Here is a 57,671-nt window from a genome sequence, read left to right as displayed (position 1 = left end):
GAACGTTTCGAGCATTTCTAAATTCATTCTCTAGATCTGCGATAGATACGTAACGGATGTTTTTATTGGGATATTTGACGGCTGTGTTCTCCTGTATTGAAAGTCTTCTGAACCACTTCTGTATCATAATAAAAATAGTTACCGTAGATCGCTGCAATCGGGAGATGATCTTTCATAAATGGATATTGTAGATGGACTCCGGATCAAGCACCCCGTATTTCGATCATTGTCGGCGAATCGCTTGACAAGATAACCATTTCAAGGTACGTTCACGTGAGGCATAGGTTGTTCGATATGAACGTACCAGATGCCTCCGTTTTATTAGATGCAACAAATAACGCAATAGGCGGTGGATTCAGGTGAAGATCAATCCGGGCTTTCGGCCCATGAAAAGCGAAATCACGGTGCCGGATGGCAACGCCAGACCGATTCAGAAGCGATCGTTCTCGGATATGATGCAGCAGCAGGGAGAACGTGCGACCCATGAAGAGCTGAGTCGTCAAATGCGTGAAATTGCAATGCAAGGGGATCGTTTGGCCAAAGCAATGACCGTCCGGGAGTTAAAGGCATATAAATTGATGGTTCGCCGCTTCCTGGAAGAAACGGTTCGTCGCGGCGTAAAAATGAAGGAAACGCGAGGCTGGGACCGCAGGGGGCGCGGCAAGCGCTATAACGTAATCGATGAGGTCGATTCGGCGCTGCTCGAGATGGCGGATGAGCTGCTGGATACGGAACAGGGGAGAATTGATCTGCTGAACAAGGTAGGGGAAATCCGGGGCATGCTGATCAATCTTGTATTCTAGCCGCAAGCGTAAGAAAGTTTACTTGAAATGATGGACTGTTCCGTCATAGAGGATCATGAAGGATTGGTAGAAGGTGAGGACATATGTCTTTTAACGATATCGTAGGTCAAGAGACTGCGAAGCAACTGCTGCAAAATGCCTTGCGCCGTAATGCTGTCAGTCATGCCTATCTGTTTAGCGGCCCGAACGGTGCCGGACAGATGCAGACGGCGCTTACGTTTGCCAAGGCATTGTTTTGTACGGAACGGGAAGACGATGCTTGCGGGCAATGTTTGGAATGCCGCAAGGTGGAGCACGGCAACCATCCGGATCTGACGATGGTCGAGCCGGATGGGGCCAGCATCAAGATCGATCAGATCCGCGATCTTCAGCGGATATTCTCCTATCGATCGGAGAATCGGAACCCCAAGGTATATATTATTGACCGTGCGGAGAAGATGACCACGCAGGCAGCCAACAGCCTGCTGAAATTTCTTGAGGAGCCGCAGGCGCCTGCCGTCGCCATACTGATTGCCGAGAATGGACAAGCCCTTCTGCCCACCATTCAATCGCGATCGCAGTTAGTCCCGTTTCGGGCACTCGATCCGCAGATGATGGAAAAGGTCCTTGTAGGTGAGGGCTATCCTGCCGCGCTTGTACGCTGTGCCGTTCATCTGGCATCCGGGCTTGACGAGTGCAGGAAAATATTGAATGAGAATTGGTTTGCAGAAATTAGAAACGTAGTGTTACAATTAGGGAAGGAGTCTTTGAACCGTAGCGGCTCTGCGATGATCACCGCGAGTCAAAAAGTGTTCAAAACCGAACTCTCCGATCATCTGGACTTATTGTTCAGTATGTTTCATTTATGGTTTAAGGACATGATCCATGTCCAGTATGGAAGGAAAGAGTCTCTCGTTTTCATAGATCAGGCAGAGAATATCTCTGGTCATGCATCAGCCCGCAGCACAGCACAGTGGGTGTCATACATGGATTTGGCCGCAGAGTGTCAGAAGAAGTTACGCTATAATGTCAATGGACAGCTCAGTTTAGAGCAGTTATTGATGGGTTTGGGCGGTAACACTCCGGCGTGAGCACACCCCCCAGGCCCGAAGAATGGCCAATATGTACAGGCACAAGGGGGTTTATTTTTGTACAGTGTAGTAGGTGTCCGCTTTAAGAAAGCGGGCAAAATATATTACTTTGATCCGCTCGACCTCCCCGTGGAGAAGGAACAATCCGTAATTGTGGAAACCGCGAGAGGGATCGAGTATGGTCAAGTTGTGATAGGAAAGAAGGAGGTAGGTGAATCGGACGTTGTCCTTCCCCTTAAGAAGGTCATTCGTATCGCTGGTGACTCCGATGCCCGTGTGGTTGAAGAGAACAAACAAGCGGCGAAGGATGCATTCACCACCTGTTTAAATAAAATTCGGGATCACGAACTGAAAATGAAGCTGGTCGACGTGGAATTTACCTTTGACCGAAACAAAATCATTTTCTACTTCACGGCGGAAGGCCGTGTGGATTTCCGTGAACTGGTTAAGGATCTGGCCAGCATATTCCGAACAAGAATCGAACTTCGCCAGATTGGAGTTCGCGATGAAGCCAAAATGCTCGGCGGTCTTGGACCTTGTGGACGCGTACTGTGCTGTTCCTCATGGCTTGGTGATTTTGAGCCGGTATCGATCAAGATGGCAAAGGATCAAAGCCTATCGCTCAATCCGACTAAAATTTCCGGGCTATGCGGAAGATTGATGTGCTGCCTGAAGTTTGAGCATGATAATTATGAAAGCGTGAAAGAAGAGCTTCCATCCGCTGGGAAACTGGTCGTTACTTCGCTTGGAGAAGGCAAAGTAGTCGGGCTCAATGCGGATAAGCGGACGGTTCATGTTCAGCTGTTTGAAATTGGAAAGGTCAAGGAACTTCCAATGGATGACGTTGTCATCAAATAGTCCAATAGAATGTTTATTTTCGGGGTGTAGACTTGGAGAAGAAAAACATTTTTGTGCTCATTCAAGAGTTGGAAACACAGATGGGACATATACACAGTGAACTGGGTGGACTTAAGCTGGTCATCAAGGAACTGCTGGAAGAGAACCATCGCCTCAGTCTTGAAAATGAACAGCTCCGGAAAATATTAAAGAGGGAAGTCAATCCGGCAGAATTGGAAAACCCAGTTGCTTTACAACCTCAACCTCATGTGAAGGATGAGGAACATGAAGATGTGGTCGGTGAGGGGTACGATAACCTGGCACGGCTGTATCATGAAGGCTTCCACATTTGCAATGTCTATTATGGACATCTGCGGACGGAAGGGGATTGCCTGTTCTGCTTGTCTTTTCTGAATAAATAAGAAGCCGTAGGGGAAATTGCCTACGGTTTTTTTCTAGAATCGAAAGGTTATACTGTAAGGATCGCTAGTGAGACATATGGCTGCTTGTCATGCAATGTGAAGAGCAGCCTTTTACGTATTTCATATCATCAGGCAAGGGTGGAAAGAGTTACACACCAAAGTAGCGGGGATATAACGAATTATAGAGATAAAGGGTTGAAACCATGAAATTGAAAGAAGTGTTACTGCAACCATCCGAGCGGATCGATGATCTGCTTACCCATGAGCTCGGCATCATTCAAAGCGAAGAGGTATTCAGCTTCTCCATGGACGCGGTCCTGCTTGCCAGGTTTGCCAGCATACCGCGCAGGGGCCGGATTCTGGATATGTGCACGGGTAACGGGGTAATTCCCATTCTGCTGTCGACACGTACAGGCGTGCCGATCGAGGGGATTGAAATTCAGCCCAGACTTGCGGATATGGCCAGACGGAGCGTAGCGATGAATGACCTTCAGGACCAGATCACGATCCATGAAGGCGATCTGCGAGAACTGTACAAGGAAAAGGGATATGGAGCGTATGACCTGATTACGGTCAACCCGCCTTATATGCCGATGAATGGCAGCGACTTGAAGCTGAATGAGCATCAGGCGATTGCGAGGCATGAAATTCACTGTACGCTTGAAGAAGTCATTGAGTCCTGTGCAAGGCTGCTCAAACAAGGCGGGAAGATGAGCATGGTTCATAAGCCTCTGCGGCTGGCGGAGATTATCACCCTGATGAGCAAATACCGGATTGAGCCCAAGGTCATCCGATTTGTGCATCCGCGAGTGAAGATGGAAGCCAACATGGTCCTGATCGAGGGCATTCGGGATGGAAAGCCCGAGGTTCGGCTGAAGCCACCGCTGATTGTGTATGATGAGCAGGGGAATTACGGCCCGGATTTTATGGAAATTTACTATGGAACACATGAGGATGAGACAAAAGAATGAGAAATCTTGTGCAACAGAGTTATGCCGACCGGGGAGCGGGAAGTCCGGGTTCGCTGTATTTGGTGGGAACGCCGATCGGGAATTTAGAGGATATAACGTACCGGGCCGTACGCATCCTGCAGGAATGCGATATTATCGCTGCAGAGGATACGAGGCAGTCACGCAAGCTGCTGACCCATTTCGAAATTCCGGCTAAACCGCTGTTTAGTTATCACGAGCATAATAAGGCGGCAAGCGGTCCTGAAATCATACGTTATATAATAGAAGGAAAAAATGTGGCACTCGTCAGCGATGCCGGTCTGCCGGCGATTTCAGATCCTGGCAGTGATCTGGTTTCGCTTGCGATTGAGGCAGGAATTTCGGTCATTCCGATCCCGGGAGCCAATGCGGCGTTATCCGCCTTAATCGTGTCGGGTTTGCCGACCGAACGGTTTACGTTTATCGGTTTTTTGCCGCGGGAGCGCAAAGATATCGTCCAACAGCTGCAAGCTTTGCAATCGGCGCAGGGAACGTTATTATTTTATGAATCTCCGCATCGCGTGAAGAAGACGCTGGAGATCCTGCAGGAGGTACTGGGAAATCGGAAGGTGACCTTGGCACGGGAGCTCACCAAGCGCTACGAGGAATTTGTGCGCGGCAGCATTTCCGAATGCCTGGACTGGCTCACGGAGCATCCGCCGCTGGGCGAATATTGTTTGGTGGTGGAAGCCGGCAGTGCAGAAGAGGAGCAGAAAGAGAAAAATGCCTGGTGGCAGGAGCTTTCGCTGGAGGAGCATGTGGGGCACTATGAGCGGGAAGGACTAAGCCGCAAGGATGCCATGAAAAAAACCGCGGGTGATCGCGGCGTATCGAAAAGGGACATCTATAACGCACTCCTGACGGAGTCGTGAATATGGCTTGCTTGGCCCAAGGGGGATAAACAAAAAGCTCCACAAAGTGGACCCAAGCTTCGATGCTTATTCCAAATACTTTACGGGGACCCCAAAACATATAAATGGGATTAAAGAAAGGATACGCTTCACTGAAAACGTATAATTCTTTAATCCCAAAAAAAGACCCTCCTGCGGCCGGGTTCATAGCCGAGGAAGGCACCAAGGAGATATGAAAAAGGTTAGAATTAACAAAATGTAATAATGCTATTATATACTAAAAATCTTAATTTGTCACAGGTGTAGGGATTTCCGAGATACATTCATGGCAAACAATTTTACCTTTGAAGTAAGTGACGTTCTCAGCGTTACCACAGAAGATGCAGGCAGGCTCATATTTCTTAAGCATGATGCGTTCGCCGTCTACATAAATCTCCAATGCATCTTTCTCACCAATTCCGAGCGTGCGGCGCAACTCAATCGGAATGACGACCCGTCCAAGCTCATCGACTTTCCTTACAATTCCTGTTGATTTCATCATAACTTATAAATGCCCCTCTCGCCATAATTTAAAAAAGTCATAATTCGACATAGTTCTAGTTTTTATGTTATTTATAGTACCAACGATTCCCAAAACAGTCAACCTATATTTTTGAAAAATCGGAACCTGTTTACGAAAGTATAGTGAACAAAAGCCTTATATAGCAACGGAATTACCATAATCGAACCAATTTTTGCGGCGATTTTGGATTTGTCGATTTGGAAAGCGTGATTTTACGTTATTCGACACAGTTCGACACCAGATGTCAAAAGAAGTGTTTATCGGCTAAAACTAAAGAGTTAACGAGAAGGAGTTGAGATGAAATGCATTCACCCATTTCGGAAGAAAAAGTGTTTAAGGACCCCGTCCACAACTATATTCATGTACAGGACGACATCATTTGGCGGTTAATCGATACCCCGGAATTCCAGCGGCTTCGCCGGGTCAGGCAGTTGGGCACTTCTTTCCTGACCTTTCATGGAGCTGAGCACAGCCGATTCTCCCATTCTCTTGGAGTCTATGAAATTACGAGAAGAATCATCTCTCAATTCGAACGGAGAGGGTATTCCGATTGGCCTGCCGAGGAACGGCAAGTTGCGCTCTGCGCGGCGCTGCTGCATGATGTGGGGCACGGACCTTTTTCGCATTCCATAGAAGAAGCTTTTCATATGAACCACGAGGATTGGACATGCCGGATCCTGCTCGGAGATACTTGCGTCAATCGGGTACTTCAGGAGCTCGGTGCCGATTTTCCCGAGAAGGTCGCCTCCGTTATTAACAAAACCTACGATAAGCCAATTGTCATGAATCTGGTCACTAGTCCGCTGGATGCAGACCGGATGGATTATTTGCTAAGGGATGCTTACTATACGGGAGTCAATTATGGAACGATTGATATCGACCGAATCTTGCGGATGCTGCGGCCGTACCGCGATCGGGTCGTCGTGAAGGAATCGGGCATGCACGCGGTGGAGGATTATCTCATGTCGCGGTATCAGATGTACTGGCAGGTGTATTTTCATCCCGTCACCCGAAGCTCCGAAATCATCCTGCGCCAAATCTTTCGCCGGGCCAAGGAGCTGCATGACCGTGGATATGCTTTCCGTTTCATGATCGAACCGCTGCCTGCGCTGTTTTCGGGGAATATCGGCGTGAAACAATACCTGCGTCTTGATGAAGCCTTGATTCAAACGGCCTTTCTGCAATGGACGGAGGAGGAAGACCCGCTTCTTAGCGAATTATGCGGCCGTTTCATGCACCGAAAGCTCTACAAATACGTAGAAATCGACAACATCGATCTGGAAACCATCGACGGGATCCGCCAAGCGTTCCGCGCCGTGGGGCTGCATCCGGAATATGACCTGGAGATTGATTTTCCAACGGATCTTCCTTATGATAAGGTTCATTCCGATATGCCGCTTAACGAGAAACAGATTCTCCTTCTGGACCGGCATGACGAGCTGAGGGAAATCTCGGAGGTATCCGATATCGTACGCTCGATCAGCGGCATTCATAAAGGGCGGTACCATCTTTATTATCCGGAGGAGAAGGTGGGCCCGCTCCTGGGTCAAATGCCGGAGACGATAGCCGACGTTTTCAAACAACAGCATTAAATCAGGCAAAACAGGACAACCGTTAATCCCCTTGCATTCAACCAACTAATGGAAAATAGACGACATAGAAACGACAGGAAGGAGAGTGTGGATAGTATGCTGTTCGACACGCACACTCATATGGACGCTCCCCAATTCGACGAAGACCGGGAAGCTGCAATTCAGCGGGCGCTTGAAGCCGGCGTTACGCGGATGATCAATATCGGATTTAACCGGGAGACGATCCCGACCACGATGAAGCTGGCTGAGACTTATGATTTTATATATGCAGCGGTAGGCTGGCATCCTGTAGATGCGATCACCATGGAGGATCAGGACCTGGATTGGATCGCCTCTTTATGCAGTCACGATAAAGTGGTGGCAATCGGGGAGATCGGCTTGGACTATCATTGGGATACGTCCCCCAAGGAAGTGCAGCACCGCGTGCTTCGGCGCCAGATCGGGCTTGCCCGGGAATTGAACATGCCCATTGTCATTCATAACCGGGATGCGCATGAAGATATCGTTAACATTTTGCGTGAGGAAAAAGCCTCCGAGGTCGGCGGTGTCATGCATTCCTTCTCCGGAAGCTGGGAAACGGCCAAAATGTGCCTGGATATGGGATTCCATATCTCGTTTGGGGGACCGATTACGTTCAAGAATGCGAAGCAGCCCAAAGAGGTTTTGGCAAAGGTTCCGCTTGATCGATTATTGATCGAAACGGACGCGCCTTACCTGACACCCCATCCCTTCCGCGGGAAACGAAATGAGACCGCATATGTAAAATTGGTGGCGGAGGCGGCGGCCGAAATTAGAGGGTTGTCCTATGAGGAATTGGCCCAAATTACCACCAAAAATGCGCTGGAACGATTTGGTATTTAACGAAAACAAGAGAAAAAGCGATGAAAAAGGGAGCATTTTCGATTAATTAAAGTTTTTTAATCAGAAAAGGCGTTGATATTACAATATTTTAACCTTTTACTTGAGAAAATGTGGTTGAATGTCGCTTTACAACCTGCATACAAACAGGATATCATCTTTTCAGTGATAAGAAGCTGCGATGTGCAGATCGCAGCCGAATATTTCATGAACCGTCTCGCTTAATCTCCGAAATTCTGGAGAACGGGGGAACCGATACTGCGGTGCATACTGGTCTGGATGCACGAAGCTGTATTTGATTTCTTTTTCGGGTCTTTGGGGTGAATTTGAAGGATCTCGCCATGAGCGGGCATCCGGATATAGGGCGTCTCTCTTACGTCCGAACCCGACAGCTAACTCCGTAAGCGAAATAAGAGGGGAAATCTCGTGCATACCATTTCCATGATTTCATTCATCAGGAAGCCACGTTAGAGCCTCTAGTACTCTTTCAATGGCTTCTTTTATTTTTGAATAATGGAGACGGGTCCATCATACTCTTGGTAAACAGGAGGTGATGGCAGATGGACGGAAGACGGGAATTGACGCAGGGTGTAGATAGATAGCAGGGCGCCCTGTGAGAAAAATTGCTATAGTCACGTCAAATGCATTCATGCGTTTACCTAGACGGCGGGACTATGAAGGAGGATGGAATAGTGGGCATTTTTCAACCTGAAGAAACCCATGAATCACAATCATCCAGCATGTCTTACGCATTGAGATGGAAGCATGACAATTTGCGTCAACTGATGTTGCTCGGCGCCATGGGTGCCGTTACGGTATCACTTCTCATATCGTTGGTTGTACATGACCAGGCAGGCAAGGAAGTTCAGCTTGTCGTCGACGGCCGGGTCACTACGGTGGAAACACGTGGATCGTTGCTGCAGGAATTGCTGGATGAGCAAGCGATCACGTTGAGTCCCCAAGATCAAATTTCGATGCCCCTGAACGGCGCAATACGGGACGGAGACCGAATTATTATTGACAGAGCTATTCCAGTCAACGTTACGGTAGGCAGCAAAACCAAAACCATATTTACATCCCAGGATACAGTTGATCATGTACTCAAAGAGGCTGGCGTTACGATCCAGGGTGAAGATATAGTACAACCGTCGCAAGACACGAAGCTGACCAGCAATATGAATATCAATGTCGTTCGCGTCACGAAGCAAAAAGTTAAGGAAACGGAAGACCGCGAATTCCGCGTGATCAAGACGGCCGATCCATCGCTTGAAAAGGGCGATAACCGCGTCATTCAGCGGGGCGAGTCTGGTCTTATGGTGAACCATTACGAGAAGGTCTACCACAATGGAAAGCTGGTTTCCAAGACGAAGGTCTCCCAACAAATCGAACGCAGAACGAAGGATAAAATCATTGCCGTAGGCACGAAAAAAGTGGAGAAGCCTGTTATCGTCCAGGCGGCAGCCACCGATGTAAAAGCTACACCGGCTAAATTGTCCGGCACGAAAAAAGTAACGACCGCCAAGGCTGTGGAGAACAACGTGGTTTCCCGCGCAGGCGTTGATTTTAAATACAAGAAGGTATTGAACAACGTGTCGATGACCGCGTATTCCGCCGAACAGCAAGGAATCGGTACGCGTACCGCATCCGGCACACGCGTTACGGAAGGTCGCACCATCGCCGTTGATCCTAATATCATCCCGATCGGATGGTGGGTTTACATCGAAGGCATCGGCTTCCGCCGTGCTGAAGATACGGGCGGCGCCATCAAAGGCAACAAAATCGATGTCTATTACGATTCGTTGAAATCGGCCATGAATTTCGGCCGGAAGAGCGGCCGCACCGTTTACGTGATCGGTCCGGTTAAACCTGAATTGAACTAGACGCATGAATTCCAATTTACTTTGCCATTCTAATGCTATACTATTTAGCTTATAATATATGATGATCAAGAAGAGGGAATATTTCCTCTTCTTTTGTTTTGTTAAGACGGGAGTAATCAAGGCTAAACGGGTTGAGCCTTAACGTTGTACAGGCCTGCTCTGCTTGGGAAGGAAGAGAACGAACGCATGATTAAAGAAGTGATTGTCGTGGAAGGCAGGGACGATACCGTTGCCATTAAACGGGCCGTAGAAGCCGACACGATCGAAACCGGCGGTTCAGCGATCAACAAACAAATCCTGAAGCGCATAGCGCTTGCCCAGGAGCGCAGAGGCGTTATCATATTGACGGATCCTGACCATGCGGGTGAACGAATCCGCAAAATCGTGGATCAGGGCGTACCCGGTTGCAAGCACGCCTTCATTCCGGAAGCGGATGCTACCCGGAAAGGGGATATCGGCGTGGAGAATGCCTCGCCAGAGGCGATCCGGCGCGCGCTGGAGCGGGTTCACACGTCTTTTGAGGGTGGAGAGAGCCTGATCAGTTTGGAGGATATGCTGGAGGCAGGATTATCGGCTCACCCGGAGGCTGCGGCAAGACGGATGGCGATGGGTAATCTGCTGGGCATCGGATACTGCAACAGCAAGCAGTTCCATAAACGATTGGCCATGTTTCAAATATCGCGGGAAGAATTTCTGGCAGCACTTGCACAGCTGGAAGAAGGGGGCGTTTAGCTAATGAGTCGGATCGAGGATATATCAACACCAAGACGGACGAAGGAGATCATCTCGCGCCATGGATTCTCCTTCAAGAAGAGTCTGGGCCAGAACTTTCTCATCGATCAGAATATTTTGTATAAAATCGTGGAAGCTGCAGGACTGGATGAAGATAAAGGCGCGCTCGAGATCGGACCTGGCATCGGTGCACTGACGGAGAAGCTGGCACAGACGGCAGGAACCGTCACCGCGGTCGAAATCGATCAGCGCCTGATTCCCATCCTAAGGGAAGTCCTGGAGCCCTACGGGAACGTGAGGGTTCATCATGGGGATGTGCTGAAGGTGGATCTTCATGAGCTGTTCCGTCAGGATTTCGCGGACGTATCGAAGGTAAGCGTGGTTGCCAATCTGCCGTATTACGTGACGACGCCGATTCTCATGAAGCTGCTGGAGGAGAAGCTGCCGCTGGAGAACATCGTGGTGATGATTCAGAAGGAAGTGGCCGAACGGATGGCCGCTGCACCGGGAAGCAAGGATTACGGAAGTCTCAGCATTGCCGTTCAATACTACAGCGAGCCTAAGCTGGTCTGCATCGTGCCGCACACGGTGTTCATTCCGCAGCCGAACGTCGAGTCGGCCGTGATTCGCCTGGCGGTCCGGGAACAGCCGCCCGTCCGCGTGGAAGATGAACGATTCTTCTTCGAGGTGGTCCAGGCTTCATTTGCACAGCGACGGAAGACGATTGCCAACAATTTGAAGAGCCGGTTCTTCCCGGGTGAGGGACGTGAACGGCTGGAGCAGCTGCTGCAGGAAGCAGGGATCGAGCCTTCACGGCGCGGAGAGACGCTTAGCATTGAGGAGTATGCGCGGCTTAGCAACGTGCTGTTCGGCGCCAATATCCGTTGACGCAGCCGTTCAGGGAGTCTCTGGAGCTTACGGATTGCCTCCGCGCGATAAATTGGCGCTGAACAAGAACCAATAGTCACAGTAGCCCATACCATAGGGTAGGGGTGATGTTGTGATGAACTTGGGAGACTTGGTCGTTCGTAAATCCTACGGCGGCGATGTAACGTTCCGGGTAGAAGGCATGCGGCAAAATAACAATATCGTCATCAAAGGGACGGAATTCCGGTTACTGGCCGATGCTCCCGTTGATGATCTGGTTACGGTCCCGCATCCCACCTTAAGCGAACGAACAAAGCAGGCGCAGATCAAAGCCAATGAATCGCTGGACCGCCTGCAGAAGCAAAGACAGGAGCAGAGCGAGCGTCAACTGGCCAGCCTGCGGCATACTGAAGGCGGCCAGCTTGCGGATAAAGGATACTTTGACGTGCCGGGCAAGGTGCTGCATTTGGATGGAGATCCCCAATATCTGAAGAAGAGCATGACCTTGTACAACCAGCTTCGGGTCCCAGCGGAAGGCCATTATATCAATGAGTCGGGGATGGCCGATTCATTATATCGTCTTCTTCCGCGGGTAAGACCTGATATCGTTGTGATCACGGGGCATGATGGGGTTCTGAAGAGACGTCAGCCATACGATTTATATAGCCTGGACAGCTATAAGAATTCCCACAACTTCGTCACGGCGATTCAGGTGGCGCGTCAATATGAGCGGAACCTGGATTCCCTGGTCATCGTGGCCGGAGCGTGCCAATCGCATTTTGAGGCGCTGCTGCAGGCTGGAGCCAATTTTGCCAGCTCGCCGGGGCGAATCCTCATCCATGCGCTGGATCCCGTTTACGTCGCCGCTAAAGCGGCCTATACGTCGGTCCGGGATACCGTGAACATCCATGACGTGGTCCATCATACGATCAGCGGCAGCCAGGGCGTAGGCGGAATTGAGACGAGAGGCAGCTACCGGATCGGTCTGCCCAAGCTGCAGGATTTGTCCACCTTGAAGGTTACGCCTTCAGTCAGTTAGGCGCCTAATCCGTTCGATCAGAGGTCCAATAACCGCTGGACAATGAACCAAGAAGAACCCCACTCGCTGGGGTTTTTTTATTTTTCCTTTCCATTCGTTAAGAAAGTTGTCAAAAAAATTACATAAAGCTTGTCAATTTAGCACATATTAAAGCAAATGAGCGCGAGAATGGCAGGGTCAAAAAAAATACATTGACAATATATTTTTGATGCTGATATAATTAATGTTTTTGAATTGACAAATGATGTAATCTTCGGTATAATGGACAAGGAAAGAGGTGGTCGTCGACAATGGCTAAAAATGCGCTGTTGGAAATCAAACGCAGTCTCGATGCCCATTTAGGGCAAAAAATTACGCTTCGGGCAAACGGTGGCCGTCGGAAGACCGTCGAGCGTACTGGTGTTTTGGAAGAAACGTACCCTTCTGTTTTCATTGTGAAGCTGGACCAAGACCAGCAAACTTTTAAACGTGTGTCTTACAGTTATGCGGATATTTTGACCGAAACCGTGGAGATCATGGTCACCGGTGACGACAACGAGATGCGAATCACCTATATCAAGTCATAACGATACGTCATGAGAGCAGTCTCCGCTTACAGGGAGGCTGTTTTTTGTTGCCATCCTTCCGGAGGGATGACAAGGACGGGTTGAACGCATACTAAAGCTGCGCGAAGCTTATCCCAGCCGTTCTATACGCGGTGACGGAGACTTAAGCATGCGTAAGGCCCATGGAAGGCCGCTGCGTCGCGCAGGATGCTGTTCATGCCATACTCAATACATTTTCCAAGGAGGCGGGATTGATGAGCAGAAGAAGACGAAGCATCATGTCCGATCAATTGAAGACCGAATTGGCTAAAGAATTGGGATTCTACGACACCGTGGAAAAAGAGGGCTGGGGAGGCATTAAGGCCAAGGATGCCGGCAACATGGTAAAACGGGCGATTGAGCTCGCCGAGCGGGCAGCCCGCAAATCCGACCTGTAAGAGTATGGCTGCATCGCAGCAGGGTCTTCCGATTAAGCGGAAGGCCCTGTTTGTTTCATCTTTAGCTTCCTGACTCGCAGGAACAGCTTACGTTATGCGCGTCGATAGGCGTTTTTCTTAAAGCCGGTGCATCGTAAACGTCATCAAACGGTCCCATGACTTCAAAGCCTGAGTTTGATAATATAGAGGCATTAGATGTTTTTCCTCGAATATGTTAAGTTCAAGCATATGGGAAAAGCTAAGGATAGGTGAACGTTCTTGAAAATATACGAAAAAGCACCGGCCAAAATCAATTTGATGCTGGATGTACTCCATAAACGTCCTGACGGCTTTCATGAGGTAGAGATGGTCATGACGATGATCGACCTCGCCGATCGGCTCGAAATGTCCGAACAGAAGCGGGACACCATCATCATCACCTCGCAGGCAGGATACATACCGCTGGACGAGAAGAATTTGGCCTTTCAGGCAGCAAGACTAATCAAAGAGCGCTACGACGTGAAGAAGGGTGTACATATCCACCTGGACAAAAAAATTCCCGTTGCCGCGGGACTCGCAGGAGGCAGCAGCGATGCGGCAGCAACGCTGCGCGGCTTGAACCGCCTCTGGGGGCTCGGCATCCCCCAGCAGGAGCTGCTCGCGCTCGGTGCCGAGCTCGGCTCCGATGTGCCGTTCTGCGTGACTGGCGGCACGGCATTGGCTACGGGGCGCGGCGAAGTCCTCACGCCGATCCAGAATCCGCCGCAATGCTGGGTGATCGTGGCGAAGCCGCCGATCAATGTGTCGACGGCGGAGGTGTATGGCCGCTTGCGCAGCGAGCAAATTCAGTCCCATCCCTCGGCTGAGCGGATGGTGGACGCGCTGGCGCAGGGCAGCTTCCAGCAGATGTGCCAGTCGCTGGGCAACGTGCTGGAAGAAGTCACCTTGAAGATGCACCCGGAAGTTCAGCAGCTGAAGGAAGGTATGCTGAAATTGGGCGCTGACGGCGCGCTGATGTCCGGCAGCGGTCCTACCGTCTTCGGGCTGGTCTCCAAGGAATCCAAGGTGGCCCGGATTTACAATGGCCTTCGGGGCTTCTGCAAGGAAGTGTATGCCGTTCGCCTGCTCACTTAGAAACGGTTGGAATTGACAATTCGGGGGCGAATTGCAATCAAAGTTGTATAAATACGTACAAAAGTGTTATATTTAACATATAATATTCGGATTTAGCGAGGAACCCTAGGTGAAAAAATTAAAACGAAGCGAACGATTGGTCGATATGACCCAATATTTACTATCCAAACCGCATACGCTGATTCCGCTGACAACGTTCGCCGAGCGATATGGAGCAGCCAAGTCGTCCATTAGCGAGGATTTGGCGATCATTAAGGACGTATTTGAGAGCGAGGGGCTCGGAGAGCTTCAGACGCTGGCCGGCGCGGCCGGAGGGGTAAGGTACATTCCGAAGCTGCGCAGAGACCATGCCCTGCGCTTTGCGGAGGAGCTGTGCCAGCAGCTTCAGCAATCGGATCGGATTCTGCCGGGCGGCTACCTGTACATGTCCGATCTGCTCGGACAACCTACGCTCATGAACGAAGCGGGCAAGATCATTGCGACGGCATTCTCCGACCGGGAGATCGATGTGGTCATGACCGTGGAGACCAAAGGAATTCCGTTGGCCTATGCGACGGCGGCGCAATTGAACCTGCCGGTCGTACTAGTTCGCCGGGACCATCAAGTGACGGAGGGGTCGGCCGTAAGCATCAATTATGTGTCGGGCTCGCACAAGAGCATCCATACGATGTCTTTATCCCGCCGGGCGCTCAAGGAACGCTCCCGGGTCCTGATCGTGGACGATTTCATGAAGGCAGGAGGCACCATTCAGGGGATGGTCGATCTGCTGGGTGAATTTAATGCCGAAGTCGCAGGCGTCGGGGTCCTCGTGGAATCGGGATCGGTAGAAACCGAGGAAAGACTCCTGGAGGACTATATTTCACTCGCGGTTTTGAGCGACGTAGACTCCAAAACCAAGAGAATTACCGTCAAACCTGGTAATTATTTCGAAAACTAGGCACGCGGTTTTTGTCGATATAATAGCGTTTTCATTCGAATCGGCACGAAGTCTGTCGAAAATATCACATTCTAAAAAAAATTCCTGTTTTTAGGACATTTTGTAGTAGAAAAAAGAAGGATTTCGGGTTTGCTGTGTGGAATTATACACCAAGTCTCTGATGGAAAAAGGTGGTGAACACATATGCAAATTACGGATGTCAGACTCCGCCGTGTTAACTCTGAGGGGAGAATGAAGGCAATCGCATCCATTACCATCGATAATGAATTTGTCGTTCACGACATTCGCGTCATCGACGGAAACAATGGAATGTTTGTTGCAATGCCGAGCAAACGCACTCCTGACGGAGAGTTCCGCGACATTGCCCATCCCATTTCTTCCGGTACCCGCGAGAAGATTCAATCGGCTGTATTGGCCGAGTATGAGCGAGCGGCTACTGAAGAAGAAGTGATTGAAGAAGGCGCTTAAGTTTTATAATTGGGGTTCAAGGAAAAGAGAGCCATACCTATGGCTCTCTTTTCTTTTTTTGTAGAATGATATATATTCAGTAGTGAGTTCAAGAGGAGGAGGCATGGCCCTTGAAAAGATTTGCTATTGTGCTCGCCGCTGGGCAGGGCAAACGTATGAAATCCAAACTATATAAAGTGCTGCATCCTGTTTGTGGCAAGCCGATGGTCGGACATGTGGTCCAAACGGTACAGCAGGTGAACTGCGAACGCAGTGTTGTGGTCGTTGGCCACGGCGCGGAAGCGGTTCGCACCTATCTGCAAGACGCAGCCGAGTATGTTCTGCAGGAGCAGCAGCTCGGAACGGGTCACGCCGTAAAGCAAGCCAAGGAACTGCTTGGCGGTGAAGAGGGATCCACGATCGTCATTTGCGGGGACACTCCGCTGGTGACGTCTGAGACGCTGGAGAATCTTCTGAAGCTTCATGAAAGCAGCAACGCGGCCGCCACGGTGCTCACCGCGCATATGGATAACCCGAAAGGCTACGGCCGGGTCATTCGAGGCGAGGATGGAAGCGCGCTTCGGATCGTCGAACAGAAAGATTGCAGTCCGGAAGAGGACGCCGTCACTGAAATTAATACCGGTACCTATTGCTTTGACAATAAAAAGCTATTTGCTGCACTGGATAACGTAACCAACCAGAATGCGCAGCAGGAATATTACTTGACCGATTGCATCGGCATCCTGAAACAAGCCGGCGAGACCGTGCTTGCTTATCAGACGGATGACTACGCCGAATCGATTGGCGTCAACGACCGTCTGGCGTTGTCGGAAGCCGAAGGCTTCATGAGAGAGCGCATCAACCGCTCGCACATGTTGAACGGTGTTACCATCATTGACCCGGCTTCTACGTATATCGGAGCCGACGTTCAGATTGGTTCGGATACCGTGCTTTATCCCGGTACCGTTCTGAAAGGGAACACGGTAATCGGCGAAGACTGCGTCATCGGGCCGGACACCGACATCGAGGACTCCGTTATCGCGGATGGTGCCAGCGTCAAACATTCGGTGCTCAGCAGCGCTGAAGTCGGCTCCCGAACCTCGGTAGGGCCTTTTGCTTATCTCCGTCCGGGGGCAAAACTCGGAGCTGACGTGAAGGTGGGCGACTTCGTCGAAGTGAAGAACGCGACGATTGACGACGGCTCTAAGGTATCCCATCTCAGTTATGTTGGCGATGCCAAAGTCGGCAAAAACGTCAATATCGGCTGCGGTGCGATTACAGTCAACTATGATGGTTATAATAAGTCCATTACCGAGATTGAAGATGATGCATTTATCGGCAGCAACGTGAATTTGATTGCACCGGTGAAGGTGGGCAAGGGCGCATTCGTTGTTGCAGGCTCGACCATTACGCATTCCGTCTCGGACAATGATCTGGCCATCGCCAGACAGCGTCAGGAGAACAAGCCAGGGTACGCAGAGAAGATCCGGGCACGCGCCATCGCCAAGAAGAACAAGAAATCGTAATTATCCCTGCTTCTCTTTTCCAAGATAAGAAGCGGTGATCGGATAGCCTAATTCAACGAACCAGCACGGAGGGTTTTTATTCTATGACTTATCTTGATTCTAAATTAAAAATATTCACGTGTAATTCCAATCCTAAACTTGCCCATCAAATCGCTGATTACATCGGCATTCCGATGGGAGAGTCGCATACAACCAGCTTCAGTGACGGCGAGATTCAAGTTAAGCTCTCCGAGAGCGTACGGGGTTGTCATGTCTATATTGTGCAGTCCACTTGCTTGCCGGTGAATGATAACCTGATGGAGCTGCTGGTTATGGTGGATGCGCTCAAGCGGGCATCCGCGAAGAGCATCAACGTGGTTATTCCGTATTACGGATATGCCCGTCAAGACCGTAAAGCGCGTTCGCGGGATCCGATCACCGCTAAGCTGGTTGCCAACCTGATCGAAAAGGCAGGGGCTCATCGCGTCATTACGATGGACCTGCATGCGATGCAGATTCAAGGATTTTTCGATATTCCGGTGGATCATTTGCTTGGCGTGCCGATCCTTGCCCAATATTTCCGTTCGAAGCAGATCGAGAACCCGGTCGTTGTATCTCCGGATCACGGCGGCGTGGTTCGCGCGAGAAAGCTTGCTGATTTCCTGAATGCCCCGCTGGCGATTATCGATAAACGCCGGCCGGAGCCGAATGTCAGTGAAGTCATGAACATTATCGGGAATATCGAAGGCAAGACCGCCATTCTGATCGATGACATCATCGATACCGCCGGAACGATTGTGCTGGGTGCCAATGCGTTGATGGAAGGCGGCGTGAAGGAAGTCTATGCGTGCTGTACGCATCCGGTTCTCTCGGGCCCTGCCCATGAGCGTCTGGAAAACTCCCCGCTGAAGGAAGTTGTCGTAACGGATACCATTCCGATCACCAATCCGAACCCTAGCAGCAAACTGACGGTACTGTCGGTTGCTCCGCTGATGGGTGAAGCCATCATCCGGGTTCACGAGGAATTGTCGATCAGCAAGTTGTTTGAAATAGAATAATAAACCGTGTAAAAGGCAGGGTTACATCTCCTCATGAGGGAAATGTAGCCCTTGTCGGCTATGACGGCATTACGGCCCTTGTCAGATGCAGATGGACAGCCACCAAGAAAACGTTTTCAAAATCATGACCTGCCAATATCAGGGCGACGTCCATCCCCTGTCAGTATCCGGGCCTGGAGATGAAAGTGAACGTACTCCGGTTGTACAGCGTTCCCTCAAGCTCGACAAAATAGGCGTCGACCGCAGTGATCAGACCCACGTCGATGTGACAACCGAGTTCATAGACCTGAACAGGGATGCCATGCTTCATATGGTATTGAAAATGGCTGTGATGCGTTAATTTCTGTTCGAAAGCTTTCAATGCCGATTCACCTTCTTATGAGGGCATAACGCCAATAGGTTTTGTTCATATTGTACTCAGAAATGCGCAAAGAAGAAAGTATAAATCGTGAAAGGAATCAACCTGTGATGAAATGGATTGTCGGACTGGGCAACCCCGGTCCCAATTATGAGAAGACACGCCACAATGTTGGATTCATGGCATTGGATGCCCTCGCAGAGCGCCATGGCCTGAAGTTCAATCAGAATAAATGCAAATCGGTCATCGCCGAAGGAATGATTGGCGGCACCAAAACCGTCCTGATCAAACCGATGACGTTCATGAATCTCTCGGGCGAGGCTGTGCGTGCTTATATGGATTATTATAAGGTGAGCCTGGAAGACATGATTGTGGTTTATGATGATTTGGATACCGTCGTCGGTAAAATCCGCCTGCGGTATCAGGGCAGCGCCGGAGGACATAACGGCATCAAGTCCATCATTCAGCATACCGGGACCCAGAGCTTCAACCGGGTCCGAATGGGCATTTCGAGACCCGAGCCGGGTTATGCGATTGTCGACTACGTGCTCGGGACGTTCCCGAAGAAGGAGCGCGAACAGCTGCAGCACATGGTGGAAGAGACCTGTGACGCACTGGAATTCAGTTTGGGTCATACCTTTGAGCAGACTATGGCGAAGTTTAACAAGTCGTAGAAGAGCAACATAGATGAGGAACATAGATGAAGTATCCCGGTAAGATGACTCCGAGGCATTCGATAATGGGGACATCCGGGTCTTAAACAAGGGAAATCCGGACATACTGAAGGTAATATACGACCTTCAGGAGGCATATGATGGCGATAACCTATGTTTGCAGACATTGTCGAGCGTTCCAGGGCCGCATCGATTCCCATGATGTATCCGAAGCCCGTCTCGGATTTGATTCCTTGACCCCTGAGGAACGCAGGGATATAATAGCGTATGATTTTAACGGAGAAGTGATGGTTCGGGTAACCTGCGATCATTGCAGGGAAGCGCTCGAGGCCCATCCGGAACTCAGCCTTTTGGCAAACCCCCTGCAATGAGAGTATAATGGGGTACACGACGTTTTTTCGTAGATGACATACAGCGGCAGAGCCTGCCGCTGCTTTAGCCTTGGCAGTTTTGCTCAAGGCTTCTTTTCGGTTATAATTTTTCGGCAATCGTCTAAAATTCCATGAGAAATAGAGTCTAGGAAATTCATTTCTTTTGCATAAGAGAGGTGCCCCTTTTGTTACAAGCACTTATTGATGTATTTTCGAAGGATTCGGACTTCAAATCCATAACGTCTGGCGTTCATGCCGGCATGAGGGAGCAATTGATCTCCGGTCTTTCCGGGTCGTCCAGGCAGATCTTAATGGCTGCCCTGCACCAGGACCAGCAGCGCCCGCTGCTCGTGGTCACTCATAATATGTTTTCAGCCCAGAAAATCGCAGATGATTTACAGGAAGCGCTGTCATCGGATCAAGTGCTGTTATACCCTGCGAATGAACTGGTGGCGGCGGAGTCGGCCGTTTCAAGCCCCGAGACTCTGGCGCAGCGGATCGATGTGCTCGTCCGTTGTGCAAGAGGCTTCCGGGGTATTGTCGTTGCGCCATTTTCCGGCGTGCGCCGCCTTCTCCCCGCTCCCGAGGTGATGTCCGATGCCCGAATCGTGCTTCACGACGGCGGGACCCTCGTGTTGGACGCCTTCCTCAACCGGATGATCGAGATGGGGTACGAACGCGTGGAACGGGTAGAGCGCCGCGGCGAGATGAGCGTCCGCGGGGGGATCATCGACTTCTACCCGATGACAACGGCCATGGCGTACCGTGTCGAGCTGTTTGATGAGGATATCGACTCGATCCGAACCTTTGATCCGACGGATCAGCGCTCTATCGATAAGGTCCGGGAGGTCATGATCACACCGTGCAAGGAAATCATTGCGGATGCGGAGCGGCTCAGTCGCACGGCGGATACGGTGGTCCGCCTGCTGGAGGCGCAGCTTGAACGCATGAGCGACCGTCAGGCCAAGCTCCGCCTGCGGGATGAAATACACCGGGAAGTCGAAATGCTGCGCGAGCGGATCTACTTCCCTGAAATCTATAAATATATCTCCTTGTTGTATCCGGAGAAGACCAATTTGTACGATTACATGCCGAAGGATACGATTCTGATCATGGATGAGCCTGCCCGTCTGCTGGAAACAGCCAAGCAGTTGGAGCGGGATGAAGCGGAATGGAATTTGCATCTGATGCAAAACGGCAAATCGCTGCCGGATCTGCCGTTGTCCCTGGATACGGAGGAGCTGATTTATCAGCATCCTTACCAGAGTCTGATGATCTCCATCTTCCTGCGCCAGGTGCCGAGAATGCAGCCGCAGAATATCGTCAATGTCATTACGCGCGGCATGCAGGATTTCCATGGCCAGATGAACGTGCTCAAGGCCGAGATGGAACGCTGGAAGAAGTCAGGCGTCCAGGTCATGATGCTTGCCGGCGATGCGGAGCGGATGGACCGGATGCGGCGGGTTCTGCAGGACTACGGCATCGAAGAACCGGTTATGCTGGAAGGCCATCTCCAGAACGGCTTCGAGATGCCCTCGGTTCACGCGGCCATTATTACGGAGAGCGAGATGTTCTCCTCAAAGCAGCGAAAAACACGCAAAACCACGAAGAATATGGACAACGCCGAGCGCATCAAGAGTTATACGGAGCTCAAGGTCGGCGATTATGTAGTGCATCAAAACCACGGCATCGGGAAATATATGGGGATCGGGACGCTCGAAATCAACGGAATCCATAAGGACTACATGCATATTCTCTATGCTGGGGGCGATAAGCTATCCGTTCCGATCGAACAGATCGATCTCATCCAGAAATATGTAGGTTCCGAGGATAAGGAGCCGAAGGTTTACAAGCTGGGCGGAAATGAATGGACGCGGGTCAAGAACAAGGTTCGTTCCTCCGTTCAGGATATCGCCGACGATCTGATCAAGCTGTATGCCGAGCGTCAGTCTGCGCCGGGGTACGGATTTGAGAAGGATACGTCCGAACAGCAGGAATTCGAGGACATGTTCCCTTATGATGAAACCCCCGATCAGCTTCGGGCCATTACCGAAATCAAAAAAGACATGGAGCAGAACCGGCCGATGGACCGGCTCTTATGCGGTGACGTCGGTTACGGGAAAACGGAAGTGGCGGTTCGCGCTGCATTCAAGGCGGCGATCGAAGGCAAGCAGGTTGCGGTACTGGTACCGACCACAATTTTGGCCCAGCAGCATTACGAGACGTTCCGGGAGCGCTTCGCCAATTACCCGATCAATATCCAGGTGTTGAGCCGTTTCCGCAGCCGGAAGGAACAGAATGAGACGATCAAAAAAGTGAAGCAGGGCTCGGTCGATATTCTGATCGGCACACACCGACTCCTGTCTCAGGATATTGTGTTCAAGGACCTGGGGCTGCTGATCGTGGATGAGGAGCAGCGCTTTGGCGTTACGCATAAGGAAAAATTGAAAAAGCTGAAGACCAATGTCGACGTGCTGACGCTGACGGCAACGCCGATTCCGCGCACGCTGCATATGTCGATGCTCGGCGTTCGGGACTTGTCCGTGATCGAGACGCCGCCGGAGAACCGTTTTCCGGTGCAGACGTATGTCGTGGAGCATAGCCAGACCTTGGTGCGGGAAGCCATTGAACGGGAGCTGGCCCGAGGTGGCCAGGTATACTATCTCTACAATCGGGTTCAAGGGATCCAAGAGATGGCAGCCCAGATATCGATGCTGGTGCCGGAGGCCCGCGTAGGCGTAGGGCATGGCCAAATGTCGGAAACGGAGCTGGAGAAGACCATTCTCGATTTCCTGGACGGCGAATACGACGTATTGGTGAGCACAAGCATTATCGAGACGGGTGTCGACATTCCGAATGTCAACACGCTTATCGTGCACGACGCCGACAAAATGGGCCTCTCCCAGCTGTACCAGCTGCGTGGGCGCGTCGGACGTTCCAACCGGATCGCGTATGCCTATTTCACGTACCAGCGGGATAAGGTGCTGACCGAAGTAGCCGAGAAGCGGCTGCAGTCGATTAAAGAGTTTACGGAGCTGGGCTCCGGATTCAAGATTGCGATGCGGGACTTGTCGATCCGCGGAGCGGGCAACTTGCTCGGGGCGGAGCAGCATGGCTTCATCGCTTCGGTCGGGTTTGACCTGTATTCACAGATGCTGGCAGAGGAGATTCAGAAACGCAAAGTCAGCATGCTGGGCGAGCCGTCATTGCCGTCGAAGGACTGGAACACGTCCATCGATTTGGGGATTGACGCTTACCTGCCGTCCGATTACATCTATGACAGCATTCAGAAGATCGAAATTTATAAAAAAGTGGCCGTCGTTTCCTCGATCGACGAATCGGCTGAGCTTGAGGACGAGCTGCTTGACCGCTTTGGCGAGCTGCCGCTGGCGGTAAGCAACCTGCTTGCCGTATCCCGTTTGAAGGTATATGGCCGTACGTACGGGATCGATTCCATTACCCAGCGCGGGGACGACGTTCTCCTGCAGTTTTATGAAGGGCAGGATAAAGCGGTGGACACCGCAGGGCTTGCGCAAATTGGAAATCAGTTCGAAAGACGTGTACAATTTGAACAAGGGCCGGCGATGGCCATTCGAATCAAAGGCAAGGGACTATCCGATCAACAACTGTTAGAATTGCTTGAGCAATTCCTGGAGGCTGCACAAGGGCCATTCAACCTGAAGGGAGAACTACAAAATGCCGTCAAGAAATAATAAGGCATGGAAGACGTTTATTGTATCGATCACAGCTGTACTATCCATGTCGATGATCGCTGCGTGCGGAAACGACAAGACTAAAGGTGCCGAAGAAGATAACAGCAAAGTCATTGTCAAATATAAGGGTGGAGAAATTACCGAGAAGGAATTTGACCTGGAACAGCGCATGATTCAGTTCATGTCCCCGGAATATGCCCAATTTTTGCAAATGGATGAATTTAAGGAGTATTTGGCGAAACAGGGAGTAGCGTATGAATACCTGTACGCCAAAGCTGACGATAAAGCCAAGGAAGCTGCCGAGAAGCAAACGGATGATTTGTTAAAGCAGCAAAAAGCCGGAATGGGCGAGGAACAGTTTAAATCCGCCCTGGAATCCCAAAAATTGACGGAGGACGACCTGAAGAATTATATGCTTCGCGTCATGACCGTCATGGAGCATGAGAAGAATCAGGTAACCGAAGAGGATATCAAGAAGGAATTCGATGCGAACAAGAAGGACTATACCAACATTAGCGTTCGTCATGTCCTGATTGCTTTTCAAGATGCCGAAGGCAAGGAGAGACCGGAGGGCGAGGCGCTCAAAATTGCCAAGGAAGTACAGTCCAAGCTGAATAAAGGGGAGGATTTTGCTGCTTTGGCGAAGGAATATTCCCAGGACCCGGGCTCCAAGGACAGCGGAGGCCTGTATGAGAACAAGCCGGCAGGCAGCTGGGTGCCTCAATTTAAGGAAAAGGCCCTAACGCTGGAACTGAACAAAATCAGCGATCCGGTAGAAACCGATTACGGCTACCATGTCATGAAAGTGGAGAAGCGCGAGGAAGTGACGTATGACAAGCTTCCAGCCGATCAGAAGGAAGGCATTCGTAGCGAACTGGCTTCGGCGAAGATCGACAACTTTATGCAGAATGAACTCAACAACCTGATTGAGAGCATGAACCTTCCGAAGAGCGAGAATGCGGACAAGCCTGCCGAAGGCACGGGCGACCAGAAGACGGACGGCACGACCGACAAACCGGCAGAGGGCGACCAAACACCGGATGCAGGCAAGGAAGATACGGGTAAATAAACCCGTGGCCCGGCATCGGCACAAGGATATTGTGCTGCGAGTGATGCCAAATCGACGGCCAGCGTGATGATGAAATGGCGTGATCCTTTGAATCCATAACGTGCGATGCGCGCGTTATGGATTTTTTCTCCCCCCGGGCGGTGAAGTCGCTCCTGACGAGATTTATTTTTGGATTTCGCAACCAACAGAGGGTAGATGATGTATAAGGAATTGGGAATGGATGAATACTATGGTCAGACATTAACTCTTATATACCTGGGGACATCCTCTTCCCGAATGGAACAGTAGTTGAAAAATCTTCTTATGAAAGTGGGGCAACAAGTGACATGAAAGCTACTGGTATCGTCCGCCGTATTGATGACCTCGGGCGCGTGGTCATTCCAAAAGAAATTAGACGCACACTGCGGATTCGCGAAGGCGACCCGCTCGAAATCTTCGTGGACCGGGATGGCGAAGTCATTCTGAAGAAATATTCACCGATCGGTGAATTGGGCGATTTTGCGAAGGAATATGCAGAGTCCCTTTATGAGAGTACAGGCCACATCACGATCATATCGGACCGTGATACGTTTATCGCCGTTGCAGGCGGCTCCAAGAAGGAGTATTTGGACAAGCCGATCGGCAACCTTCTGGAAAACTGCATGGAAAATCGCAAGACGGTACTGGAAAGCAACAACGGTACGTATGAGATCAGCAAAGACAATCCGGAAGCGTTGTCCGCTTTTGTCGCCGCGCCTATCATTGCAGGAGGAGACCCGATTGGCAGCGTCGTGCTGCTGAACAAGGACGAATCCGTGAACATGGGCGAGATGGAAGTGAAAATGGCTGAAACTGCCGCAGGTTTCCTCGGCAAGCAAATGGAACAGTAGACGAGGACATCGTTCCTTGGATGGAGACTCCCGCTGAACGTTGATCACAGGGTCAATCGGCAGCCGGGAGTTTTTGTTTGTCCGGTCGATTTTTGTGCCACTCTCCCACCCTTGGTTATAATGGAGGTACGCATGGCAGCGTCTGCATGAGGATCGGCTTGCGATGCGAAAGAAGAGACTAGGGGATTGGAAGAGGATATGAAACCAGATCAAACCGGGGCAAGGCTGCTGCAGGGAGCGTTTATCCTCAGCGCAGCCGCCATTCTGTCCAAGCTGATTGGCACGCTGCAAAAAATACCGCTGCAAAACATGGGCGGCGATGCCGTCTTTGGCATCTACAACACGGTTTATCCGTTCTATATGATGATCATTACGATCGCGGCGATCGGCTTTCCCGCGGCCGTATCCAAGTATGTGGCAGAGTATGAGGCGGAAGGGCGCACTCGGGACGGTCATCGGCTGCTGCGCTTGTCCTCCGCCGCGCTGGTGCTGTTCGGTCTGGTTCTCGGTTTCCTGATGTACGCCTGCGCTCCGTGGATCGGGAAGTGGATCGGCAGCAGCCAGGTAATACCGGCTCTCCGCGCAGGAGCTTTGGCGCTGGCCTTCGTGCCCTGGATGTCGGTTCTGCGCGGTTACTTTCAGGGGCTGCATAATATGGTGCCGACGGCCATCTCCCAGATTACGGAGCAGATGGTCCGCGTCGGGGTCATGATCGTGCTGCTGCTCTACCTGATCCGTGTCGGCGCCGATGCCGACGTGATTGCGGCGGGGGCGCTGCTTGGATCTGCTGCCGGCGGTGCCGCCGGGCTTTTGGTGATGGGGATCTACTGGCGCAAGCATATCCGGGCATCTCGGAGCGCTTCGCGGGGAACAGCAAGGCACGAATTCGGAGAGTCCGGTATGAACAAAACGGAGATGCGTGCCGATGTAACTAAAGAGGGAGCAGGTGTTCTGCTTGGCCGCCTGCTCGCTTATGGCATCCCGGTCTGCCTTAGTCTGCTGGCGGTTCCGCTGATCGGACTGGTGGACACCTTCACCGTGCCCCGGCTATTGGCGTCCGGCGGACTTGGCGAATCGCTGGCCATGGCGGAGTTTGGGGTCTATAACCGCGGCCTGCCGCTGGTCCAGCTGGTTACGATGCTGGCCGCTTCCTTGTCGGTGCTGTTCATCCCTGCGTTGGCGGAAGCCAAGTTCAAGGGAGAATCGGACCGGGTCGCAAGCCAAAGCCGCATGGCCCTTCGCTGGTTCTGGCTGATCGGCATGACTGCCTCCGTAGGCCTGGCTGTGCTCGCTGAGCCGATCAATATCATGCTGTATGAGGATGCCGCAGGTACGGGCACGATGCAGGTGATTGCCTTTACAGCGGCCGGGGGGACGCTGAGCACGATTACGGCAGCGCTGCTCCAGGGCATCGGCATGGTCAAGGGGCCGGCGATTCACCTGCTGGCTGCGGCAGGTCTGAAACTGCTGCTCAACCTGCTGCTGGTGCCGCAGTTCGGCATTACCGGCGCGGCCATCGCCGGCGTGGCAGCGCATCTGACCGCCGCCGCGCTCAACCTCGCGCTGCTCTCGCGAAGGGCCGGCGCCCGTCTTGACGCCGGCGGGATGCTCGCGAGGACGCTGCCGGTCCTCGCTGCGGTGGCGCTGGCCGCATGGGGCGCAGGTGCCGCGTCCGGCGGCCTTCTGGGGGCGGCCGGCGTAGCTCCGGGTCGCCTGACCCACGCGGTCGCGAGCCTGAGCGGCGTCGCGGCCGGCTGCGGCGCCTTCCTCATCGGCGCCGCGCTCACGAAGCTCCTCACCGAGGAGGAGCTTCGGATGCTGCCGAAGGTCGGAAGACCGCTGGCAGCCTTCTTGCGGGCCCTGCGCGTGCTGCGCTGAACCGGGCAGACGTGCAGATGTTTGATCTTCTGTGATATAGTAGTGTACGATAACGACGTCGACAAAGGCGGACGAAGACGAAAGGAAGTAGCTTATGAGTGCATCCATTACGGTGGTCGGCTTGGGTTCTGGCAATCCGGATCGATTGACGATAGGCATCATCAAAACCATGCAGCGGGCATCGAAGGTGTATGTGCGCACATTATCCCATCCCGTCATGGCTGCGTTGAAAGAGTTCCAGGTACAGCCGGAATCGTTTGACCATGTGTATGAAGCGCACGACACCTTTCCCGAGGTGTACGAATCCATTGCGGCCGCTCTAATCAACTTGGCCAAAGCCGCGAAGGACGACGAGCGCGAGATCGTCTACGCGGTACCCGGGCATCCGATGGTAGCGGAGGCAACGGTCCGGCTATTGCGCGAGCGCTGCCCCGGAGAGAATGTGACGCTTACGGTGCTCGGCGGCGAGAGCTTTCTGGACGAGGCCTTCGTCCGCCTTGGTTTCGATCCCATTGAGGGCTTCCAGCTGCTCGATGCCGCTGAGCTTCGGGCAAGCGTCATCCAGCCGCAGCTGCATACCCTGATCGGCCAGGTGTATGACATGTTTACGGCTTCGGAAGTGAAACTGGCGCTGATGGAGCTGTATCCGGACGATTATCCGGTCATTGTCGGCCATGCGCTGGGCGTTGAGGGCGAGGAAGCGATCCAGCAAGTGCCGCTCTACGAGCTCGATCGCATCGACGGCTACGGCAATTTGTCGCTGATCTATGTACCCCGAAGCGATGACAGTAATCTAAGGCAGCGGACGTTTGCGAGGCTTCATGAGATCGTTGGCATTCTCCGCAGTCCCGAAGGCTGTCCGTGGGACCGTGAGCAGACCCACGAATCCATCCGCAAAAATCTGATCGAAGAAACCTACGAGGTATTGGAGACGATTGACGAGGATGACCCCGAGCATATGCAGGAGGAACTCGGCGACCTGCTCCTGCAGATTATGCTGCATTCCCAGATGGAAGAAGAGCTGGGCACCTTCACGGTGTACGACGTCATTCAAGCCCTGAATGACAAGCTGATCTTCCGTCACCCGCATGTTTTTGGCGAGAGCAGCGCCAAAGACGCGGAATCCGCCCTGCAGAACTGGGAGCAGATGAAGGCGGAAGAGAAACGGCGCAAGGGGCTCTCCCCGGAGAAGGCTTCGGCGCTGGACGGCATCCCGCGGGACCTTCCCGCCTTGATGAAGGCGTACAAGCTCCAGAAGAAGGCGTCCAAGGTGGGCTTCGATTGGGATAACATCGACGGCGTATTCCAGAAGATTGAGGAAGAGCTCGGTGAACTGCGACAAGCGGTGACGGAGGGTCAATCCGACGAGGAAACGGCGCTCGAGCTCGGTGACCTGTTGTTCGCGGTTTCCAATGCGGCAAGATTCATCGGCGCGGATCCGGAAGAGGCGCTTTCGAGAACGAACCGGAAGTTTATCCGTCGCTTCAGCTACATAGAGGAGCAGCTTGCCGCCCAGGGCAAAACCCTGCAGGAAAGCACCTTGGACGAGATGGAAGCCCTGTGGCAGTCCGCCAAAACGGGATCGGCGCATCACGGCGGTATCGAAGAGTGAAAAAACGCATCTTTTCACGTAAAAAATAAAAAAATAGGGATATGCGGCAGGAATTCCGCAAGGCATCCAGAATAATCATTAATGGTGAAATCTTGCAGAGTGCAAGGCGGTATAACCGAATAACCGTAAATCTTATATTTTTCTGATAATTGGGAGGATTTAATTCATGAACAAAACAGATCTGATCAACAACATTTCCGGTAAAAGTGGATTGACTAAAAAAGACGTAGAGAACGTCCTGAACGGCTTCCTTGGCGAAATCACGGAAGCTTTGGCTAATGGCGATAAAGTTCAATTGATCGGCTTCGGTACATTCGAAACTCGCAAGCGCGCTGGACGCACAGGCCGCAACCCGCAAACAGGCAACACGATCGAAATTCCAGAATCCAACGTTCCTGCGTTCAAGGCAGGCAACAAGCTTAAAGAAGCTGTAAAATAATGCGCGTCGATAAATTCCTGAAAGTATCGAGGTTAATCAAGCGGCGTACCGTAGCGAAAGATGTATCGGATCAAGGCCGGGTGCTGATCAACGGCCGCGAGGCCAAGCCGAGCAGCACGGTTAAAGTGGGCGATGAGATCACCGTCCAGTTTGGCCAGAAGCTGGTGACCGTCCGGGTCGAGCGTCTTACCGAGACAACCCGTAAAGATGAGGCGACCAGCCTCTATACCTTGGTCAAGGAAGAACCGATCGTTAAAGATCGCGGATTGGACTGGTAAACAGCCCGAGCCGTTCCATGAAACGTCCCTCTCACCATAAGGTGGGGGGGACGTTTCTGTTTTCATCCTGGCGTGTATATATGTACGGGAGATCCGGGCTCCCGTTCGTTTATGTAGCATCCCGGCTGCTTTCCGATCTTTCATGAAGGTGTGCGCCGCTTCCGGTTCTAAAGACAGGCACCTCCCCATAAGCTATTGTTAAAAGGAGGGGTACATGCCATGATCGACCAAGGGAAGGGCAAGTTTCATGATCTGCGGATGCAGAACCGGAAGCTGCTGGACATTACGGGTGTCCAAAACGTGGAGAGCTTTGACAGCGAAGAATTCCTGCTTCAGACCGAGCTTGGGCATCTGACCATTCGGGGGCAAAATTTACATATTAAAAATCTCAGCCTGGAAGAGGGGCTTTTGTCGATTGAAGGTCAGGTGCACTCCCTGATATATTTGAATCCCGGTTCGCAGACCAAGAACAAGAGTCTGCTGGGCAAGCTGTTTAAATGAATCCCAGCGTACAATGGATCACGCTGCTCTGGATGCTCTTCTCCGGAGCAGCGATGGGAGTCGCCTTCGACAGCTACCGGGTGCTGGCAGGGCAGCTCCGTTTCCCGCAATGGTCCAAGCATGCCCTGGACTTCCTTTACTGGATTGCGGCAGCCTTCTTCATTTTTCGCATGTTATACATGACCAATGACGGGCAGCTACGCTTTTATGTGTTTGTGGGGCTATTTATAGGGGTTTGGATCTATTTTTTATTATGGAGTGTCATAACCCAGCGTTTTGTGGTAATGTTAATTCAAGTGACAAAAGGCTTGCTGTCCTTTTTGTACAAGCTGTTCCGTATGCTATTATGGAATCCGATCAAAGGAATCCTGATGCTGGGCTTAGGGCTGTTAAGGTTTCTATGGAAGTTTCTCCTGTCGCTGTTGCGTTTAATCCTTAAATGCCTCATGCCTTTTTGGCGACTCCTGAAATGGACGCTGAGACCGATCACGTCCAGGGTCAGGCTGCCGGCATGGAGCAGGCAATTAGCGGACAAGGTTATCAAGGCGTGGAAGCGCTGGTTTTAGGAGGTATGGTCATGGGAAGATTTGCTGATCCATCGAAGCAGGCTCCCCAACAAACCAAGACAAAGAACAAAGGCGCCCGCCGGCGTAAGAGAATGTTTGTGGCGATGATGGCGCTGTTTTTGATCTGGGCAGGATCAACGCTCTGGTCCCAGAATGACCGCATCCGTAATCAGAACGAAGCGCTAGCTCAGAAGCAAGAGGATTATAAGTCCGTTGAACAGTCGCTCATCCAGATTACTCACGAAGTGGAGCGATTGAAGGACCCAGAATATATCGGGCAGATTGCCCGCAAGAAGTTCGGATTGTATCTGCCGAATGAAACGCCGATCATTCAGCCCCAAAATTCGGGCGAATCGCCGTAATTAGGCATGACAGACGTCTGTTGACCTTGTTTAGGTCATTATCGTATAATCAAATCACCGCAGCGCGATTTCTAAATCGGACTGTATATTTTTAAGGGAGGATCATTTTATTCTATGGCAATTGAAGTGGGCACCAAGTTAGAGGGCAAGGTGACAGGCATAACGCATTTTGGAGCATTTGTGGATCTGTCAGGAGGTGTCACGGGTCTCGTTCACATCTCGGAAATCGCCGACAACTACGTTAAGGATGTCAACGATCATTTGAAGATCAACGATGTCGTTACCGTGAAGGTGATTAATGTCGACAAGGACGGCAAGATCGGTCTTTCGATCAAGCAGGCTGTCGACAAGCCGGCTTCCGAAAGTCGTCCACCCCGCGCACCGAGACCGGAACGCAGTGGAGGCGGCGGAGAACGATTCGGAGGTGGCGGTGGAGGAGGATTCAACCGCGAACGCGGTGGACGCCCGTTTAAGCCTGCGGCCAACAAGCCTTCATTTGAGGATAAAATGTCACGCTTCCTGAAAGACAGTGAAGAACGAATCTCTTCGCTCAAGAAGAATACGGAAGGCAAACGCGGCGGACGCGGAGCCAAACGTATGTAATTCGATAAAATATAAACTGACCGCAGAGGGAAATTGCCTTCTGCGGTTTTTTTGTCGTTGCATCCAAGGGTACGACAGGTTCCTACGCATTTTACGGCGCCAATCTGCGGAATGAACGCAGGGTGGCCGCCTCAATTCGGGAAATGGTCCGCCCGAACGCCCCAGGCTAGACCTGCGGAAACCCGGCTGGGCGCGGGGGATGAGCGGTCGTTTCCCGAACGTTCGCAGGGCACGTTGATTTTGTCGGAAATTTCTTTGGGGCTTGTCCGGTGTTCTGACAAACTTTCCGAAACGGGGGTTTTATAATGGGACCAACAAATTCGTGAAGAATGGGGTGCCAGCGTAATGGATAAAAGAAATCTGGTGATGTTTCCGGGTACTGAGGCAGTTAAAGGGGAAGCGGGTTCCATTCGTGCCCGCGTGGCGGAACGGTTAGGGCAGCTGCCTTTCCTGCAGCGTCCCATCCACTTCCTGGCCGCAAAGAAGTGGATGATCCTGCTAACCTTCATGGGTTTTCTGCTCGGACGAGCTATGATTCTGGGGGAACTTTCTCCATTTGCCGTCGCCTATTTCGCAGTCATCGCCTTTATGCGACGCGATGTTTTGCTGCCGGTAGGCGCAGCGATCGTTGCAGGAAGTTTATTTGCTTCCTTTCCGGTGGCATGGATGGTGCCGGCAGAGATTTTGATCTTTTATTTTATGATGCGGGGATTGGAGACGTATGATCGGGCGGAATTGTCTTATGCACCTTTGATGGTATTTGTCTCCACCTTCTTTGTGAACCTGTTCAGCGTCCTCATCGGACCAAGCATTACCTGGTACTCCATGATGATGCTCACCTTGAATGCCGTACTCAGTTTCGTATTGACGCTGGTCTTTATCCAGGCGATTCCGGTGCTGACGCTTCGTAAAAAAACGCATGTTCTTCGTAATGAAGAAATTCTATGCATCATCATTCTGCTGGCGTCGGTCATGACAGGTGCCGTCGGCTGGACCGTTCAATCCCTGTCGGTGGAGCATGTCTTATCCCGGTATCTGATTCTGCTGTTTGCGTTGGTAGGGGGTGCGCCGCTGGGCGCCTCGGTTGGCGTAGTGACGGGCCTGATCCTCAGTTTGGCCAATATATCGGCCTTCTCGCAGATGAGCCTGCTCGCCTTTTCCGGGATGCTCGCCGGTATGCTGAAGGAAGGGAAGAAGGGCGGCGTTTCGCTGGGCATGCTGCTCGGGGCAACCATTCTTTCCATCTATTTCAGCAATCCCGGAGAAGTCATGATCTCCACATGGGAAACCTGCGCGGCCATCGTGCTGTTCCTCATTACACCGAAAAGCGTGATGCAGGCCATCGGCAGATATGTGCCGGGGACGCAGGATCATACCCGTTCTCAGCATGAGTATGCCAAGCGGGTCCGGGACCTCACAGCCGATCGCGTGACCCAATTCTCCAAGGTGTTCCGCCAGCTCTCGCAAAGTTTCGGACAAACGTCAGGGGTCATACAGCCTCCAGGCAAACAGGCGGAGGAGATGAATCATTTCATGAATGCCGTGGCGGAGGGAAGCTGCGCCACCTGCTATAAACGGAATCAGTGCTGGGACATGAAATTCTACCAGACTTATAAATATATGACCGATATGATGACCTCGATCGAGGAGAATCCCGAGATGGAAGCAGACGATCTGCCGCCGGAGTGGAGCCGGATCTGCGCCAAGAAGGAGGAGGTGCTCGGCATCCTGAAGCAGCAGTATCATCTTTACCAACATGATATGCAGTGGAAACGCCAAATATACGATAGCCGCCATCTGGTAGCGGAACAATTATCCGGCGTGTCGCAGGTCATGGAGGATTTGGCTCGGGAGATTAAACGGGAAAGCCAGACGATGCACATTCAGGAGGAGCAGATCAGGGAAGCGCTGCAGCAGTTGGGGTTATCGATTCAAGGCATCGATATTATTAGCCTGGATTCGGGTCAGGTCGAGATTGAGATCGTCCATGCGTATACCCGCGGATATGACGAATGCAGGAAGATTATCGGACCGCTGCTGTCCGACATTCTCGGGGAGCATATCGCCGTGATGGAAGAAACCCTGACCCATCCAAGGGACGGATTGGCGACGGTGCGTTTCGGTTCGGCCAAAACATTTGAAATTATGACGGGCGTAGCGGCAGCGGCCAAGGGAGGAGATATTTTATCAGGGGATAGTTTCAGCACGGTTGAGCTGGGCAACGGCACGTTTGCGGTAGCGCTCAGCGATGGAATGGGGAACGGGGAAAGGGCAAGGCTCGAGAGCAGCTCGGCCCTGAATATATTAGAGCAGCTGCTACAATCCGGCATGGATGAGAAGCTGGCGATTAAATCGGTCAACTCGATCCTGATGCTGCGCTCGCCGGATGAAATCTATGCTACCGTCGATATGGCTCTCATCGATCAATACACGGCTCAGACCACTTTTATGAAGATCGGCTCGACGCCAAGCTTTATCAAAAGGGGCAATGATGTCATACCGGTCTCGGCCAGCAATCTTCCCATCGGCATTATCCAGGATATCGAGGTGGATTTGGTATCCCTGCAGCTGCAGGCGGGCGATGTTCTCATTATGATGACGGACGGCATTTATGATGCGCCGGGTTACGCGGTGAACAAGGAGTTATGGATGAAACGAATGATCCAGGAAGTGAACAGTGAAGACCCGCAGGAAATAGCCGATTGTCTGCTTGAGAAGGTGATCCGCTATCAACAGAATCAAATCCATGATGATATGACGGTGGTGGTCGGGCGCGTGGATCACTTCCATCCGGAATGGTCGAATGTGCATGTTCCGGGATTCGCCCGCATGGAGCGGCCTCGAACGGTTAGCTGAGGATTTACAATATAACAAAGCGATTACCCGGGAAATGGAGGCCCGGAGCCGATCAATTCTTTTCCGTCTATTCTTCCTGATTGTCGTTTGAACTCTCTTGAATGTGGAAATGATAGAGATAGAAATCCAATCGATAGGATGGATCAGACGGGAGGCAATTTGATTATGAAACAAATCTTGCTGATTACAGACGGGTGTTCGAATGTCGGTGCCAGTCCGGTTCTGGCCGCGGCGCATGCGCTGCAGGATGGTATTGTCGTCAACGTGGTGGGGGTCCTTGATTACGGGACGATCGGTGAACTTGGGGGATTGGAAATACAGGAGATAGCCAAAGCGGGAGGAGGCATACACCGGATCGTAGGTACGCCGCAGCTTGCGCAGACGATGCAGATGATGACTCGGAAAACGGTGGTTCAGACGATCCAACAAGCGGTAAATAAGGAGATACAGCATATTTTGGGAGGCGGAACGCTGGAGGAACTTCCGCCGGACAAGCGTTCGCAAGTCGTCGAAGTGGTGGATGAGCTGGCCGAGACGTCATCCCTTCAGGTTGCGCTGTTAATTGATGCAAGTGCAAGCATGAAGCCTAAGCTGGCAGCCGTTGAGGAAGCGATACGCGACCTGATGCTGAGCTTGAAAGCGCGCGCAGGCTCAAGCGAATTGTCGGTATTCCACTTTCCCGGAAAACATAGCGGCGAGGATATCGTCATGGACGTGGATTGGACCTCGGATCTTGACGGTGCCCGCGGCATGTTCAGCAGGCTGCAGATGAAGGGGGCGACGCCGACAGGACCTGCCTTGTTAAAGGTGATTGAATTTTACCGATATGGTACACTAGAAGGTAATCAATCATGGCAGGGTCGTTCCAGCCAAGAGGAAGGGATGCTCGGTGACTACGTTGTCTAACCCGGGTTATCCGCCAGGAACCGTAATTAAGGGCAAATGGCGGAACAGCCGGTACATCGTGGAACGTATGCTCGGTAAAGGGGCTAACGGCAAGGTGTATCTGGTCCACCGGGCAGGAGTGCGCGAGCGTTATGCTTTAAAAGTAGGCTATGACGCTCTGGATCTACAATCCGAAATTAATGTGCTGAATGCGCTCAAAGAACAAATGACGGACCCTTACCTCGTGGAGGCGGACGATCATCATGACGGCAGCGGCGAAGTGTCCTTCTATGTCATGCGTTACATCGAGGGGAGCCCGCTGCATCATTTTATTCGCAAACGCGGCACCGAGTGGGTCGGCCTGATCGGGCTGAAGCTGCTTGAGAAGCTGTCCGTTCTGCATGCATCCGGTTATGCGTTCGGAGATTTGAAGCCGAATAATGTGATGGTTTCGGCCTACGGAAGGGTGGAACTGATCGATTACGGCGGCGTCAGCTCCTTCGGGCGCAGCGTAAAGCAGTTTACGGAATGGTACGACCGGGGATACTGGAATGCCGGGAGCCGGACCGGCGACGTATCCTATGATTTGTTCTCGTTTGCCGTGATGTGCATCGGCCTGCTGGATGAGAAATCGCTTAAGGAGGCGTCTTGTCAGCTTCCCCAAACCCGGAGCGTTGCCGACCTGCAGCTGGTGCTGCGAAGAAACCCCGTATTCAAGCCGTACGCCGTCTGGCTGAACAAGGCATTGTCGGGAGAATTCGCGGATTCACGGGAAGCGATGAACGAGTGGAGAAAACGGATATATGAAGGCTCGAGCCGAGGCGGGCGCCCCGTTCCGGGACGTACGCCGCGCTGGCTAAGGAACGCGTTTGGGTTGTCCTTGGTCATTATGGCCTGCGCCGTTTATTTCTTCTTCCGCTCATGAGTAGTTGCCTTGTTACTGGAAGTTCATAAAGGTGCGAGTTCAAAAAGGTCGGTTTTCAGCACCGAGAAGGTTATGCTCCCGATGTGCGTTTTTCAAAACGCTTCAGTTGAATGAAGCTAGGGACGTCAGGAATGGAACGTACGCTTTGGTACGTGAGCACCTGAAATGTTTCCGCAGGAAACATACTTCGAAAGCATCTGCTTAGGCCCGGCTGAATTCAAGATTCGATGCCGAGTGGCTTCCGGATTCACTTCGTGTTAGATATAGAATTTATGAGTTATCAGTGGAACTGGTGAAATTCTATATCGCAAGAAAACCTACCTATGCATCGCGGTCGCTCATCCTTGAAGTGGCCTCGATAGGGGTTTTCTTATCAAAAGCGGACTTTTTGAACAACCTCTAAAGGGGATCTGGAAGTGAAACAGGATTATTTACGAACATTCGTCCAACATATCGAGCGTACCGCCGCAGAGTTTGATTTGTGGTCGGAAGGCGACGGTATCGTGGTTGCCGTTTCCGGCGGACCGGATTCCGTTGCGCTTCTTCACGTTCTGCATGAAATCTCAAAGCACCGTACGCCGCTCCGATTGATCTGCGCTCATGTGCATCATGGTTTTCGAAAAGAGTCGGATCAGGAGGCGAAGATGGTGCGCGAGCTGGCGGAGTCGCTCGGACTTCCATTGGAAACGGCGTTCATCGATATTCCCGCTTATATGGAAGAGAGCGGCAAGGGTGGACAGGAGGCGGCAAGAGAGAAGCGTTACGAATTTCTGCTGCAAACGGCCCGGAAACACAATGCGCGCTCCGTGGCTCTGGCTCATCATGCCGACGATCAAGCCGAGACGGTATTCATGAGGCTACTGCGCGGAAGCGGTTTGTCGGGCCTGGGCGGCATCAAATTTAAGCGCACGGAAAAAAAAGTGGAACTTATCCGCCCGTTCCTTCGTATGTACAAGGCGGATATCGTGGAGCTCTGCCGCGTATGCGGATTCCAGTATGCGGTGGATCACAGCAATCTGCAGACGAAGTACCGCCGTAATGCGATTCGCCTGGAAGTATTTCCTTTTTTGGAGCGATACAACGGGCAGTTCTCCTCCTCACTCAATCAGCTGGCCGAAATTGTCCAGCAGGAGGATGATTTTGTGGAGCTTGAAGCTGCGAAGCAATTTCGGAGTTTGGTACAGGAGAACGATGGGAGGCTCGCTTTCGACGCGCCTTCCTTTTTGGGCTTACATGTCGCTTTACAACGGCGTTTGATTAAACTAATATTAAATTACCTGCCCTCAGATCAGGAAAACACCGATTTTGTCAAGATTGAAACGGTGCGCCACGGCATTCTTAACGATCAGCGAAGCAACTGGCGTCTGGATCTGGGTGACGGCATTACCTGTGTTCGTGAGTACGGAGTGATCCAGTTTTGGCCTAAACCTCCGGAAGAACAGGGACAGTACATATACATTCTTGATTCTCCTGATGCGTCAGAGCTTTATGTTAAGGAAATCGGAAAAATGCTGACATTGTCGTTAAAGACAGGAAGCGAAAGCCGGAGCGGCTCCAGACCATCGGCCTTTGTGGCGGATTTTGATGCGGATGAGCTGCAGTTTCCTTTAACCGTGCGCAACAGACAGCCGGGAGACAAGATGAAGATCATGGGATTAAACGGAAGCAAAAAGGTGAAAGATATTCTCATTGATGAGAAAATCCCGCCGTCTGTCCGTGCCCGGATTCCTATTCTTTGTGACGGTTCCGGCAGCATCGTATGGATTCCAGGTGTACGACGTTCCGTTCACGCCGCTTGCGGGCGGCACACATCGCGAGTTCTCCGAATGGAGCTGTCGGATGTTTAAGGCAAGTGTAAAACGAAGAATGGCCCGTTTCACGCTTTCATAGTATAAACGTAGGAGGTCCACTTAAGTTGCAGAATGACATTCAGGAAATACTCATCAGTGAAGAAGAGATTCGCGCAAAAATTAAGGAACTCGGTTCCAAGCTCAGCGCCGAATATGAGGGACGCAATCCGCTCGTTATTTGCGTTCTTAAAGGTGCGTTTATTTTTATGGCCGACTTGGTTAAATCCATATCAGTACCTCTAGAGTTGGATTTCATGGCTGTATCCAGCTATGGAGCATCAACCAAATCCTCTGGCGTGGTCAAGATCATTAAAGATCTGGACGCTTCCGTTGAAGGAAGGGATGTTCTGATTGTGGAGGATATTATCGACAGCGGTCTTACGCTCAGCCATTTGATTGAGCTTCTTAAGAGCCGCAAGGCAAACTCGGTGCGTGTTGTCACCCTGTTCGACAAGCCGGCACGCCGTACGGTGGATTTGCAGGCTGATTATACCGGATTCGTGCTGCCGGATGCTTTTGTTGTCGGATACGGGCTCGATTACGCCGAGCATTACCGGAACCTCCCCTACATCGGGATTCTGAAACCGGAAATCTACAGCAGTTAAACGGCGCCAATGGGCTGCTGCCACAGATCGGGGGCCTTTGTTGAGATGGCCAGACAGGCTGTGGTAAAATATCTTATGTGTCTTGAGAGGAGGTAGGGGATGAGTCGGTTCATCCGGAATTCTGGTTTTTATTTGATTCTATTTTTAGTCGTGGTGGGCATAGTACAATTCGTCACCAATGGCGGCGAGCAAGCCGATGCCCCTAGTTATAATCAACTGCGGCAGGAAGTCAAAGCTAACAACATAGAGGAAATGACGGTACAATTTGACGGTTACGCTTATCTGGTGACCGGTAAGTATAGGGAGATATCCGAAGAGAAAAAATCGGAGAATTTCTCGACCTATATTCCTGCCACGGATGCAGCGATGCAAGAGCTGACTGCAGCCAGTGATAGCAACAATGTCAAACTGTCCGTGGTGCCAATGGAAGGCCAAAGCATTTGGCTGACATTGCTTTCATCCTTTATTCCGCTCATCATTATGTTTGTTCTGTTCTTCTTCCTGTTCAATCAGGCTCAGGGCGGCGGCGGCAAAGTGATGAACTTTGGTAAGAGCAAAGCCCGCTTATATAATGAAGAGAAGAAACGGATTACATTTGAAGATGTAGCCGGAGCAGATGAAGAGAAGCAGGAGCTTGTCGAGGTTGTTGACTTCTTGAAGGATCCGCGCAAATTTAACACGGTTGGCGCTCGCATTCCGAAGGGCGTCCTGCTTGTCGGTCCCCCGGGAACCGGTAAGACGCTCCTTGCACGCGCCGTTGCCGGCGAAGCGGGAGTGCCGTTCTTCAGTATTTCCGGTTCCGACTTCGTAGAGATGTTTGTCGGCGTCGGTGCTTCTCGCGTACGCGACTTGTTCGAAAACGCGAAGAAGAATGCACCGTGTATCATCTTCATTGATGAGATTGATGCTGTAGGTCGTCAGCGCGGCGCCGGTCTCGGCGGCGGTCATGACGAGCGCGAGCAGACCCTCAACCAATTGCTGGTTGAGATGGACGGTTTCGGAGCGAACGAAGGCATTATCATCGTCGCTGCGACCAACCGACCGGATATTTTGGACCCGGCGCTTCTTCGCCCGGGACGTTTTGACCGTCAGATTACCGTCGATCGCCCGGATGTGAAGGGCCGTGAAGCCGTACTGAAGGTTCATGCACGCAACAAACCGTTGACGAAGGATGTCAAGCTCGACATCATCGCCAAACGTACAACCGGTTTTACGGGCGCCGATCTGGAGAACCTCCTGAACGAGGCTGCCTTGCTTGCGGCTCGCCGCAACCGTAAAGATATCTCCATGCGAGAAGTGGATGAAGCGATTGACCGCGTTATCGTGGGTACCGAGAAGCGCAGCCGCGTGATCAGCGACCGCGAGAAACGCATCGTAGCTTACCATGAAGCCGGTCATACCATTGTGGGTTACTTCCTTGAGCATGCGGATACGGTGCACAAGGTAACGATTATTCCTCGCGGCCGTGCCGGCGGATATGTCATCATGATGCCGAAGGAAGATCGGATGCTCGTAACGAAGCAGGAATTGCTGGACCGCGTAACCGGTTTGCTTGGCGGCCGTGTCGCCGAGGAGCTGTTCATCGGCGAAATCGGAACCGGAGCCTACAGCGACTTCCAGCAAGCAACGGGCATCATCCGCAGCATGATTGTGGAATACGGTATGAGTGAGAAGCTCGGACCGATGCAGTTCGGTACATCCCAAGGACAAGTGTTCCTGGGACGTGATATCGGACACGAGCAGAACTATAGTGATGCAATCGCTTATGAAATCGATCAGGAAATGCAGCGGTTCATTAACGAATGTTATGAGAAATGTAGAGAGCTTCTGACCAAGCATTCCAAAGAGGTTCATCTGATTGCCAACACGCTTCTGGAGAAGGAAACACTGGAGCTTGAGCAAATCAAGAACCTCATTGAGACCGGATCGGCTGAAGGCGATGGCAGTGGCGAAGGTGAAGGTTCTTCCGAGAACGGCGAGCCGATCATCGACAACATTGGCGACGTGAAAGTTCGCATTCAAGGGAAAGAAGACGGCGGGCAGCCGACTTCCACGGAAGAGATTCCGAACAACCCGATGGATTCGAATGATCCAGCACCGGAAACCAAAGATTCCGAACGCAAGGATCCTCCAGGCGGATCGGACAACGGTAACAGCAGTTTAACGTAATATTCGTTGATAAAACATCGAATACCGAATAAAAAAGAAGAACCGGAGAACGATAATTCGTTTTCCGGTTCTTTTTGTGCTTTCTATCACATTGACAGGGGACAGAACGAACGTGTACATTAGTTGTTAAATAAGGATGCGCTTCCTTTCACAAAGGTGGAAACCATCCTGAAAGTCACATGGTCATCAGCGGCGAACAGCCGGACTACATAAAGGGAGAGGGTCGATCATGGAAGCTTTGGCACTGGAGCGCAAGGCAGAACAGAACCGTGAACTGCGTGAGCGGTTAATGCAGTTGAAGAAGGAACGCAATGCAATTATTTTGGCTCATTATTATCAACGGGACGAAATTCAGGAGGTTGCTGATTTCCGGGGGGATTCCTTCTTGCTCGCGCAGAAGGCGGCACAAACCGACGCCGAGGTCATCGTATTCTGCGGCGTGCATTTTATGGGCGAGAGCGCCAAAATCCTGGCACCAAACAAAACGGTTCTCATTCCGGATGAACGGGCCGGCTGTCCTATGGCCGATATGGTGAACGTGGACGGACTGCGGAAATTGAAAGCGCAGCATCCGAATGCGAAGGTGGTTACGTACATCAATTCATCCGCTGAAATCAAGGCCGAAACGGATATCTGCTGCACTTCCTCCAACGCCGTGAAAGTGATTCAGTCGGTGGATTCGGACGAAATTATATGGGTTCCCGATAAGAACCTGGGGCACTATGTTCAGCAGCATACCGACAAGAAACTCATTATTTGGGAAGGATACTGCAACACGCATGACATGCTGACCGTTAAGGATGTCGTCGAGATGAAGGCCAAATATCCTCAGGCTGAATTTGTGGTGCATCCGGAATGCCGTCCGGAGGTTGTTGCCATGGGTGACTTTGTGGGAAGCACAACCGCCATCCTGGAATATTGCAAACAGTCATCGGCCAAGGAGTTTATCGTGGGAACTGAGGACGGTACCGGTTATCAGCTTCGATTGGATAGCCCGGATAAATCGTTCCACTTCGCGACGAAATTCCTGGTATGTCCGAATATGAAAGTGAATAATCTCAAAAAGCTGGTGAGAGCACTTGAAACGATGAAGCCGCAGATCTATGTGCCGCCGGTCGTTGCAGAGAAAGCCAGAACTTCATTAGAGCGCATGTTACAGGTTAAGTAGCATGCGCTACTCTTTCGTGAAAAGACAGGTGAGGCAACGTGATACCGCAGTATTTGATTGATTTTGAGCTGAACGATCTCCCGGTTGTAGAGACGGATGTCATCGTGATCGGTTCAGGCATTGCGGGTTTATATACGGCGATCATGGCAAGTGCGACTCAGAATGTGCTTTTGATTACGAAAAAATCGCTCCTCGAGAGCAACACGCGTTATGCTCAAGGCGGGATCGCGGCCGTAACGGCGGAGGATGACTCGCCAGCATATCACCGTCAGGATACCCTCCTTGCAGGGGCCGGTTTATGTTCATCTGCCGCGGTGGATGTGCTTGTAAACGAGGGTCCCGTCGGGGTTCAAGAGCTGATTCGCCTCGGCACGACGTTTGATGTGGAGAACGGCGAGCTTGCTTTGACCAAAGAAGGTGCGCACAGCCACCGACGGATCCTTCATGCCAACGGGGATGCTACCGGTTATGAAATTGTGCGCGCTCTTTCCATTCAGGTCGAAATGCTTCACAATATAGAGGTATGGGACGATCATTTTGTCATTGACCTGATTACCGAGCAGGGAGAGTGTCACGGCGCATTGGTACAGATGCCGGATGGCAAGCGGGTATTCGTGCGCGGTCGTGCGACGATTATGTGTTCCGGGGGGGCCGGTCAATTGTACCGGTACACGACCAATCCGGAGGTTGCAACCGCGGATGGCATCGCCATGGCTTATCGGGCAGGCGCGGAAATTCGGGATATGGAGTTTATCCAGTTTCATCCGACGGCGCTAAGCTATCCGGGCGCTCCCCGATTCCTGATATCAGAGGCGGTTCGCGGCGAAGGTGCCGTGCTTCGTAATATAAGAGGGGAACGGTTCATGCCGAAATACCATGAGCTACAGGAGCTTGCACCGCGGGATATCGTGGCACGGGCCATTGTCAGCGAAATGGAAGCGACGGGATCGACCTTCGTATATCTGGATATTACCCATGAGTCGCCGGAAATGGTCAAACATCGATTCCCAACGATTTATGAAACATGCATGCAGTACGGGCTGGATTTATCGTCCGATTGGATTCCGGTCTCCCCGGCTGCGCATTATATGATGGGGGGCATCAAGACCAACCTGCACGGCGAGAGCAGCGTGAAGCGATTATTTGCTTGTGGAGAAGTCTCGTCTACCGGTGTTCACGGAGCGAACCGGTTGGCCAGCAATTCGCTTTCGGAGGCGGTCGTGTACGGCAGTCGGATTGTCGAGCGCATTAAGAGCCTCCCGAAACCCTCTGGGGATCCTCTTGGGGTATCATTTCATCTGGGCCGCAAGGACGCTCCGTCGCAAGCGATGGTGGAAAAACGCTTGAAGCTTCAGAAGGTCATGGTGCGTTATGCAGGACTTCGGAGAAATCGGGATACTCTAATAAGAGCGGCGGAAGAGCTTGGCCGTCAGCTGCCCTTGTTCCAATCGATGCTCTCCAAGCGTGAAGAATACGAATTTGCGAACATGCTGACTGCATCCCTGCTGGTGGTTCAAGGCGCGCTGGGACGGGAAGAAAGCCGGGGAGCTCACTACCGTGAGGATTATCCGGAGCGAAATGACAGCGAATGGCGCAAGCATATTGTGTTTATACGGGACCAAGAAATGACGGAGGAATTGAGCGATGATGTTTAACGGATATAACGATGGCCTTCTCCAGAGCATACGGACTTGGCTTCAGGAGGATATTGGGTCGGGGGATATTACGACCCTCACCACGATCGAGCCGGGTCACGAATCCAAAGGGGTTATCCATGCCAAAGAGGCAGGCATCGTGGCAGGCATGCCGGTGGCAGAGCTGGTATTCGAAACGGTAGATCCAACGCTTACGTTTACGGCATTGGTCCGTGACGGAGACGTGGTGGAAAAAGGGACGGTTCTCGCTGAGGTGGAAGGAAGCACCCATCGTATTTTGACAGGCGAGCGGCTCGCGTTAAATTTGCTTCAGCGTCTATCGGGCATTGCAACCAAAACACGTTCTTTTGTTGATGTGCTTGAAGGATTGCCGACAAGGCTGGTGGATACCCGCAAAACGACGCCAGGCCACCGGATGCTTGAGAAATATGCCGTGCGGGTCGGCGGCGGCGCGAATCATCGCTTCGGCCTGTACGATGCCGTCATGATCAAGGATAATCACATCAAGGGTGCGGGCGGCATCGCCCAGGCGGTCAGCCGGGCCAGAGCCCATATTCCGCACACCATGACGATCGAAGTTGAAACCGAGAGCCTGGCACAAGTGGAAGAAGCCTTGGCTGCAGGCGCGGATATTATCATGCTGGACAACATGAGTCATGACATGATGACGGAGGCCGTGCGGAGAATCAAGGCCAAGTCGCCCCACGTTCGCATCGAAGCGTCGGGGAACGTGACGCTGGAGACCGTGCGCGGGATTGCGGAGACCGGGGTCGATGTCATTTCGGTTGGACGGCTGACGTATTCATTCCATAGTCTCGATATTAGTTTGGATCTGAATGCAAAGAAAGGAGGAGCAGAGGGTTGATTCTCGTTGTGGACGTAGGGAATACCAATATTGTGCTGGGTGTGTACCAGGGAAAGAAACTGCTGCATGATTTTCGGATCAGTACATCGCGTCAGTCTACCGTGGACGAATACGGCGTATTGATCCACAATTTGTTTCAAATGTCCAATATATTGGTAAGCCAAATAGAAGGCGTTATTGTCTCTTCCGTAGTTCCTCCGCTTGTGCGCGTGGTCGAGGAAATGTGCAATAAATATATTGGCAAGGCGCCCCTTATCGTTGGGCCGGGTATCAAAACCGGACTCAATCTGCGGTATGAGAATCCGCGCGAGGTGGGGGCTGACCGGATCGTGAATGCAGTAGCAGCCGTCGAGCAGTACGGGGGGCCGCTGATCGTAGTGGATTTCGGTACGGCGACGACGTTTGATTGCATTGATGAAGCAGGCAACTATCTGGGCGGCGTAATTGTGCCGGGCATTGGCATTGCCACGGAAGCCCTTGTGCAGCGCGCTTCCAAGCTTCCTCGCGTAGAGCTCGAAAAGCCGAAAAAGGTGATTGGGCGCAACACCGTTCATGCCATGCAGGCCGGCATCGTATTCGGTTATGCAGGACAGGTCGATGGCCTGGTTAAACGCATAAAAGCCGAGATGGGAACGGACAATGTTAAGGTTATCGCCACGGGGGGAATGGCTGAGCTGATTGCCGGCGAAACGGAATCCATCGAAGAGATTTCTCCCCTCTTGACGCTGGAAGGCTTGCGTATTATTTACGAGCGTAACTAGAACCGATATAAAACCGTTAGATATTACAAACAACCAGAAAGACAAGGAGGCCTCAAGATGGGTAATCAAAAAGACCGTATGCTGCGGGGAACGGCGTTAAACGGGAAAGTGCGGGCATTTGCCGTTCGGACAACCGATCTGGTGGAAGAGCTTCGCCGAAGACACGATACGTTCCCTGTCGTCACAGCCGCTTTGGGCCGCACCGTGTCAGCAGCAGCGATGATGGGAGCTATGCTGAAGGGAGATGAGCGTCTTAGCATTCAGGTTCGCGGCGATGGACCGATCGGTCTGATTGCGGCGGAGAGCAATGCCAAGGGCGAGGTACGCGGTTATGTCAAAAATCCGCATGTGGAGCTGACGAATATACGTCCGGGCAAGATGGACGTAGCCGCTGCGGTAGGGACCACCGGTCAGATCGATGTGGTCAAGGATTTCGGATTGAAGGAGCCTTACCGTGGCAGCGTGCCGATTATCTCGGGCGAGCTGGCCGAAGATTTCACGTATTATTTTGCCGTATCCGAACAGACCAACTCGGCGGTAAGCTTGGGCGTGCTGGTTTCGCCGGATTATTCCGTGGCCAATGCCGGCGGCTTCATCATTCAGCTTCTCCCCGGCGTTAGCGATGAAGAGATTACGGAGATCGAGCTTGCGTTAAGCAAGATTCCTCCGATCACCGAGATGCTGGAGGAAGGGCTGGATCTCGAGGATATCCTGAAACGCGTCGTTCCGGATGTGACGATTCTGGAGGAAACGGAAGTCTACTTCAGCTGCGACTGCTCGCATGAGCGGGTGGAGCGCGCACTGATCAGCTTGGGACGGGAAGAGCTTGAGCAGATGATCGAAGAGGACGGCAAAGCAGAGGTTTCCTGCCATTTTTGCAATGAACGATATACGTTTGACCGAGAACAGCTTAAATCCGTGCTAGAGCGGGCCAAATCTTAATGTTGGGATGAGCGACCGTGATGACGAGACAAGAGAAGGGATTGTGGGCGACCGTCATTGTCTTGACAGCATGCGTATTGGGTATGGGGGGCTGGATGCTGTTTTCCGGGGGCTTTTCGCAGGAGGCTTCACCGCCGTGGAAAACAGGCTCCCAGCCCGTTGCATCCATCCAGGACAGGGCGATTACCGAAGACGAGTGGGTTGACGAGCTGAAGAAGCGATATGGGCGCGAAATGCTGATGACCATGCTGAATCGGCACGCCGTGGCGCTGGAAGCGAAAGCGAAGGGCATTGATGTGACGACCGCGGAAGTCGAAACGGAAATCGAAGTCATGAGCCGAAGCTATGGCTCTAAGGAACGGTTCTTATCGGAAATGGAAGATCAGCTTGGCATTACGGAGAGTGAGTTAAAGACGGAGACGACTTATCGGCTCCTGCTTGAGAAAATTGCGACTTCCGATGTTCACATCGAGGAGCAGCAAATCGATTCGTATCTGGAACAGTACCCTGATCAATTTCGGCCCAAGAAACAGCTGAATTTATCCATGATTGAAGTCGCTTCGGAAGATGAGGCGGAACGCGTCATGGATCGGCTGGAAAATGGGGAGGATTTTGCGGATCTCGCAGCTCAGGTATCCCTTGACGAGTACACTCGGGAAGACGGCGGACAGATCGGCTTGGTAGAAGAGGATGACCCCTTTTTGCCGCCAGAGCTGCTTGAAGCAGCTTTATCGCTCGAGCCCGGAGATATTGCGGGACCTGTATCGCTCACGGACACATATGCCATAGTATATGTGAGGGATATTATTGAGCCTCAAGCTCCTAGCGAGGAAAGTATCCGGAAGGCGGTTCGCAAGCAGCTGGCCCTGGAGCAGTCGGTGTCCTTATCGGAATTGGAGCGGCAGCTTCGCGAGAAATACGAGGCACGGATCAGTGCGGGTACGGTTACGCTGTAAATAGAGCAACAACATGAGGAAAGCTCGCTGTGGCGGAGAAAGATCTGGCTGCAGGGGCTTTTTTCGCTGTAGTTATGCCTGAGCTTGGATGGCTGCGGAAAATTGGCGGTTATCCCGCATGAAGTCCTCCGAAGGATTTCGCGTTCGGCTCGTTCGTGAGTCGCAGGAAAATTCACCTAGAAATGTTGATTTTCGAGCAGCTGGATATTGACAATGGCCTGTAACGTTGATAAGATGAAGGTACAAAAACCTACCTTTTTACTCGGATATTGGAGAGCCATTGAACAACTGGAATTTTATTAATCTGCGGGCTCCCATTTTTTTAACATCGAGAACCTACAAATTCATGATTCGACATTCGAATGAATAACACCATTATGTATTCACTATTTTTATCCAGATCCATATTTAGAGGAGGTCTTCTTTCATGGCAAAAGTCGTAAATAATGTGACAGAATTAATCGGTGAAACCCCGCTCGTCCGTTTGAACCGGATCGTACCTGAGGATAGCGCAGAGATCTATCTGAAGCTGGAATACCAGAACCCGGGCGCCAGCGTTAAAGACCGGATCGCGATCAGCATCGTGGAAGAGGCAGAGAAGGATGGACGTTTGAAGCCGGGCGATACGATCATTGAAGCGACCAGCGGCAATACCGGCATCGGCTTAGCTATGGTGGCAGCGGCTAAAGGCTATAAAGCGGTTATCGTCATGCCTGAAACCATGAGCTTGGAGCGCCGAAACCTGCTGCGTGCTTACGGAGCGGAACTGGTCCTGACACCGGGATCTGAAGGAATGAACGGTGCCGTTAAGAAGGCCGAAGAAATCCTGAAGGAAAATGCCGGATTCTTCATGGCCGAGCAGTTCAAGAACCAAGCGAACGTGAAGATCCACCGTGAAACGACTGGTCCGGAAATCGTTGAAGCGATCCAATCGATCGGCGGTTCCCTGGATGCGTTCGTGGCTGGCATCGGAACAGGCGGTACGATTACAGGCGCTGGGGAAGTGCTGAAAGAGCAATACCCTGACATCAAGATTATTGCGGTGGAGCCTGCTGCATCGCCAATCCTTGCCGGTGGCAAGCCAGGCCCTCACAAAATCCAGGGCATTGGCGCAAACTTCATCCCGGAAATTTTGAACCAAGAAGTGTACGATGAAATCGTTCATGTAGAGAATGACGATGCCTTTGAAACTTCCCGCCGCGTGGCGAAGGAAGAAGGCGTTCTTGGCGGTATTTCCTCCGGTGCGGCTGTATATGCTGCCTTGAAGGTCGCCAAAGAGCTTGGTAAAGGCAAGCGGGTTGTCGCTGTCATTCCAAGCAACGGAGAGCGTTACCTGAGCACGCCGCTCTATAACTTCGAATAAAATGTTCTGGAATAGGCTGTGCATTTTCATCTCACCCAAGTGAGGTAATGTGCTGCGAGAAGGGAGCCCTCAATGTGATTTTTATAGCATTGAGGGCTTTTTGCGTATACTACTCCCTAAGATAACGCTTTAATGGAATCAAGGGCTGACCGCTTCAAAAATTATTGTTGGACAAGCCTCTATTTAGGGTTTTCAAGAGAAGCGGGATACAGTATACTGACAGGCAACAGTAAGGCTTTTGAAGACTAAGGGAGGATCGGCATGGAGAGAAGAGTGGAGCTGGCCCAGTGGCAGTCATGGGCTAAAGAGGGCTGGTCCGTCGTTCCCTATCTGGTTCAATATAAAGGAGCAACACGAGGATTACCCCTGTCATGGAGACATGCTTGGAAAGCGGCCTCGCCTTATGCCTTTGTGCTGGAGAGCGGTAAGGGCGGACGCTACACGTATCTTGGGTTACGACCGGTGTCCATTTTGCAGGGAAAAGGAAGCCAGGGCGAGGTCGTCGAAATGTCAGGCGGATTGCGAACGCAGGTAACGGGAGAGCCGCTGCGTCTGTTGGAGCAGTGGATGAAAGCGTGGAAATCACCCCGAGTGCCGGGATGGCCGGATTTTCGGGGAGGCTGTGCAGGCTTTCTGAGCTACGATGTCATCCGCTCGATCGAGCAACTGCCCGTGATGGCCAAGGATGAGCCCGGCTTTCCGGATTATTTGTGGATGCGCATGGAAGAAGTCTGGATTTACGATCATGCGGACGACAGCCTATACTGCTCGGTGCATGTTCCTCTGCCTTGGGCTTTCGGGAGCGGGGAAGTTTCGAAGGAAGCGACGGCGCTTGAGGATTCAGCGGATGTTTCTGAAGGTTCGGAGCTCTCACAGGGGCAGGAAGGGATTTTGGAGGAATTATATGAGAAGGCCGGCCTAAGAGCCGAATCGATGCTCTCCCAATGGAATCAAATGTACGGAACGGGGCCGGAGAACGATTCGAGATTCGAAGATGAACGGGTGCGGCAGGAACGATGGAAGAAAGCGCAGGAGCTGTCAGGGCCGAACGTGGAGGTATGGGATCGGCTGGAGATTGATTTTTCGCAGGAAGCGTTCGAGCAGGCGGTTCTCTCGATCCAAGAATATATTCGGCAGGGCGATGTTTTTCAGGTCAACTTGTCTCTTCGCCGGCATCTGCAGCTCCATGCGGAACCTTCCGATATTTACGAGTGGCTGCGCATTCTGAACCCTTCACCTTATATGGGGTATTTATCCTCGCCAGGCTTCAGTTTGGCCAGCGGCTCGCCGGAATTGCTGGTGAAGCTGGATGGCGATACCGTGTCAGCCCGGCCGATCGCGGGTACCCGCCGCCGGGGGAGAAATCCGGAAGAGGACGCGGCCATGGAAGCGGAACTGCTTGGCAGCGAGAAGGAACGGGCCGAGCATATTATGCTGGTCGACCTGGAACGGAATGACATCGGCCGCATTGCCGCATACGGGACGGTGCATGTTCCGGAGCTGATGACCGTGGAGAGGTACTCGCACGTCATGCATTTGGTGTCCCAAGTGGAAGGGCGGATTGCTGAGGGCAACAATGCATATGATGTCATTGCGGCAGCGTTCCCTGGAGGCACCATTACCGGCGCACCCAAAATCAGGACCATGGAAATCATCGAAGGGCTGGAGCCCGTGACGCGGGGGCCTTATACCGGCTCCATGGGCTGGATCGATTATAACGGCGATATGGAGCTTAACATAATTATCCGAACCCTCGCCGTGAAGGATGGGGTCGGTTACATTCAGACAGGTGCTGGGATCGTCATTGATTCCGATCCTTATCGGGAATACCGGGAGTGCCATAACAAGGCCAAAGCTTTGATAGCGGCGCTGATGTGCAGTGAAGAAGAAGCCGCAGCGGCGGCTGCCTATATAGGGGGGAAATAACATGATACTTGTCATCGACAATTATGATTCGTTTACGTATAACCTGGTTCAATATTTGGGGGAGCTCGGCGAGGAAGTCAAGGTTTACCGGAATGATGAGATCGACATCGCCGGCATCGAAGCGTTGGCGCCGGACCATATCCTGATATCGCCGGGACCGTGCACGCCGAATGAAGCGGGCATTAGTCTGGACGTGATTTCGCATTTCAAAGGGATCATTCCCATCTTCGGCGTCTGCCTCGGCCATCAGGCGATCGGGCAAGCCTTTGGCGGCAACGTCATCCGTGCGGAGCGCCTCATGCATGGAAAAACATCCGCCATCCAACACACAGGAGAATCGGTCTTCGAAGGTTTGCCGGTTCCGTTCACCGCAACGCGATATCACTCGCTGATCGTTGAGAAGGAGACCCTCCCCGAGGAGCTGGAGATTACCGCCTGGACGGAAGAGGGCGAAATCATGGGGCTTCGGCACAAGCATTATCCCGTGGAAGGCGTGCAGTTTCATCCGGAATCCATCATTACCGACCATGGCCATCAGATGCTGCGCAACTTCCTGAAGCGCACGGCTGGCGCCAAGGCATGAAATATATAGGCATGAACGGCGGCATCGTTGAAGCTGCCGACGCGGTCATACCTGTGATGGATCATGGGCTTTTATACGGAATGGGTCTATTCGAGACCTTCCGCACGTATCAGGGGAAGCCCTTTTTGCTAGAGCGGCATTTGAACCGGCTGACGGACAGCTGTCGGGAGCTCGGGATCGCCCACAAGGCGGATGCCGAGAGGATCAGCGGCTGGATTGCCGAGCTGATGGAGGCGAACGGCCTTCAGGATGCCTATATACGGTACACCGTAACCGCAGGAGAAGGATTGCTCGGTTTGCCTGCCGGAGATTATGCGAAGCCGGCCGAGGTACTATTCGCCAAAGAGCTGCCGGCCGCCAACGCTGCGCTCTACGAGACAGGCAGAGCCATGAGGCTGCTGTCCCTACCGCGGAACACGCCGGAATCATCGGTCCGGATGAAATCCCTGCATTATATGAACAATATACTCGCAAAGCGGGAATTGGCAAGATATCCGGAACCATCGGGTGGTCCGGCAGAGGGGCTGATGTTAACTTCGGCGGGAGACGTGGCCGAAGGCATCGTCAGCAACGTCTTTTTCGTCAAAAGGGGGCGTTTATATACGCCGGACGTGGGTACCGGCATTTTGCCGGGGATTACCCGGGCGGTGGTGCTGGAATTGGCTGCCGATCTTGGCATCGAGGCCGAAGAAGGCCGTTATGGTTGGGATGTATTTACCGGAGCGGATGAAATATTTACGACAGGCTCTGTTCAGGAGATTGTTCCGGTCACGACGTTGATTGGAGTTGAAGGTGAGGCACTGACCATCGGACAAGGAGTGGCCGGCCCGATAACCCGTACATTGCTGTATGCGTATAGAAGGAAAGCAGGGCTTGATATATGAAAACAACCATCTATGAACGTGAATATCGTTTGAGCAAGGACGCTGAGTTAAAGCTCGGTCAATCGACGCTCATTATGGGCATATTGAATGTGACGCCGGATTCGTTCTCGGACGGAGGCCGTTATAACGACACGGAACGAGCCGTTGAGCATGCGCTTCAGCTGATTGAGGGGGGAGCCGACATCATCGATATCGGCGGGGAATCGACGCGGCCGGGACACGAGCCGGTTGGAGCTTCAGAGGAGCTTGCCCGCGTAATCCCGGTTATTGAAGCTATTCACCGGCACGCGCCGCAAATTCCGTTGTCGATTGACACCTATAAAGCGGAAGTGGCGCGCCAGGCTATTGGAGCGGGGGCTCATATCATTAATGATATCTGGGGCTTTAAAGACGATCCTGATATGCCTCAGACGGCGGCAGAGCTCGGATGCCCCGTCATTCTTATGCATAATCGACGCGATCGAAATTACACGAATCTGATAGAAGACGTAAAACGCGATTTGCTGGAAAGCGTCGAAATTGCGCGCGCTGCCGGTGTGCAGGATCACCAAATTTTGCTTGATCCGGGCATTGGTTTTGCTAAGGACTATGACGAGAACATGAAAGTGATGGCATCTCTCGATCAGCTTGTGGGGCTGGGGTTTCCGGTACTGCTGGCTACCTCCCGCAAAAGGTTTATCCAAACCGCGCTTGGCGCTCCGGCACAAGACGTGCTGGAAGGAACGGCAGCCACCGTCGCATACGGGATTGCGCAAGGCTGTCAGATCGTTCGGGTGCACGACGTGAAGCATATGAAACGGACAGCCATGATGTGCGATGCCATGACTTACGCTTCAACGGAGCTTCAACGCAACTAATTTTTTGGGATCAAGGATAGAAGGGCGGAGTACGAGATGGATAAAATGATACTGAGCCGCATGGAATACTACGGTTACCACGGTGTGTTTGAGGAAGAGCGGAAGCTGGGCCAACGTTTCTATGTGGATCTTGAGCTGGAGATGGATTTGAGCAAAGCCGCGAAGACGGATGATCTGACGTTAACGGTAAATTATGCCGAGATTCATGAACTCCTGCTGGAGATTATGCGGACGGAGTCGTTCCGCCTGATTGAAGCTTTAGCGGAGCATATTGCATCTAAGGTATTGGACACTTATACTATTATCGATGCTTTAACGGTCCGATTGACGAAGCCGCACCCGCCTTTTGACATTCATTTTGAAGGTGTGACCATTGAGCTGCACCGGACCAGGAAGTGAGACGATCATGAATTCACACGCCACCTCTGAGTGTTCAGAGGCTTATATTGCTTTAGGGGCCAATTTGGGAGACCGCGAGGGGAACCTGATGGAGGCTTTGGAACGGTTGGATGAAGTGCCAGGCATTGAGGTAGAGCGCGTATCCAACCTGTATGAGACCGAACCGGTCGGTTACGTGGATCAGCCGATGTTCCTTAATATGGCCGCAGCCGTGTCGACATCGCTGAGTCCCCATGAGCTGCTTGCCGTAATGCAGCAAATCGAGAAACAGCTCGGCCGGGTCCGTCATATTCACTGGGGACCGCGGACGGTGGATCTGGATCTGTTATGGATGGAAGGACGCCGTCTGGATACGCCGGACCTCGTTCTGCCGCATCCCCGCATGCAGGAACGGGCTTTCGTTCTCAGGCCGTTGGCCGATATCGTGTCTGAGCTTGAACCTTCTGGTCTGTACCCCGTGGTGAAGACAGCACTTGAGAACCTGGAAGGAAAGGAAGGAATTCAGCTTTGGAAAACAAGCAGCTGGCGCAGCGTATCCGCGCTTTCCGAAAATTGAAGGGTTTGACCCAGCAAGAGCTCGCCGAGCGATCCGGTATTTCTCTGGCTGTTCTTGGCGCAATCGAACGGGGGAACCGCCGTGCCGAGGAGCAGATGCTGGCTCAGATTGCCGACGTGCTGGAGATTACGTTGCAGGAGCTTAAGGAACGGAGCTAGATTATCTATCGTGAAGGGATTCAGGTTTATTTTTTAGAAACCCTGCCATTAATATAGGAAGATGTCTTTTGGATGGGATCTACAAGAATGAGTAAATGTTGCGGACTGGACGATTGCGCGATTCATGGGTATGATGGTTTGGTTTGAAACTTAGGGGATTTCACGCTCGAGAAGCGGGATCCTTCGACTATAAATATTTGAAAATAAAGGAGGGAAACATGGAATGGATCAATTGAAAATCGGAAACGTTGAAATGAAAAACCAAGTGGTTCTGGCGCCGATGGCTGGCGTGTGCAATCCGGCGTTCCGATTGATCGCGAAGGAATTCGGCACCGGTCTGGTCTGCGCCGAAATGGTCAGCGGCAAGGCGATCGTTCACGGCAACAAGCGCACCCAGGAAATGCTGTTCGTCGACGAGCGGGAGAAGCCGTTGAGCCTGCAAATTTTTGGCGGCGACCGCGTATCCCTGGTGGAAGCGGCCAAAGTCGTCGATCAACAGACCAATGCCGATATCATCGACATCAACATGGGCTGCCCTGCACCGAAGGTAACGAAGATGGATGCGGGAGCGCGCTGGCTTCTGGATTCGAACAAAATCTATGAGATGGTCGCGGCGGTTGTCGATGCCGTGAACAAACCGGTCACGGTGAAGATGCGCACAGGCTGGGATAGCGATCATATCTATGCTGTCGAAAATGCGCAGGCTGTCGAACGGGCGGGCGGTCAAGCCGTCAGCGTTCACGGGCGTACGCGCGAGCAGCTCTACACCGGGCACGCAGATTGGGACATCATTCGCCAAGTGAAAGAAGCCGTCTCCATTCCGGTTATCGGCAACGGCGACGTAGTGACGCCGGAAGATGCGCGACGGATGCTGGATACGACGGGATGCGATGGCGTCATGATCGGTCGTGGAGCGCTGGGGAATCCTTGGATGCTGTACCGTACCGTGGAATACCTGAAGACGGGCCAGCTGCTGTCGGATCCGTCTCCCCAGGAGAAAATCCGGATTGCCATCCTGCATATGGACCGGCTGATCGCCCTGCGCGGCGAAGCGGTAGCGGTTAGGGAGATGCGCAAGCATCTTTCCTGGTACTTGAAAGGGCTCAAGGGATCGGCTCGCATTAAAGATATTATTATGGAAGAAACGAAGCGCGATGAATTGGTCAGCCTTCTGAACAACTTTGTGAACAATCTGGAGGACCATGAAGAATCGGCAAAAAGCGTATACCCTCAAGCCGCTGCGGCGATTGGATAATACGAGGTGCAGGCTGTTAACGGTTGCGTATATGCGACATCCGTGACAGCCTTTGCGCGCATTGACTTTTTGAAATGGTTCCCATATAATCTTTCAGTATAAATTCAAGAAATTGAGCAGGCATCAGAGGGAAGTTCTGATCCCCAAGAATTCGCATATAGTATGTTGATACCGTGGTTTAAATTATTTACATGACAGGAGAATCGGTTAATGAGCGATAAAGAAGTCATTCTTACCCAGGACGGTCTGAAGAAACTGGAGGACGAACTTGAGAATCTGAAGTCTGTGAAGCGCCGCGAGGTGGCTGAGCGGATTAAAGTTGCCATCGGTTATGGCGATATTAGTGAAAACTCCGAATATGAAGACGCCAAGAACGAGCAAGCCTTTATCGAAGGCCGGATTATTACGCTGGAGAAAATGCTCCGTAATGCGCGCATCATCAACAACGATGATATCAATACCGATGTAGTCGGCGTGGGCAACACGGTGATCGTGGAGGATTTGGAATTTGGCGACACGATGGAATATACCATTGTAGGTACGGCTGAATCGGATCCGCTTAACAACAAAATCTCGAACGAGAGCCCTGTCGGCAAAGCGATTATCGGCAAGCAAAAAGGATCGGTTGTGGATGTTAACGTTCCTGCGGGCGTTATTCAATATAAAATTGTAGACATTAAGAAGTAAGTCGGAATGTGGTGTAGAAAGCTTCCTTCGGGGGGCTTTTTTAAATAGGTTAGGGCCGGGTTGAGGGCTTAATGGATGGATGGCATGTCTTGAAATGGCTGCCCTACCGTTAAGTCCTTGCCGAATGTGTACGGGATTCACAATGGAAGCGAAATGAAGGAGATGAATGACGATGACGGAAGAAATGAACAACCAGGAACAAGAACAGGAGTTAAGTGAGCTTTTGCAAATCCGCCGCAACAAATTGGACGAGCTTCGCAAGCTGGGCATCGATCCGTTTGGTGGAAAATACGAAAGAGAACATCACGCAGGTGATATTCTGAAACAGTACGACGAGCTCTCCAAGGAAGAGTTGGAAGAGAAGCAGGTGGAAGTGAACCTGGCTGGACGGATTATGGCTAAACGCGGCATGGGCAAGGCTTCTTTTGCCCATATTCAGGATTTGAGCGGCCGGATTCAGATTTATGTTCGCCAGGATTCCGTTGCAGAAGCGCAGTATGAAGCATTCAGCATCCTTGATCTGGGTGACATCATCGGGATAAAAGGGGTCTTGTTCAAGACCAAGACCGGTGAAACTACCGTGAAGGTGAAGGAGCTGGAGGTTCTTTCGAAATCGCTGTATCCGCTCCCTGAGAAATTCCATGGTTTGAAGGATGTAGAGCTCCGTTATCGTCAGCGTTACGTCGACCTGATCATCAATCCCGATGTGCAGAAAACCTTCATTACCCGTTCCCGGATTATCCAATCGATGCGCCGTTACCTGGATTCCCAAGGCTATCTTGAGGTGGAGACCCCGACCTTGCATTCCATCGCTGGCGGTGCGGCGGCACGCCCGTTCATCACGCATCATAATGCGCTCGATATGGAACTGTATATGCGGATCGCAATTGAGCTCCATCTGAAGCGCCTGATTGTGGGCGGACTTGAGAAAGTGTACGAAATTGGCCGCGTATACCGGAATGAAGGGATCTCTACCCGTCATAATCCGGAGTTTACGATGATTGAGCTGTATGAAGCTTATGCGGACTACAAAGATATTATGGCACTGACCGAGAATCTGATTGCCCATATCGCCCAAGAGGTGCTGGGCACGCAAGTCATTTCCTATCAAGGGCATGAAGTGGACCTGACGCCGCAGTGGCGCCGCGTATCCATGGTGGATGCGGTAAAAGAAGTTGTCGGCGTAGACTTCAGCGTGGATATGTCCAACGAGGAAGCGCATCGTCTTGCCAAAGAACACAAAGTTCCGGTTGAGCCGCATATGACATTTGGTCATATTTTGAACGCGTTCTTTGAGCAATTCGTAGAAGAGACGCTGATTCAGCCGACGTTCGTAACCGGTCACCCGGTTGAGATTTCGCCGCTGGCGAAGAAGAACGACGTGGATCCGCGGTTCACGGATCGCTTTGAGCTGTTTATCGTGGCGCGCGAACACGCCAATGCATTCTCGGAGCTCAATGATCCGATTGACCAGCGTCAGCGTTTTGAAGCGCAGATGAAGGAGAAAGAGCAGGGCAATGACGAAGCGC

At 52.0% G+C, this 57,671-nt stretch carries 58 protein-coding genes and 1 riboswitch (2 of these 59 cut by a window edge); of the genes, 56 read left to right on the top strand and 2 right to left on the bottom strand.

Features of this window, described 5'->3' with window-relative positions; genetic code table 11:
- The 7 genes from JNUCC32_RS25010 to rsmI form a co-directional block, all read left to right on the top strand.
- On the top strand, positions 1-21 hold the 3' portion of the coding sequence (locus JNUCC32_RS25010; protein ID WP_006207400.1) for a cyclic di-AMP receptor DarA. 309 nt of this gene lie to the left of the window's left edge; 21 of the gene's 330 nt are visible here — the last part of the coding sequence; its start codon lies off the left edge, out of view; its stop codon occupies positions 19-21.
- A gap of 338 nt (positions 22-359) precedes the next feature.
- Positions 360-803: a YaaR family protein gene (locus tag JNUCC32_RS25005; protein ID WP_009591907.1), complete on the top strand. Its 444-nt coding sequence runs from the start codon at positions 360-362 to the stop codon at positions 801-803.
- A gap of 83 nt (positions 804-886) precedes the next feature.
- Entirely contained in the window at positions 887-1,873 is a 987-nt protein-coding gene (gene holB / locus JNUCC32_RS25000; protein ID WP_192570149.1) for a DNA polymerase III subunit delta', read from the top strand.
- 57 nt (positions 1,874-1,930) lie between these two features.
- Positions 1,931-2,731: a PSP1 domain-containing protein gene (locus JNUCC32_RS24995; RefSeq protein ID WP_009591910.1), complete on the top strand. Its 801-nt coding sequence runs from the start codon at positions 1,931-1,933 to the stop codon at positions 2,729-2,731.
- 32 nt (positions 2,732-2,763) lie between these two features.
- On the top strand, positions 2,764-3,132 hold the full coding sequence (yabA, locus tag JNUCC32_RS24990; RefSeq protein WP_009591928.1) for a DNA replication initiation control protein YabA: 369 nt from the start codon (positions 2,764-2,766) through the stop codon (positions 3,130-3,132).
- A gap of 203 nt (positions 3,133-3,335) precedes the next feature.
- The gene (locus tag JNUCC32_RS24985; protein ID WP_192570148.1) at positions 3,336-4,103 is read left to right on the top strand and encodes a tRNA1(Val) (adenine(37)-N6)-methyltransferase; all 768 of its coding nucleotides are present in this window, start codon (positions 3,336-3,338) and stop codon (positions 4,101-4,103) included.
- On the top strand, positions 4,100-4,993 hold the full coding sequence (gene rsmI / locus JNUCC32_RS24980; RefSeq protein WP_192570147.1) for a 16S rRNA (cytidine(1402)-2'-O)-methyltransferase: 894 nt from the start codon (positions 4,100-4,102) through the stop codon (positions 4,991-4,993). The genes JNUCC32_RS24985 and rsmI overlap by 4 nt, the downstream gene beginning before the upstream one ends.
- A gap of 265 nt (positions 4,994-5,258) precedes the next feature.
- On the opposite strand, the gene JNUCC32_RS24975 is transcribed toward rsmI, so the two are convergent.
- Positions 5,259-5,513 carry an AbrB/MazE/SpoVT family DNA-binding domain-containing protein gene (locus JNUCC32_RS24975; RefSeq protein WP_006207408.1) on the bottom strand — a complete coding sequence of 85 codons (255 nt, stop codon included), beginning with the start codon at positions 5,511-5,513 and terminating at the stop codon, positions 5,259-5,261.
- 323 nt (positions 5,514-5,836) lie between these two features.
- Between JNUCC32_RS24975 and JNUCC32_RS24970 the strand changes: the two genes are divergently transcribed.
- The 13 genes from JNUCC32_RS24970 to JNUCC32_RS24910 all read left to right on the top strand — a co-directional run bounded on the left by JNUCC32_RS24970 (position 5,837) and on the right by JNUCC32_RS24910 (position 18,544).
- On the top strand, positions 5,837-7,126 hold the full coding sequence (locus tag JNUCC32_RS24970; protein WP_145041189.1) for an HD domain-containing protein: 1,290 nt from the start codon (positions 5,837-5,839) through the stop codon (positions 7,124-7,126).
- A gap of 96 nt (positions 7,127-7,222) precedes the next feature.
- Complete coding sequence (locus JNUCC32_RS24965) at positions 7,223-7,987, top strand: TatD family hydrolase (protein WP_192572725.1); 765 nt, start codon at positions 7,223-7,225, stop codon at positions 7,985-7,987.
- 205 nt (positions 7,988-8,192) lie between these two features.
- A riboswitch (cyclic di-AMP (ydaO/yuaA leader) is annotated at positions 8,193-8,407 on the top strand.
- A 269-nt stretch (positions 8,408-8,676) separates the two neighbouring features.
- On the top strand, positions 8,677-9,864 hold the full coding sequence (locus JNUCC32_RS24960; RefSeq protein WP_012818308.1) for a resuscitation-promoting factor: 1,188 nt from the start codon (positions 8,677-8,679) through the stop codon (positions 9,862-9,864).
- Between the two features lie 186 nt (positions 9,865-10,050).
- On the top strand, positions 10,051-10,596 hold the full coding sequence (gene rnmV / locus JNUCC32_RS24955) for a ribonuclease M5 (protein WP_036661712.1): 546 nt from the start codon (positions 10,051-10,053) through the stop codon (positions 10,594-10,596).
- A gap of 3 nt (positions 10,597-10,599) precedes the next feature.
- Positions 10,600-11,484: a 16S rRNA (adenine(1518)-N(6)/adenine(1519)-N(6))-dimethyltransferase RsmA gene (gene rsmA / locus JNUCC32_RS24950; protein ID WP_192570146.1), complete on the top strand. Its 885-nt coding sequence runs from the start codon at positions 10,600-10,602 to the stop codon at positions 11,482-11,484.
- A gap of 115 nt (positions 11,485-11,599) precedes the next feature.
- Positions 11,600-12,502 carry a sporulation peptidase YabG gene (gene yabG, locus JNUCC32_RS24945; RefSeq protein WP_012818311.1) on the top strand — a complete coding sequence of 301 codons (903 nt, stop codon included), beginning with the start codon at positions 11,600-11,602 and terminating at the stop codon, positions 12,500-12,502.
- Positions 12,503-12,792: 290 nt separating this feature from the next.
- Positions 12,793-13,068: a biofilm formation stimulator Veg gene (gene veg, locus JNUCC32_RS24940; RefSeq protein ID WP_006207415.1), complete on the top strand. Its 276-nt coding sequence runs from the start codon at positions 12,793-12,795 to the stop codon at positions 13,066-13,068.
- Between the two features lie 233 nt (positions 13,069-13,301).
- Positions 13,302-13,484 (top strand): small, acid-soluble spore protein, alpha/beta type, encoded by a 183-nt coding sequence (locus tag JNUCC32_RS24935; protein WP_009591920.1) that lies wholly within the window; start codon positions 13,302-13,304, stop codon positions 13,482-13,484.
- Positions 13,485-13,742: 258 nt separating this feature from the next.
- Positions 13,743-14,597, top strand: a complete 855-nt coding sequence (gene ispE, locus JNUCC32_RS24930) for a 4-(cytidine 5'-diphospho)-2-C-methyl-D-erythritol kinase (RefSeq protein WP_192570145.1) — start codon at positions 13,743-13,745, stop codon at positions 14,595-14,597.
- A gap of 109 nt (positions 14,598-14,706) precedes the next feature.
- Positions 14,707-15,534, top strand: a complete 828-nt coding sequence (purR, locus tag JNUCC32_RS24925) for a pur operon repressor (protein WP_012818313.1) — start codon at positions 14,707-14,709, stop codon at positions 15,532-15,534.
- 183 nt (positions 15,535-15,717) lie between these two features.
- Entirely contained in the window at positions 15,718-16,002 is a 285-nt protein-coding gene (gene spoVG, locus JNUCC32_RS24920) for a septation regulator SpoVG (RefSeq protein ID WP_006207419.1), read from the top strand.
- Between the two features lie 110 nt (positions 16,003-16,112).
- Positions 16,113-17,507 (top strand): bifunctional UDP-N-acetylglucosamine diphosphorylase/glucosamine-1-phosphate N-acetyltransferase GlmU, encoded by a 1,395-nt coding sequence (gene glmU, locus JNUCC32_RS24915; RefSeq protein ID WP_009591944.1) that lies wholly within the window; start codon positions 16,113-16,115, stop codon positions 17,505-17,507.
- Between the two features lie 83 nt (positions 17,508-17,590).
- Positions 17,591-18,544 carry a ribose-phosphate diphosphokinase gene (locus tag JNUCC32_RS24910; RefSeq protein ID WP_006207421.1) on the top strand — a complete coding sequence of 318 codons (954 nt, stop codon included), beginning with the start codon at positions 17,591-17,593 and terminating at the stop codon, positions 18,542-18,544.
- A gap of 160 nt (positions 18,545-18,704) precedes the next feature.
- Here the strand turns inward: JNUCC32_RS24910 and JNUCC32_RS24905 are convergent, their stop codons facing one another.
- Positions 18,705-18,905 (bottom strand): hypothetical protein, encoded by a 201-nt coding sequence (locus JNUCC32_RS24905; protein ID WP_006207422.1) that lies wholly within the window; start codon positions 18,903-18,905, stop codon positions 18,705-18,707.
- Positions 18,906-19,012: 107 nt separating this feature from the next.
- Here JNUCC32_RS24905 and pth point away from each other — a divergent pair, with 107 nt between their 5' ends.
- From pth to lysS, 36 genes are all read left to right on the top strand, one after another.
- Positions 19,013-19,576 carry an aminoacyl-tRNA hydrolase gene (pth, locus tag JNUCC32_RS24900; protein WP_012818314.1) on the top strand — a complete coding sequence of 188 codons (564 nt, stop codon included), beginning with the start codon at positions 19,013-19,015 and terminating at the stop codon, positions 19,574-19,576.
- 140 nt (positions 19,577-19,716) lie between these two features.
- Entirely contained in the window at positions 19,717-19,947 is a 231-nt protein-coding gene (locus tag JNUCC32_RS24895) for an anti-sigma-F factor Fin family protein (protein WP_009591947.1), read from the top strand.
- Between the two features lie 185 nt (positions 19,948-20,132).
- Positions 20,133-23,660, top strand: coding sequence for a transcription-repair coupling factor (mfd, locus tag JNUCC32_RS24890; RefSeq protein WP_096777321.1), 3,528 nt, complete (start codon positions 20,133-20,135; stop codon positions 23,658-23,660).
- Positions 23,644-24,729 (top strand): peptidylprolyl isomerase, encoded by a 1,086-nt coding sequence (locus tag JNUCC32_RS24885; protein ID WP_192570144.1) that lies wholly within the window; start codon positions 23,644-23,646, stop codon positions 24,727-24,729. The genes mfd and JNUCC32_RS24885 overlap by 17 nt, the downstream gene beginning before the upstream one ends.
- A 326-nt stretch (positions 24,730-25,055) precedes the next feature.
- Positions 25,056-25,598 (top strand): stage V sporulation protein T, encoded by a 543-nt coding sequence (gene spoVT, locus JNUCC32_RS24880; protein WP_009591908.1) that lies wholly within the window; start codon positions 25,056-25,058, stop codon positions 25,596-25,598.
- A gap of 198 nt (positions 25,599-25,796) precedes the next feature.
- Positions 25,797-27,476 carry a putative polysaccharide biosynthesis protein gene (locus JNUCC32_RS24875; RefSeq protein ID WP_192570143.1) on the top strand — a complete coding sequence of 560 codons (1,680 nt, stop codon included), beginning with the start codon at positions 25,797-25,799 and terminating at the stop codon, positions 27,474-27,476.
- Between the two features lie 94 nt (positions 27,477-27,570).
- Entirely contained in the window at positions 27,571-29,088 is a 1,518-nt protein-coding gene (gene mazG, locus JNUCC32_RS24870) for a bifunctional methyltransferase/pyrophosphohydrolase YabN (RefSeq protein ID WP_192570142.1), read from the top strand.
- A gap of 166 nt (positions 29,089-29,254) precedes the next feature.
- Complete coding sequence (locus JNUCC32_RS24865; RefSeq protein WP_009591918.1) at positions 29,255-29,527, top strand: HU family DNA-binding protein; 273 nt, start codon at positions 29,255-29,257, stop codon at positions 29,525-29,527.
- Complete coding sequence (locus tag JNUCC32_RS24860) at positions 29,527-29,805, top strand: RNA-binding S4 domain-containing protein (RefSeq protein ID WP_009591909.1); 279 nt, start codon at positions 29,527-29,529, stop codon at positions 29,803-29,805. The genes JNUCC32_RS24865 and JNUCC32_RS24860 overlap by 1 nt, the downstream gene beginning before the upstream one ends.
- Before the next feature lie 219 nt (positions 29,806-30,024).
- Positions 30,025-30,306: a sporulation protein YabP gene (yabP, locus tag JNUCC32_RS24855; RefSeq protein ID WP_009591926.1), complete on the top strand. Its 282-nt coding sequence runs from the start codon at positions 30,025-30,027 to the stop codon at positions 30,304-30,306.
- Complete coding sequence (gene yabQ, locus JNUCC32_RS24850; RefSeq protein WP_192570141.1) at positions 30,303-30,872, top strand: spore cortex biosynthesis protein YabQ; 570 nt, start codon at positions 30,303-30,305, stop codon at positions 30,870-30,872. Before yabP ends, yabQ begins: the two co-directional genes overlap by 4 nt.
- 11 nt (positions 30,873-30,883) lie before the next feature.
- Positions 30,884-31,234: an FtsB family cell division protein gene (locus JNUCC32_RS24845; RefSeq protein ID WP_009591911.1), complete on the top strand. Its 351-nt coding sequence runs from the start codon at positions 30,884-30,886 to the stop codon at positions 31,232-31,234.
- A gap of 114 nt (positions 31,235-31,348) precedes the next feature.
- The gene (locus tag JNUCC32_RS24840) at positions 31,349-31,837 is read left to right on the top strand and encodes a S1 domain-containing RNA-binding protein (protein ID WP_009591896.1); all 489 of its coding nucleotides are present in this window, start codon (positions 31,349-31,351) and stop codon (positions 31,835-31,837) included.
- Between the two features lie 345 nt (positions 31,838-32,182).
- On the top strand, positions 32,183-34,693 hold the full coding sequence (spoIIE, locus tag JNUCC32_RS24835; protein ID WP_192570140.1) for a stage II sporulation protein E: 2,511 nt from the start codon (positions 32,183-32,185) through the stop codon (positions 34,691-34,693).
- 165 nt (positions 34,694-34,858) lie between these two features.
- Positions 34,859-35,599: a vWA domain-containing protein gene (locus tag JNUCC32_RS24830; RefSeq protein WP_009591933.1), complete on the top strand. Its 741-nt coding sequence runs from the start codon at positions 34,859-34,861 to the stop codon at positions 35,597-35,599.
- A complete protein-coding gene (locus tag JNUCC32_RS24825) occupies positions 35,583-36,503 on the top strand; it encodes a serine/threonine protein kinase (protein ID WP_192570139.1) in 921 nt (306 codons plus the stop codon). The genes JNUCC32_RS24830 and JNUCC32_RS24825 overlap by 17 nt, the downstream gene beginning before the upstream one ends.
- A 416-nt stretch (positions 36,504-36,919) precedes the next feature.
- Positions 36,920-38,350: a tRNA lysidine(34) synthetase TilS gene (gene tilS, locus JNUCC32_RS24820; RefSeq protein ID WP_192570138.1), complete on the top strand. Its 1,431-nt coding sequence runs from the start codon at positions 36,920-36,922 to the stop codon at positions 38,348-38,350.
- Between the two features lie 68 nt (positions 38,351-38,418).
- Positions 38,419-38,958, top strand: coding sequence for a hypoxanthine phosphoribosyltransferase (gene hpt / locus JNUCC32_RS24815; RefSeq protein WP_012818323.1), 540 nt, complete (start codon positions 38,419-38,421; stop codon positions 38,956-38,958).
- Positions 38,959-39,057: 99 nt separating this feature from the next.
- Positions 39,058-41,127, top strand: a complete 2,070-nt coding sequence (gene ftsH / locus JNUCC32_RS24810) for an ATP-dependent zinc metalloprotease FtsH (RefSeq protein ID WP_009591914.1) — start codon at positions 39,058-39,060, stop codon at positions 41,125-41,127.
- A gap of 229 nt (positions 41,128-41,356) precedes the next feature.
- The gene (gene nadA / locus JNUCC32_RS24805) at positions 41,357-42,295 is read left to right on the top strand and encodes a quinolinate synthase NadA (protein WP_009591898.1); all 939 of its coding nucleotides are present in this window, start codon (positions 41,357-41,359) and stop codon (positions 42,293-42,295) included.
- Positions 42,296-42,333: 38 nt separating this feature from the next.
- On the top strand, positions 42,334-43,950 hold the full coding sequence (gene nadB, locus JNUCC32_RS24800) for an L-aspartate oxidase (RefSeq protein WP_192570137.1): 1,617 nt from the start codon (positions 42,334-42,336) through the stop codon (positions 43,948-43,950).
- Positions 43,940-44,815 carry a carboxylating nicotinate-nucleotide diphosphorylase gene (gene nadC, locus JNUCC32_RS24795; protein WP_192570136.1) on the top strand — a complete coding sequence of 292 codons (876 nt, stop codon included), beginning with the start codon at positions 43,940-43,942 and terminating at the stop codon, positions 44,813-44,815. The genes nadB and nadC overlap by 11 nt, the downstream gene beginning before the upstream one ends.
- Positions 44,812-45,576, top strand: coding sequence for a type III pantothenate kinase (locus JNUCC32_RS24790; RefSeq protein WP_009591942.1), 765 nt, complete (start codon positions 44,812-44,814; stop codon positions 45,574-45,576). Before nadC ends, JNUCC32_RS24790 begins: the two co-directional genes overlap by 4 nt.
- Positions 45,577-45,633: 57 nt before the next feature.
- Positions 45,634-46,518 carry an Hsp33 family molecular chaperone HslO gene (gene hslO, locus JNUCC32_RS24785; protein WP_009591925.1) on the top strand — a complete coding sequence of 295 codons (885 nt, stop codon included), beginning with the start codon at positions 45,634-45,636 and terminating at the stop codon, positions 46,516-46,518.
- A gap of 20 nt (positions 46,519-46,538) precedes the next feature.
- Positions 46,539-47,474 (top strand): peptidylprolyl isomerase, encoded by a 936-nt coding sequence (locus JNUCC32_RS24780; RefSeq protein ID WP_096777312.1) that lies wholly within the window; start codon positions 46,539-46,541, stop codon positions 47,472-47,474.
- Positions 47,475-47,901: 427 nt separating this feature from the next.
- Positions 47,902-48,837, top strand: coding sequence for a cysteine synthase A (gene cysK / locus JNUCC32_RS24775; protein ID WP_012818329.1), 936 nt, complete (start codon positions 47,902-47,904; stop codon positions 48,835-48,837).
- Between the two features lie 261 nt (positions 48,838-49,098).
- Positions 49,099-50,763 carry an anthranilate synthase component I family protein gene (locus JNUCC32_RS24770; RefSeq protein WP_192570135.1) on the top strand — a complete coding sequence of 555 codons (1,665 nt, stop codon included), beginning with the start codon at positions 49,099-49,101 and terminating at the stop codon, positions 50,761-50,763.
- A 1-nt stretch (position 50,764) separates the two neighbouring features.
- Positions 50,765-51,346 carry an aminodeoxychorismate/anthranilate synthase component II gene (pabA, locus tag JNUCC32_RS24765; RefSeq protein WP_009591892.1) on the top strand — a complete coding sequence of 194 codons (582 nt, stop codon included), beginning with the start codon at positions 50,765-50,767 and terminating at the stop codon, positions 51,344-51,346.
- Positions 51,343-52,230, top strand: a complete 888-nt coding sequence (locus JNUCC32_RS24760) for an aminotransferase class IV (RefSeq protein ID WP_192570134.1) — start codon at positions 51,343-51,345, stop codon at positions 52,228-52,230. The genes pabA and JNUCC32_RS24760 overlap by 4 nt, the downstream gene beginning before the upstream one ends.
- Complete coding sequence (folP, locus tag JNUCC32_RS24755) at positions 52,227-53,087, top strand: dihydropteroate synthase (protein ID WP_192570133.1); 861 nt, start codon at positions 52,227-52,229, stop codon at positions 53,085-53,087. The genes JNUCC32_RS24760 and folP overlap by 4 nt, the downstream gene beginning before the upstream one ends.
- Before the next feature lie 36 nt (positions 53,088-53,123).
- The gene (gene folB / locus JNUCC32_RS24750; RefSeq protein ID WP_009591901.1) at positions 53,124-53,486 is read left to right on the top strand and encodes a dihydroneopterin aldolase; all 363 of its coding nucleotides are present in this window, start codon (positions 53,124-53,126) and stop codon (positions 53,484-53,486) included.
- 7 nt (positions 53,487-53,493) lie between these two features.
- The gene (gene folK, locus JNUCC32_RS24745) at positions 53,494-54,042 is read left to right on the top strand and encodes a 2-amino-4-hydroxy-6-hydroxymethyldihydropteridine diphosphokinase (protein ID WP_036672070.1); all 549 of its coding nucleotides are present in this window, start codon (positions 53,494-53,496) and stop codon (positions 54,040-54,042) included.
- Entirely contained in the window at positions 53,994-54,200 is a 207-nt protein-coding gene (locus JNUCC32_RS24740; protein WP_012818334.1) for a helix-turn-helix domain-containing protein, read from the top strand. Before folK ends, JNUCC32_RS24740 begins: the two co-directional genes overlap by 49 nt.
- Before the next feature lie 223 nt (positions 54,201-54,423).
- Positions 54,424-55,455 carry a tRNA dihydrouridine synthase DusB gene (gene dusB, locus JNUCC32_RS24735; RefSeq protein ID WP_036661675.1) on the top strand — a complete coding sequence of 344 codons (1,032 nt, stop codon included), beginning with the start codon at positions 54,424-54,426 and terminating at the stop codon, positions 55,453-55,455.
- Positions 55,456-55,665: 210 nt separating this feature from the next.
- On the top strand, positions 55,666-56,142 hold the full coding sequence (gene greA / locus JNUCC32_RS24730) for a transcription elongation factor GreA (protein ID WP_009591919.1): 477 nt from the start codon (positions 55,666-55,668) through the stop codon (positions 56,140-56,142).
- 172 nt (positions 56,143-56,314) lie between these two features.
- Positions 56,315-57,671: the 5' portion of a lysine--tRNA ligase gene (gene lysS, locus JNUCC32_RS24725; RefSeq protein WP_096777307.1), read on the top strand. 155 nt of this gene lie beyond the right edge of the window; the window shows 1,357 of its 1,512 coding nt (coding positions 1-1,357); its start codon is at positions 56,315-56,317; its stop codon lies beyond the right edge, outside the window.

The sequence above is a fragment of the Paenibacillus sp. JNUCC32 genome (assembly GCF_014863545.1).
Lineage (GTDB): Bacteria > Bacillota > Bacilli > Paenibacillales > Paenibacillaceae > Paenibacillus_AQ > Paenibacillus_AQ lautus_A.
Note: the sequence above shows the minus strand (reverse complement) of the source record. Positions and strands in the feature narration are given on the sequence as shown.

Coding starts and splice junctions, on each gene's coding strand:
- holB (WP_192570149.1), top strand. CDS start 887: ATGTCTTTTAACGATATCGTAGGTCAAGAGACTGCGAAGCAACTGCTG.
- JNUCC32_RS24985 (WP_192570148.1), top strand. CDS start 3,336: ATGAAATTGAAAGAAGTGTTACTGCAACCATCCGAGCGGATCGATGAT.
- rsmI (WP_192570147.1), top strand. CDS start 4,100: ATGAGAAATCTTGTGCAACAGAGTTATGCCGACCGGGGAGCGGGAAGT.
- JNUCC32_RS24975 (WP_006207408.1), bottom strand. CDS start 5,513: ATGATGAAATCAACAGGAATTGTAAGGAAAGTCGATGAGCTTGGACGG.
- JNUCC32_RS24970 (WP_145041189.1), top strand. CDS start 5,837: ATGCATTCACCCATTTCGGAAGAAAAAGTGTTTAAGGACCCCGTCCAC.
- JNUCC32_RS24965 (WP_192572725.1), top strand. CDS start 7,223: ATGCTGTTCGACACGCACACTCATATGGACGCTCCCCAATTCGACGAA.
- rnmV (WP_036661712.1), top strand. CDS start 10,051: ATGATTAAAGAAGTGATTGTCGTGGAAGGCAGGGACGATACCGTTGCC.
- rsmA (WP_192570146.1), top strand. CDS start 10,600: ATGAGTCGGATCGAGGATATATCAACACCAAGACGGACGAAGGAGATC.
- yabG (WP_012818311.1), top strand. CDS start 11,600: ATGAACTTGGGAGACTTGGTCGTTCGTAAATCCTACGGCGGCGATGTA.
- veg (WP_006207415.1), top strand. CDS start 12,793: ATGGCTAAAAATGCGCTGTTGGAAATCAAACGCAGTCTCGATGCCCAT.
- JNUCC32_RS24935 (WP_009591920.1), top strand. CDS start 13,302: ATGAGCAGAAGAAGACGAAGCATCATGTCCGATCAATTGAAGACCGAA.
- spoVG (WP_006207419.1), top strand. CDS start 15,718: ATGCAAATTACGGATGTCAGACTCCGCCGTGTTAACTCTGAGGGGAGA.
- JNUCC32_RS24910 (WP_006207421.1), top strand. CDS start 17,591: ATGACTTATCTTGATTCTAAATTAAAAATATTCACGTGTAATTCCAAT.
- pth (WP_012818314.1), top strand. CDS start 19,013: ATGAAATGGATTGTCGGACTGGGCAACCCCGGTCCCAATTATGAGAAG.
- JNUCC32_RS24895 (WP_009591947.1), top strand. CDS start 19,717: ATGGCGATAACCTATGTTTGCAGACATTGTCGAGCGTTCCAGGGCCGC.
- JNUCC32_RS24885 (WP_192570144.1), top strand. CDS start 23,644: ATGCCGTCAAGAAATAATAAGGCATGGAAGACGTTTATTGTATCGATC.
- spoVT (WP_009591908.1), top strand. CDS start 25,056: ATGAAAGCTACTGGTATCGTCCGCCGTATTGATGACCTCGGGCGCGTG.
- JNUCC32_RS24875 (WP_192570143.1), top strand. CDS start 25,797: ATGAAACCAGATCAAACCGGGGCAAGGCTGCTGCAGGGAGCGTTTATC.
- mazG (WP_192570142.1), top strand. CDS start 27,571: ATGAGTGCATCCATTACGGTGGTCGGCTTGGGTTCTGGCAATCCGGAT.
- JNUCC32_RS24865 (WP_009591918.1), top strand. CDS start 29,255: ATGAACAAAACAGATCTGATCAACAACATTTCCGGTAAAAGTGGATTG.
- JNUCC32_RS24860 (WP_009591909.1), top strand. CDS start 29,527: ATGCGCGTCGATAAATTCCTGAAAGTATCGAGGTTAATCAAGCGGCGT.
- yabP (WP_009591926.1), top strand. CDS start 30,025: ATGATCGACCAAGGGAAGGGCAAGTTTCATGATCTGCGGATGCAGAAC.
- yabQ (WP_192570141.1), top strand. CDS start 30,303: ATGAATCCCAGCGTACAATGGATCACGCTGCTCTGGATGCTCTTCTCC.
- JNUCC32_RS24845 (WP_009591911.1), top strand. CDS start 30,884: ATGGGAAGATTTGCTGATCCATCGAAGCAGGCTCCCCAACAAACCAAG.
- JNUCC32_RS24840 (WP_009591896.1), top strand. CDS start 31,349: ATGGCAATTGAAGTGGGCACCAAGTTAGAGGGCAAGGTGACAGGCATA.
- spoIIE (WP_192570140.1), top strand. CDS start 32,183: ATGGATAAAAGAAATCTGGTGATGTTTCCGGGTACTGAGGCAGTTAAA.
- JNUCC32_RS24830 (WP_009591933.1), top strand. CDS start 34,859: ATGAAACAAATCTTGCTGATTACAGACGGGTGTTCGAATGTCGGTGCC.
- ftsH (WP_009591914.1), top strand. CDS start 39,058: ATGAGTCGGTTCATCCGGAATTCTGGTTTTTATTTGATTCTATTTTTA.
- nadA (WP_009591898.1), top strand. CDS start 41,357: ATGGAAGCTTTGGCACTGGAGCGCAAGGCAGAACAGAACCGTGAACTG.
- nadC (WP_192570136.1), top strand. CDS start 43,940: ATGATGTTTAACGGATATAACGATGGCCTTCTCCAGAGCATACGGACT.
- hslO (WP_009591925.1), top strand. CDS start 45,634: ATGGGTAATCAAAAAGACCGTATGCTGCGGGGAACGGCGTTAAACGGG.
- JNUCC32_RS24780 (WP_096777312.1), top strand. CDS start 46,539: ATGACGAGACAAGAGAAGGGATTGTGGGCGACCGTCATTGTCTTGACA.
- cysK (WP_012818329.1), top strand. CDS start 47,902: ATGGCAAAAGTCGTAAATAATGTGACAGAATTAATCGGTGAAACCCCG.
- JNUCC32_RS24770 (WP_192570135.1), top strand. CDS start 49,099: ATGGAGAGAAGAGTGGAGCTGGCCCAGTGGCAGTCATGGGCTAAAGAG.
- pabA (WP_009591892.1), top strand. CDS start 50,765: ATGATACTTGTCATCGACAATTATGATTCGTTTACGTATAACCTGGTT.
- JNUCC32_RS24760 (WP_192570134.1), top strand. CDS start 51,343: ATGAAATATATAGGCATGAACGGCGGCATCGTTGAAGCTGCCGACGCG.
- folP (WP_192570133.1), top strand. CDS start 52,227: ATGAAAACAACCATCTATGAACGTGAATATCGTTTGAGCAAGGACGCT.
- folB (WP_009591901.1), top strand. CDS start 53,124: ATGGATAAAATGATACTGAGCCGCATGGAATACTACGGTTACCACGGT.
- folK (WP_036672070.1), top strand. CDS start 53,494: ATGAATTCACACGCCACCTCTGAGTGTTCAGAGGCTTATATTGCTTTA.
- dusB (WP_036661675.1), top strand. CDS start 54,424: ATGGATCAATTGAAAATCGGAAACGTTGAAATGAAAAACCAAGTGGTT.
- greA (WP_009591919.1), top strand. CDS start 55,666: ATGAGCGATAAAGAAGTCATTCTTACCCAGGACGGTCTGAAGAAACTG.